The organism is Verrucomicrobiota bacterium, from assembly GCA_038744685.1.
Lineage (GTDB): Bacteria > Verrucomicrobiota > Verrucomicrobiia > Opitutales > Puniceicoccaceae > Puniceicoccus.
This window is the reverse complement of sequence record JBCDMB010000005.1, coordinates 57,672-115,342: the sequence shown is the minus strand read 5'-3', so window position 1 is coordinate 115,342 and position 57,671 is coordinate 57,672. Positions and strand designations below refer to the sequence as shown.

Here is a 57,671-nt window from a genome sequence, read left to right as displayed (position 1 = left end):
CTTTGCCAAGAGGAAGCCCACCCAAACCAACCGAGTAACTTGTTAGAGGAAGTATCAACGTGAAAAACCTCCGGGAATGCAGACTTCTCAGAAGTTGACGCATTCTTAGAGGTAAACGAAACGATCTGTCCATCCAAGACACCACAGAATGCCCGCATAGTCTTGGACATCCCTCCTGAGTTTGGGACCACCTCAGTTCCAACCAATAGAGGATGCCTTTTTTTTTCAGTTCGAAGCATTTATTCCGAGATTAGAACAGGGGGACCAGACTACTTGCTTAACATTGCAAGAACCGAAAACTTCATAACGAGCTCAAAGATTGCGAAGGATTTTTAGGCGATAACGACTCCATAAACGCAGCGAGATAATCGCATAACGAAACTTCCACCCCAATGAAAACCTAGGCTCCCAAACCATGCTCCGTAACCCCCTCCACCAAGCAGGTTGAATGACAAGCCCAAAGAGTTGCTTGGAAACAAAAAGCAACTTCTCGCGCACGCCATATCCTTCGCGGCAATGCTCAGCCTTCCCGAGAGCTACGCGGTCAATCTTTTTTATGACTTCTCGCTGTGTGGACCGAGCTGGATGACCCACGCACATATCACGAGCATAGGCAAATTCTGCACCTGCCGAAACCGCGCGGTTAGAGAAATCAACATCGCTACCGGAGGTCATTTCGCTAAAGCCTCCAACTTCCTCAAACAGAAGACGAGAAACAAACAAGTTCGCCGTCACTCCGACCTTTTGGAGAGCAAGTTGATCTGTTTTCAAAAAACTCTGACAGTCAAACCACTCGAACGCGTTAAATGATCCGTCTCTAGGAAAAAGAGAAACCTTGCCCGCCACAAGCGCCTTAGCGCTCGCTAGCTCGGCTGTCTTTTCGGCAGATAAAACCCATTGAGGATTTGGTATACAGTCAATGTCAGTAAATAGTAAAAACGGGGCCTTGCTTCGTCTTACAGCGGCATTTCTCGCAGCATAGGAACTCTGTTTATCGGTGTACGAGAAAACCTCGAACCTCGGATATTCCAATTGCAGATTGAGGAGGTAATCGTACGACCCGTCGCTAGAACCATTGTCTACCAATATAAGCTCGGTACTGGCTTTTCCCTCAATCTGCTCACGCCAAGCGCGGAAAAACGTCGGGATGAAGCTCATTCCGTCATAGACAGGCACGATTACACTTAAGGATGTCATTACACTACCCGTTATTACTTCAGCTAGAAATCCAAAGAAATCGTCACAAGGTTGAAAAAAACTAAAAAGGAAAACGTTCGCTACTTCTGTGCCATGGCCAAAGAAGGTCCTTTGAGGTCAATCCTAGCGGCCAAATTCCAGGTTTTAAATAGGACCATAGGGAGCGGACTCATGACCTAGAAAAAACGAGTTTTATTGTAAACAACTCTATCTCCTAATTCACGACCGCCGTCTGCTCGTTCGCATTCTCTTTCGGAAATTGACCATACCTTGAATATCCATATCGGACTCCAAGACCATCCAAGGCCTACTATTTACCATCGCATACAGCCATCCTAAAGTAATCCACAACGGAAATGCGTTCTTTAATTCATAGAACAGATTTGAAAGCGAGAGAACCACAGCAATACTGAATACAAGCAAATAAGTAGTGCTTCTAGTTCGTTTATTGATCATCTTCCAAAAGCTGACAAAAACTGGTCCGGTAAACAATGATACGGTTAAAACAAGACCCATTACACCCTGTTCAGCAAGAGCCGTTAGGTAGAGAGAAAACGCGTATGGACCACTCGCATGAGTGACAAATTGGCCAACTCCAACACCAAAGATCTTCTCTATAAATGAAGCATTTCCAAAAATCGATACCGCCTGCATTCTGAGATCAAAATGCCTCCCAAATCTAATCGTTTCGAAGTCAATACTAGCGAGTCTCTCAACCGCCCGTAGGTTAAGCTCATACCGAAAGTACTCACTTATGACTGGATACAATAAAATTGGTAGCGATATCAATATTGAGCCAATAAAGAACTTTATATCTACCTTCACGATCCGTAAAAATATTCCGATAAATAGAGAGAAAAATAAGGAAAATCCTAAGGCAACGATTCCACTTCTTGAAAACGTTAGGAAGCAAATCGAGACCGAAATAACAAATAGGCATAAGGAGAGAAGCCTTCGCTTTCCAAGAAAAGTGTAAAAGCACCAGAGAGCAAGAACCGAAGTAATTACACTTAGGTGAGGAGGTTTAGCCGCAGGGAGCATCATTCTTTTCGCGCCAGCCGATCTCACCTGATCTTCGGACAATATACTTCCAAATGGAATATCTCCCAGAATGTAGTAATAATATCCACTCAATAACGAAAACATCATACAAAGAAACAACCATCCACCAATCACGAACCCCATTCCACGTAACAATGAGGGGTTATTTACCATCAAAGTATATGAAAATATACAAAGCAAAACCCCAAAAGTGTAAATCACCATCTGTTCTCTCGCGAGACCTAGAAAAACCCTATCTCCAAACGTGATAGAAAGAAAGACTGACATTATCAATAGAAGACATATTACAACATTATAATGCACAATGGTATACGTCTTAAATCTGACGATGTAATAAAAATATACCGGTGTAGCCCCAATAAATAGGGCTCTTCCAAGATCCAGTCCGAACCCGAGAATCGGGAAGGAATAGAAATGAAAAATCAGTAGAATAAGATTACAAACGAATACTTTCTCAATCCACCGCAAGGCCACGAAGTCTCGGATACCTAACGAACTTGGCTTAGGTGAATTGGGATTTAAGACGGTGGGTCTGTTAGATTTCATAAAATAACCGATGGTCGGTTAAGGAGGTTTTTAGAATTTTTGAAGAACCGTGGAGAAGATTCTTAGCCTCTAAAACACCTTAGAAGCGCGCTTTTACTAAAATCTGCACCTGTTAAACTTTATTCTGATTATGCTTGCAGCTCTAAATCGAAGAATTCGTTCCGTAGGCGGCTCGCCTCATAAATCCGCGCTGTCTGGGTTTCGGGATCGTCAGTTCGGTGAGACATCATTCTATTTGATGAATCGAAACTATAAGCCAGCTGACGCTGGATCCAAACGGTACACTCAGCTGGAAAGCCCCCTGCTAAAACGGATTTAGCCATTGGGACTTCCCATCCAGGCGGGTTGTATGGAAAACCGCACTCTGACGATTCGATGCCATTTAAGTATTCATTTGTATTAAGGTATTCGATTGCTTTCTCGATTCGGCTGAGGACCTTCGGATTCAACGAAACTCCGCCTAATTTCATGATCGAAAATCCTAAAAGGTTGAACGCGTGATACCCTATTTCTTTAGAAAGGAGTGCTTGGTGATGAGCAGGCTTAATAGCTCGTTTTACCCGTTCACGAAGACGTCTCTGACGAACCCACAACGGGTGGACAATACGACCACTGGCAGCCATATCAAATAAATCTGGAAGGTTATCGGCAAATGCACCTATCCGTTCTTCTGCTTCTGGCGTATCGGTGATTAAAGGCGAAGCACAAGCTGCAAACCAAAGTTGGTGATTGAAAGTCATATCAAAGGATAATCTAGATCCATCAGGTTCGACTCGATCCCAGACCTTTGTTTTCGAATTAAACGGGTGCAAATTGAATAGGTCCCTGGCCAATTCGCGCGCTTCACGGATCTCAAGATACTTCTCCGAAAAGAGCAGTGCCTCTATCACCCAGGCAGGGCCAATCAAGCCATTGCAAAGATCTTTCCCCGGTTTCGAACGGTGTTGGAAATTGTATTTTCCTCGGTATGGGTTGCTCTTGATCAGCCAATCGACGGACCTCTTTGCAGCTTCAAGAAAACTACTGTCATCACTCAACTCCCAGGCACGCAAAAACGCTATGATATAATGCGAAGTGTTTCTTACGGGTGTTTCAGGGTCGTGATAGTGGCCGTTATGACCAGCAGGCATTCTCCCATCAGAAGCCTGACGCGCCACCGCTGCACTACAAATATCCAGATATATGGAGCGGAATGTTCTCATTTCTTATGTTCATCCAAGGCGATCCCATAGATGGAAGCACACAGCAACATTGTCGGCTGACATACTTTCACAACTTTGACCCACACTCGATAATGACTTAACATTTTTGCTTACAATATGAAATTGTTATCACCTAAACGGAGTTTAGCGAGATCCGATGATCAAGAGATCATTTAAGCGTCCGAGAGAAATTCAAGGTTTCAGTGAAAATAGAGAGCACCTCCGCATTTTTCGGAACTGGAACTTACCGTATCGCCGCTCCCTAATCGAAATAAACTACCATCAATGATACGCTAGATAGCGATCCAAATCTGGGTCTTCACCCTGTTCTCGAAGGTGCCGTAGAAGCCCTTGACCCTGAGGTATTGTATGGTACATTTACAGAACATTTCTGAACACCCTGACCCCTCCGACGCGGGATAGGTGGAGGCGAAGGTAGTGGCAGGAAGCGCAAAATGATTGACGATGAATACCAGACTCTTACGCGTTGTGGTATCGACGAAGCAGATGCAGTGGAGTCTCTCTGGACAGTCGCTTGCTTGTAGTGGTCTTCAAGCCGACTCTGGTTGTGGAAACAATATACATCTAACCAAACCAGTTATCTGGTTAACTTTACCCCAAATGATCGAATCCACTTCGCTGTCAACGATCTGAGGGCATGAGACCATGATAGCTTCTGGATTTCTTTATAGAGTCTCCGATCCAGTCCTTTTCGTAACAGGACAGTGCTCGGGTGTTCAAGTGTAGTAAACTGGAACGTCGCCGCATTGAGACTTTCTGGCGAGCCAGTCGTATGCGTCGCATCTTCGCCAAAACCTATGTTTGTCACTGCATTTGCAGACGGGACAATCGAGAGATACTTGTTTTTGAAAAAGCAAAGCTGCACCCTGTAATCCCAGGTATCCACCTGATTGTTTCTAAGGCGCTCAACTACACGATTCCACCGAACTTCAAATGGGTAGTAAAAACGGTGTAGGGAAGTGAAGTCTCTTATACCCTTACCCTCGTCGGCAATCTCAAAATCGAAATCTCTCCAAACTCGCCTCCAAGACGCCCATCCCCAACAAAGAAACGCCGAGGAAAACCAGTAAGATTGATCAACCCTACTTTCCAGATTTGGGGACTGAGCTGAAATCGAACCTATCCTATAGTCATCCTTATACCTGACTAATAGTTCATCAGCAAACGCAAGCCACCGAGGAAGGACAAGAACATCATCTTCGAGCACAATACCCATCTCCTCATTCTCAAAAAACCAAGAAATACCTTCGCTTACAGCTTTACCGCACCCCAGGTTCTTACCGCGAAAAAGCGTCTTAACCTCACAGTTCCAGTCTACTGATAGGGCTATCTCTCGCACTCTACAGCATCTTTCGGCTTCACCGACTCGACCATCGCGGGGACCGTCTGCCGCCACATAGAGTCGCGATGGCTTTGCATTACGGATACTCTGAAAGACTTCGGCCGTTTGCTCGGGACGATTAAAAACCAAGAAGAGCACAGGAGATTTACACTGATAGGATTCACTCACTTGGAGTCACTTTCACAAATAGAACATCTTTGTAATTTCCACCATCTGTAAGAACTTCAAGCTCCCGATAATAGTTACCAACGACATCGAGAATCTTACTCATCTCGCGGACTTCCACGAGGAGATACCTTGGTCCATTTCTCATGAGGTTTAGTCCACTCAATGCCTCCGCTTCATAGCCTTCTAGATCCAAGCTCAAGAAGTCGATCTGCCTAAAACCAGAACTCTCAATCACACTATCCAATGTCATTGCTGGAGCATCGAAATCGTATCCATTATCCAAGCGCTGTAACGCCCTCCCCTCCCGAGTGTGTTTTTCACTAGCAGACCCATCTTTAACTACGGTCATCAAGTCGGCAAATGAGAGGCGAATCGTATCATCCGCATAACCATTACTCACCAAAGCAGCGTGATAGACCTTCGATGACTTTCGCCTCCTTAGACACTGCTTATATAGATCGGGGACGGGTTCCACCAAAATCCCTTTCCAATTTCTGATTGCCTCTAGATAGTAAGTGTTGCTCTGCTTGACTCCATTATTTGCCCCTGCCTCCAGAAAGACACCGTTATCGAAATTCAAATGTCGCTCGAGCTTCTCATCGAGACCGTTGAAACCTCTCCGACAAAAGCGTTTCCACTTGAGAGTCCGGAAAATGGGTTGGAGTTTTTCTCTGAGTAGTTGTTTCCTACTTATCGGTCTCATTGATTTTCAACTTTTGCATTTTAAACAGCAAGCAAGGCGCGAACAAAGAGGTGACCTGCCGACGAAAGATGTTGTCATTATTTCTAAGAAAAGCGGAGCTCAGAAACGCTGAAACCGCATAGGAGACAAGTGTAGCAATTGCCGCACCGAGTCCGCCGTGGACCGGAATCAGCGCATAATTTAATGCAATGTTGATGATCGCTCCAAGAACGGTGCAGCAAAATGAAAACTTAAACAACTTCTCTGCGACGAGATACTCCCCACGAGCGACGCCAAGGAAAACGAACAGGCTACTCCAGGCTTGAACGGCAAGTATGGGTCCCGAATCGCTAAATTCATCCCCAAAAAGAAGATCGACGATCAACGGAGCGGCGAAAGAAAGGGGTACGCAGATCAAGTAAGAGAGGCCAGCGTTAAGGTCAAAGTACTGCTGCAAGCGACCAACGTAGAGCTTCCGGCTTCTCTTACGTGCGTTCATAATCGCCGGGAAGAGCGAGGTAGCCAGAATAGCGGGAATAAAGTACCAAACTGAGCTAATCTTTACTGCAACCGAGTAATAGCCCACCGCTTCCTGTCCAAGCAAAGTTCCCAACATGATTTGGTCGATTTTCATGTAAACCGCAATCGCGAGACCGGAGAGAATCAATGGCCAGCACTGCTTAAGAAAATCTGATGCAATCGTATGCTTGAATCGCCATCGAAGGACCGAACCGAAATGCTTCTTGTAGAAATAGATAAGTAGACAAGAAAAGGAGATAGCTGACACCAACGAGATGTAAGCAAACTCAAGTACACTGGCCCCGAAATAAATGGCACCTAACTTGACTAACGAAAAGACTATCAGGCTGATACCTGTTGCCGTAACAGCGAGATCTGACCTCACCTGCGATTGAAACCAGACCTCAATTAACTTAAAGGGCCCAAAGAGCAGCGAGCTTGCACCTAGTAAAGAGAAGAGGGCAAAGTCCAGATTTGAGGAAGTAACAAAACTCGCGACAGCTAGAAGACAGGCATAAACGAGAAGACCAGCAGAAACGCTTAGCACCAAGCAAGTGCCGAGAATGTCATCGCGACAATCCGGTTCCTCGACAAACTGCCGCTTGGCTAAGGCTTGAAGACCTAGATTTCCGAGAACCGCAAGCAAGGCTACAATCGATAGAACAAAATTAAAGAGTCCGAAGTCCGATGGACCAAGATAACGAGCAACAGCAATCGACACGAATAGCCCGAGAACCAACTGGAGCATCCTACCTCCGAAGAGCCAACCAGTGTTTCCAAGATATCGTCGGAAGCCTTGGTGCTTTTTCGCTTTTGCAATGACTAACCTGAGGCTTTCCATTCTATTGCTTAATGGGCTACCGAAGAGGAACCCGTGCTCCTTCTGAAGAAAAATCAAATAAAGTGAATTGTCCAAGTGCATAAGGAAAAAGACCTATAGCTTCCCAGACGACATATTCTCGAGCACTCAAAGAATGGAGTTTTCAGTCATATTTTGAGAGCATACTGAACAAGTAGGGTCGAACTAAGACTCCTACTTCACAGCTTCCACAAAAAGTGAATCAGCTTTTCGGATCTTTCCGCGAATCACATCCAATTCAAAACGATCAAATTCAGGTATCCGGCTCTCACTAGCTATGCATACCCGAACATCCGAAAAGCCTCCATCCTTTAGAAGTCGCTCGACGGAGTAAGCATCATACATCCATAGATGAAGTTGGCCACCATTGATGAAGAGTCCTTCTCTGAAAGCTGTCACGAAAGACTTACCGCCAAGAAGAGCCAGCAACCAAAACGCTACTTGCTTACGGAGCCCTTCCAGCAAGACCTTAATCTTGCGAAAAACACGCTTACGATAGGGTAGCGAATACCTCATTGTGTGCATATCTTTCGGCATCTCATCCTCGAAAAAATGGGCAAATTGCGCTCCCATCCGATCTCGAATGAAATCTCGAATTGGTAAAGAGCGATCTTTGAGAACTGCACGCATTTGACCGCCACTTACCCGCCTTGCGAATTGGTCATAAAGCTCAATCAACATCCAGTCATACTCACCCGAATCCTCGCCGATCTTTGCTCGCTCAAGATGGTGTAAATATAGTCTTACTTTCTGCTCAAGATCAGGAACAACTAACCGAATAACGCCTTCTTTTCGAAGCACACGAAACTGCTCGTCAATAAACGTACGACCTGCTTCTGGACTCAGGTGCTCTAGTACATGAGAGCTGTAGGTCGCATCCATTGAGTCGGCGGCGTAGGGCAATCCCTTACGCAAATCATATACACGCACCCCCTTCGCATTAGCCACCATATCGATGTTGTGCCACTCCGGATGCGCGTGCGAACCGCAGCCAATATTCAAGTAATCATACATCATAGACCTTCTACTAACTCCGAATAAAGCGATTCATATCCGTTTACCTCACGTTCAATTGTGAACCTTGAACGGACAGTTCTGAGTGCCTGCTCTCCCATTCTAATTCGTAAACCCTCATCCAAAAGAACGCTCGATATCCCTTCCCGAAGCGAGTCCACCGATTCTTCTTCTGCCAACCAGCCATTGTCCATATGTTTGATCTGGTCCAAATAGCCGCCAGTCTTAAAGGCTACAACTGGTGTGCCGCACGACAACGCTTCAAGACAGGTCAGTCCAAAAGCCTCCTTACGAGAAGGTGTAACCATCACATCCGCGGCACTATACAGATGTGACAAAAGTTGTTGGTCCGTAATATACCCAACATGCCTTAAGGCTGCACTCTCTCTAACGTCATTACCGCATGAGGGGCCGAACACAACGGGAACAACATTTCTTCCACCGATTGACTCAGGTATCTTCTTTAGCGCCTCAAGCAGGAGATCGAATCCCTTTCGTTTGTTTTTCAATGTATCCGCTCCGAACAAAATCATATATGAGCCAGCCTCAACATCAAACATTTCTCTACACTTCGAGCGATCTCTTGGCCTAAACAATTCCGTATCGATTGCATAGTGAATTGTCCTAATTCGTTGAGAACGAAAGAGTTCGCTCTGTAGAGCGCACTTTCTCACCCAGTCGCTATTACACACCACCTCAATATTCACTCTTTTATAAGATTTAAGCTTACGTTTCCAAAGCCATCGATTAAGATTGACGCTGTTGCGTTCATAATCAGGCGAACTATAGCCAATTCGAAAGGCCTCCGAATCTCTAAAATAGTGCTCCGCGCCCAAAAGGGGCCAAAGATCATGACATGTCCAAACAAGTGGACAGCCGAATCCCTTCAGAGCCTCCGGTCTCAACATCCCATCTCCAACCCAATGTAGATTCACGATATCTGGCCTTAACCTTCTCACATCTCGCACGACACTTGACGGGAAAAAATTGATCGAGTGCTTGTCATGATGAGGTCTCAAACGAGCCCCAATGAATCGCTCAATACGGGGAACAATCCTTGCTTGAAGAGCACGATCAACTGCAGTTCTCGGACCATGCTCGCGGTCGTCCACTCCAGTCGAATTAGAACTGTAGAAATGGCTATCAACCCCGGCATCCGCGAGCCTTTTATGAAGCCTGAACGCCGCACCAGAAGCACCGCCTTTTCCGGACCTAAAACTAACATGCACTACTCGCATTTCTGATCGAGTTCGGTCAAAAGACGTCAACCGAAAACAAAGCCACACGCTCGCCTGTCGACGACTTCGAAGCTTGTCCTCGGAACAAATTCTCGCAAATCTCTGACAGCCAATAAATTAGTCGACCCTGAAAAACCTCACACAGAGACACTGAGGCACGGTGAGAGAGTTGGATGATGTCCAAGCATCCGTATCAGTAATCGTTTGATCTTTTGCATAAGGCTGTAAATCACGCCAAAAAGAATACACTCTCGTAGGTTCCATGCCGCGGCAGCGAGCATTACATTCTGACTGGCCCCCAAACTACCTTTGAGGAAGCAACGGGTCATTCGATAATCGTTTTTAAGGTGTCCGATCACAGGTTAAATTGCTGATCTTCTGCTCTCTTCGTTTTCGTTCTTTTGTCTTCTCGTAAGCAGTCAGATATTTGGGTAGTGATTTCGGCAGCTCGATCTTCGTATCGACCACCTTAGGCCGTCCTCGGTAGCCTTTGTCGACCAGACGTTTGCGGGGCCAGTTGCCGGTGATCTTTTTCACCTGCCAAAGGGCAGAATCGAGAGTATCACCATCGTAAAGATTCTCATCGTAACTCTGTGCTCCTACGATCACTCCGCTCTTGGCCAACATCACCACAGAGGCTTTGCTGCCAAACTCGTATTTCTTGTGCGCCTCCCCCTTGGCAATGCAAAGAACACCCGGATCGTGAAGGCTGTAGATCTTGCCTTTATAGGTTCGCCCCTGCCGGAGGACCTTCTCACAAAAATCTAGTTCCTCCTCGTAAATTATCGACCATCCCGAAGATGCTTTCCTCCTAAACTCCCGTATCAGACGACCTGCCAGCGTTTTCAGTTTTTTCCTCTGCCTTCCGTCTGGGCTTCACCATGCGGTTAGAGCGGGTTCTCAACGTAGCCAGTAGCTTAGGAACCGTCCGCGCATAGGAACAATTCCGGCCTCTTCCCCCATAGACCACATCTTCTCGATAATCTTCCGGCGCATCTTCGTATTAGTCGGATACGTTATTTTGGCCTCCTGCACCGTTGTATCGGCAACTACTTCGTCTTCTTTCTCTGCCTCTTCCCGGTGCAGTTCTATGCTCATCGCAAGGATCTTCTCAACTACCTTCTCGCCGATCCGCTTGCGGAAGTAGACCAACTCCGTCGGATCGCACGGACAGTCCCAACGGAAGAAATCCTCTCCACAAAAGTACTGCATGTAACAGTCCCTCCGCCAGATCTCACAAACCCGCTCATCGGACAGGTTCTCTAGTTGCTTTAAAAGCAGTAACCCAACCATCAATCGAATCGGTTTCGCAGGTCGACCTTCCTTTGAATACAGCCCTTCGAACTCTTTCTCAAAACTCTCCCATGGGATCACTTCCGAGAGCCTTACAAGATACTAACAGGGATCACACATCAGATCCAGGCGTTGAAGGAATCGATCGTTTGTCGGTTCGTTTTGCTTCTTTGACTTCATTTGAGTTCCGGCCAGTTCTTTGCGCTTTTCAGCGTTATTCTCGTCGGAACTAATCCACAATACCAGATAAAAGTATCAGACATTCAAATACTTACGACAATTTCAGGGGCGTCTTATTAGCATTGTCTTACGGCTTTCAAGTTGTTGTGCGAACAAGAACTTTTCATAAAACGGCACGACTAGATGTCTCTTACGATTAAAGGATTATTTCGTTGGAGGCGCTTCCAAATAATTGCCTCGTAAATGTAATAGATGTTTTTTAAACGGGCCCGCCGCTGATTGTATCTTTGGTTGGCAGCCCGTTGTGCGGCTACCTTTTCTCGAATATCAGACCTAGACCCTATATCACACTGATCCACCTTTGCTTTAACCCATTCGTAGAGCTCCATGTCCAGAGCGTTTTCTTCTTCAATGAGTTTCCTCACTCTCGAATCCAAAGTTCTCTGATTGTAGACGCCTTCGTTCTTACGAGAATAGAAGAGTGGCTTCTCGAATCCAACAACATCGGCAAACGCTACCACGGATTTGTCAAACTCTTCACTGATTCCCGCGAACACAAAATCTCGTTCAATATTTTCCTTCGCTTGAGCGAGACTCGAGTGGTCAGCCTTAGGCTCTCCACTGATCCAACGAACTTGCAGATTTCTGGTTTCATCAGAAAACCGATCCGAAACAAATTTCTCCAATGATACCTCACCACTTTTTAAGGCTCTATGGTGGACGTGATGCGGAGAGTTCTCAAGTATATGAAAATATGTCGAAACTGTTCTGGCTACAGGCTCACGGAGAAACGTCACATAACCAAACTCACCCTCGAAGTCAGTATGCAAGCCATATTGAAGGTGTCCCATTATACACCGATAGCTGTTTCGCTGATCTGGACCAAGACGCTTTAGCCTACGGACCGATTCTTCATGGTGACTACCGTCAATCCATGCAATCTGATTCAATGGATACTGCTTGTAGAGCACTTCCTTGAAGGTAGTGCCAGCCGCTTTCGGAATGTGTAAGAAGAAAAGTCGTTTTCTTATTTTCACACTATTTTATATATTGAGTGGGATTTTTAGCGACCTATGTAAATCGTTTTATCGTAATGTCAGTTCTACTAAGGGTCATTACTTTATTAATCTCTATCTAATCAAAATATGTGGTTGTCCCCTAACCACTCTACAAAAAAGTCCGTGTCTATCTTGAAATTCGAGTCGCGACCTGCAATCGGACATTCCAGTTCGCTGCAATTATACTGAAAAAAATTCTTTGCACGGGAGATGTCTCGAAAAGCTGTATACGAAAAACCTGCTGGAAGAATTTCAACAACTGTAGCGTCTTCTCGAAAGAAGACTCCATTTGCTAAAAAGGAGCCGTGCATCGCTATCACCATAGACGCTTCACGACAAACGGTAACTTGATCTGAAAAAGTGAGCTCTTCTGCCCTGATTACCCGCACTTCCAAATCAAGACTTAGGCAAAGGGTTCGAATAGCGGCTACAAACTCATTGAAGTTCTCAATCCGACGTGTTTCTCCCACTCTTTCTACGATCACACAAATTCTCTTCTCTCTCACCCTCAAATTAAGCCTATTTAATATATGATCATTAAAATGCTCTAAGTAAGGCTGATAGGTCTTCGGATCTTTCGTAAAAACAATTCTTGAGTCATTTAAAACTTTGGCCTTTTGTGGAATTCGGAATCGTCGCACTTTTACTCTCTTAGGATCAATAATGCTTCCATACATCCCAAAGTAGGAAGATCGACGAGAAGTGAATAACGTAAAATTCTTGGGTTCATAGTTACCCCTTGAGATCACTCCCTCATCCACGAAACGGCAAAACAAAGGGAGCAGGTGGTCTCTGAGAAAATGGCAGTACACCTTTGTTCCGTAACGGTGAAGCCGAAAAAAATAGGTTCTTTCGGAACTGTATACAGTTGGATTCATTTAGTCGAATTATTTTATATAATCATTTCTATTTTAGATTAGGCTTTAGATTTCGTATAACACAGATTCGATTCGGGTTGGCTATAGTTCAGAGAATTTTGGTTAAACCTACCGGGTTTTCCGGCGTCTTTACGAAAAGAAAGAAACAATGCAGCTAGATTTGACTCTTTTGATTATTTTTATCTCCTTCCTTCAGCAAGCTGTATGTAGCTGCCTTTTGAGATACGTGAGAGAGTCTTCTTCGTTGGACGTTCTACCCACCAGATTGTTACCAATTTAGCAAAGCAAGACACACTTTCCGGAGATCGAAATCATCCCTTCAAAGATTGCACGAATCCAATTAGAATCGTCCTCAAAGAATGCACGAAGAAAGGCCATGCGAAGCCTATACTGCCAAAACATAACTGAAAATAAACTTTGGCAGAGTACAAATTTTGCGTACTACGTTTGGAAAATACGAAGTCTTTGAAATATTCGAACCCTCGTCCGCATCGAGCACCCTCCTGTGTATCCAAGACAGTTTCTACTGTAACTTCTGGGACGACCAAAAGTTCGTAACCTGCTTTCCTAGCTCGGAAGCTCCATTCTGGATCTGCACGATAGTGCAATCTTTCGTCTGTATATCCAATCTCACGCGCCGCCCGAACAGGGTAAAGAACTCCTCGTCCTTTCAAAACATCAGCATGCAGTCTTGTTTCATTCACCTCATCTAAAGACTTTCCTCGAAGAGGGCTAATATGCTTACCCTGCAGGTAGCTGAGCAAATTGTGCCCATCAAGGATTCGGTCAGTTCCCCTCTCAATCGTAATCGCGCTCACGACAGAACGATTGTTTTCTTTTTGCACAGCGAGTAATCCGGAGAGCAAATCAGTGCCAAAGATGACGTCGTCATTTTGCAACAGGATAAAATCTGTGTCTGGCACTTTAAGCACCTCCAATACGTGCCTCAGCCCTATGTTAATCGCACCACTCCACCAATCATCGATGGAGCCTTCAAGATAAATCATTTCTTTCGTGCGCATTTCAAGTGGTAGTCTTTTCCGGCCATGATCAATCAGAACCAGCCTGTGATTTGAATAACTTTGAGCAGCTAGTTGGCTTAGTAGGCGTTCTACAAATTCAAAGCGGTCGAACAAAGGAACGATGACGTAAATAGTAGGTTTTTTAATCACTGAAGGGTAGGGAGCAGGCGCAGCAATGTTCTTTGGGAGAGGGTTTTCCAGTTCCCTATTAGTTTGCCGCTATTTCCACTTAGAATTTGTTAACTTGACAATTCGTGACTCCTCAACACCGCGATACACCCAGAAAGCACCCATCACGTCTCCAACCCTCAGATGGAACCCAATTATACCTTTGCCATCAGTAAGAACATGGTTCCGTCGAATGAAGGGATCTTTCGCAAGCTTCCCTAAGCCACAAAGAATTCTTGAAAGAGATGCTTTTCAGAAAAAAAGAGTCTACAGCCATTCTCCATGGCGGGCTTCGATGCGATTCTCGAACTTGTTTATAGTCACCCTCTTCCCTGTCTATCCAACGCGCCAAAGAGGATACCACAGCCTAGCCCTCTGGAGATTCATTTCTCAACAGGAGGAGAACTGCATTCAGCTCGCGACCTGCTATTGGTCGAAGTGAATCTTCGTATGATTTTTAGTAAACTCATCAGATCATCATACATTAGCTTACCTGGAGATTAGATGAACCGAAGCCGTGCCAGACCGATAGTGTCCAAATTTCTATGCAAAGGCTATATTGGGAGGGGCATCACTAAGAAGTATAAATACGGAAGAAAGTCGATAGTCGGGCAGTCAAAATCTACTTCAGCGCGCTTTCTCCTTCAACGGCACAAAGGAACAGCCTGCCTTGAAATGTTGGATTAGTAAAAACTCCCAAAGATCTGTTTGTATGGACCACGCATTTGTGCAGCCGGGTGCGACTTACCCCAGTAGGACGACTTACGTTTGTCGGTTGCGCCTTCGAACAATAAAACACATCGCAATAAGCCCCGTTACCAAGGCCAGCTGGCTCGGCTCCGGAATTACAATGTTGTTGTCGAGCCACGTTTCATATTCCGACACTCGGTGCATGTAGAACCGGCTGGGAACGTCAACGAGCGGAAGGTCCGCGGTGAAGGTCCAACCATTGGCATCTGAGCCGAGGTAATAGCCTCCTATGTCAAAAAGAGCGGCTTGGAATCTACCAGTGTCAGTCGGAGAGGTGTTGAAAAACGCGTCGACTGCAAAGTTCACCCCAATCAGAAGCCACTCCCCGTCGACTTCAATGAAGGATCCTCCCCCGGAGTCCCATGTTGCCAGATGCGTTTCGTAGGTAGTGCCCCCGGAAGAGTCGAAGTCTGCAACCAGCAAAGGCCCAACTGAGGCATTAAAGACGGAATCCACCACGTTCGTTCCCCAACGTCTGGTGCCGTCAGTGCCGTAACGCCAGCCCTTGAGATCTCCGGAGAGATTGACTTCCGACCCACGGGCCCGTCCCTGCCCAAACACAGTAAACTCTTCCCCGACCTCAGAGCTTCCCCTATAAAACGATGCCCAGGAAGAAAAGTCTCCGTGAACGGAGGTGTCGAGGGTGACGAGCTTCATATCCCCGGTGGTCACCGATGAAACCTGATCATAGCTGTTGCCGTTAAAAACGAATGAGGTTGCGGAGAAGTGGTTCGCTGTAAGGATCTGATTCGGGGAAACGATCGTGCCATTGCCATTTCCCCAATCGCCTTGCCACTGCCACCCACTATCCGCGTACGCTCCTGTCGGCGAAGAGATGATCACCGGGTCCGAGCTTAGCTGGTTGAAGTGAATCATCCCCTCAGCAGTCTGAAGGACTAAAGAGGCAACAACTAGCACTGTAGTAAGGCTTTTCATCACTTTACCAGGCGCTCTCACATTTTGTTCTCAGGAGTATCATTTAGTTGAAATCGAGAACGGTGAAACGTGATCAGTCAATTACGATTTGGCCACTCATTTTCAATGTTGTAAAGTCTACTGTTACTTTGGAAGTCAACGGTTTTGGTTCGTCAACCGAACTGAGTTTAATTGTCGCCGAAGGAAGGATTGGCCCTTCAATAAAGAGCAGAGTGCTCAGCGTTCGACTCGATTCAGACCAATCCTACCTTCTCCCTAAAAACTGTGAGGCCACCGGGGCCAGCGTCTGGCCTTTCTTCCGCCACGATCTCAGAGTCTTCAAGCGCTTTTCCAAGATCAGCCGGTCCTCTCCCTCAATGGCAGAGAGTGCCTCCTGCAACTCATCCAACCGCTCTCCAGAATCTTTTAAGTGAGGTAGAATGGTCGCCTGCAAAATGCCGTCCAGCAAACGCCGGAGCGAAAGCTCCGGCTCATAGGTGGTGCGGCGACTATCCGGTAGATCGACGTCTCGAATCGCACCTATCTTCCGTAGATAGTTCAGACCCATGGAGGCCGAACCTTTCGAAATCTCTAACTTTTGCACCAGGTCATCTAGCCCTAGCGGATACGGACTTGCAAAAAGAAGGCCGAAAATAGAGCCAACAGACTTCGGCAGCGAGAACGCGTTCGCCCCCGCAACTCCGAGATCAACCATTTTTTTCTCCCATGAGTTCATAGAGTAGAGAAGAGATATTGTGTTAACACAGAGGGCTCCTGATTTCCAAAACAGGTGCTAAAGCGACCTTTCCGCACACGAGAAAACTTTCTGGTACGCTACCGCCCTTGGGCGAGTCCTCGGTTGGGATGCCCAATAACTGTTAGGGTAATTCGTCAGAAGCTGGCGTGGGGGTGATCCCTGCACAGAACCGCCAATTTCAGTCAAAAAAGAAGGTTTGTTCAAGATTTTTTGAACAAAGTCCGATTCACGAAAACTCCACTTCCGATCGGCCACTGAACCACTGCAGGGAAGAGGTGCAGGAGTCCGTTCTTTCGCCTTGGCTAGCCATCATTGATCCTTCAACCTTCGTTGGATGCCAGACGAAAAGCATCCCTCCAATTTTTGGCTCAGCCCGCTTCAACGCAGGTTAGTAACCACCGCTCTGGCCGGACTCTCTGTATTCGTAATCGGGGCTCTTCTTTACGCACTTTTTGATCTCCTCAATCTTTTTGTAAGCAAGTTTTCGGGCGTCATTTGGCCGCTGGCCGTGGCCGGAATTCTCGCAATGCTCCTCCAGCCTGTTGTTGGACTCCTTGAGAACAAGGTGAAAATGAGCCGACTCGGCAGTATCATCGTTCTGTATGCCCTGGTGGTTCTCGCCCTAGTGGCCATTCTCGGATTCGCCGTTCCTCTTCTCGTCGAACAAACCCTGAATTTCGTTCGCGCCCTTCCATCCATTATTGAGCGGCTGCAGACCGCCCTACTCGACCGATTCCCCCAGTTGATGGAGTACCTGAATTCAACCATTGGGAAGGATAAGGTCGCGGATTGGACGGAAAACTTGCAGGCCCAGCTTGGCAATCTCCCTCAGCTCCTCGGACCCGCCTTTTCAAAGGTTGGAGCCTATGCCGGCTCAATCATCGCGATCGGTGCTGGACTGGCAATTATTCCTGTGTACGCCTTTTTCTTTCTCAATGCGCGGGGAGACAAAAAGGAGGGGGTGAAAAAGCAGCTCTCATGGGTGCAGTCCGACATTCGAGAAGACCTCATTTTCCTCGGCACCCATTTTGCCCACAGCATGGAGGCATTTTTCCGCGGGCAGATCCTGATTGGACTTATCATGGGGGTGCTCCTGGGAACTGGTTTCTCCATTGCTGGGATAAACTTCGGATTCCCGCTCGGAATGATGATCGGCCTTCTGAACATCATTCCCTACTTTGGAACGATGATCGGTCTGGCGACCGTGCTTCCGATCGCCTGGTTTCAGCCGGAAGGTGGACCCGTCCTTGCCGGTATTGGGTTGGCGATCTTCGTAGCGGTTCAGATGATCGAAGGCTATTTCCTTACCCCTAGAATTATGGGTGACAAGACGGGCCTCCATCCCCTGACCATTATCATCGCGATCTTTTTCTGGGGAACTGCTCTCGGCGGTATCCTCGGTATGATACTCGCGATACCACTCACCGCATTCTTCGTCGTTGCCTGGCGCCTGCTGCGCGAAAAGTATCTGGATCGCTGGATCAACGCTGAGGAGGTTAAGGAAAGCTCGGATGGAGGGTAGAAAGGGAAACTCGTTCCTTTTACAAAGGTAGGGCGCAGCGTTCCGCAAGCCGACATGTCGAATCTAAATCTGCGTGTTTTTTCCAAACTTCGCGGCTTGTCAAAGACTACGCCCTACCTTTTGTCCCAAAGATCCTTGCTCTCCATCAGGCTGGCTTGATGCATCCCTCTGTTTACTGTTTCCGGGCACCACACCGAGTTTTTGCCCGCACGAAAACGCATGGTTCGCACATTATCGAGGCGTAAACCTACTTCGCTCTTCGAGCTTCCTCATTCGCCAAGGCCTCGGCACAAAGTGCCGAAGGTCAAAAATCTCATCCCACAAAAAAGCCGCTTTCGGGGATTCCGAAAGCGGCTGAAAATGTAGTTTTAAAGACGAGACTTACTTATAATCGGCTTCGACCTCGGCAACTGTCTGCTGGACTCGCCCGACAATCGCATATGGATCGCCCTGGGAATTAGGACGGCGATCTTCCAGGTAGCCCTTGTAGTTGTTTTTCATGAAACTATGAGGGACACGGATTGACGCACCGCGGTCAGCAACACCCCAGCTAAACTTGTCAATCGACTGTGTTTCGTGAAGCCCGGTGAGGCGCATGTGGTTGTCCGGGCCATAGGCAGCGATATGCTCGTCCTTGTACTTCTCGAATGCGTCCATGAGTTTCTCGAAGTACTCCTTACCCCCGGTTTCCCGCATGTAGTCGGTCGAGAAGTTACAGTGCATACCGGAGCCGTTCCAGTCGCCTGTAAACGGTTTACAGTGGTACTCAACGTCTACACCATACTCCTCGCAGAGTCGCTCAAGCAAGTAGCGAGCAACATGCACCTGGTCGCAGGCTTTGTAGGAGCCTTTTCCAAAAATCTGGAATTCCCATTGGCCCTTCGCCACTTCGGCGTTGATTCCCTCATGGTTGACTCCCGCTGCGATACAAAGGTCGAGGTGCTGTTCCACAATTTCCCGGGCGATATCTCCTACGGCACTGTATCCGACTCCGGTGTAGTATTCGCCCTGAGGGTCAGGATATCCATCCTTCGGCCATCCCAGAGGACGTCCGTCTTTGAAGAGGAAATACTCCTGCTCAAGTCCGACCCAGAGGCCTGGCTCATCGGTAATTGTAGCCCGCATGTTTGACGGATGCGGAGAACCGTCAGGCATGAGCACCTCCGACATTACGATAAAGGCGTTTTCGCGTGCTGCATCCGGGTAGATCGCCACTGGCTTCAGCACACAGTCCGAACTACTGCCCTCTGCTTGCTGGGTTGAGCTCCCGTCGAATCCCCACTGCGGGCAATCCTCCAACGAGAAGGAGTCCATTTCCCCATCCTTGATTAGTGTTTTGCCGCGCAGGTTTGCCACAGGCGTGTACCCGTCGAGCCAGATGTATTCCAACTTTATCTTTGCCATATTCTGTCTTTGGTTTTGTGCAGATGCTGAGTGATGTAAACGGCCACCCCAGAGCGGGATAGGCTAGAGGTTGGCCAAAACAGCAGTCTCCATGCCAGAAACTCGAGAAACGGGGTTGTCCAGAGGACTCCTCTCAAACCTTTGGTGGTCAAACGAACTGAAAGGTATGGAAAACCACTAGTAGAATCTAATCTCCCGTAATTGGTTCAGAAAACAAGCCCGCTTCACAGACCCATCTGCCGAGAATACAGAGCCAAGATCGATCGATCGAGCAACAGGCGTTGAAAAGCGTTGACCTCCGTTCCTCTCACTAGCGAAATCACTCTCATGCGCGCGTTTTTTCTACTGATATCCCTCCTGATCCTGGCCCCTCTTTCTCTCGCCCAAAACGCGTCAACTCTGGACCCCATCGAGCGAACGGGAGAAAAGCAGCAGCTGACGATTTCCGTGACCGCCACGGAACCGATGGTCGAAGCTCTTGCCAAGCGGGCATTCCAACTCCACGGCGCGTTTCGAGTCGTTTCCGGGGAGGCAGACGTCGCACTGCAACTGCGCACTTCCGGGTCAGATACGATTCTTTTCAACGCCACAACCGGAAGAACTACTTTCAACGGCACCGTTACCGCCGAAGACAAGTTGGAGGCCACTGCAATGGCATGCGACGATGTTGTGGAGCGACTCCTAGGAATTCCCGGATTTTTCGCGGGAAAACTCGCCTTGGTTGGGGAGCGACAAGGCAAGAAGGAGATTTTTGTCGGAGACATTTTTTTTCAGAAAATGAGGCAGTTTACGCAGGGCGAGGGGGACTCAATTGGACCAAAATTATCGCCAGACGGGACTCGGTTTCTTTACACGACCTACGCGCCGACCGGCTTCCCCGACATTTACGAGATGACTCTATCCTCAAGGAGAGCCAAACCTTTCGCTACTTTCAAGGGGACCAATACGGGAGCGGTCTACAGCCCTGACGGCAGTCGGGTAGCCATGATACTTTCCTCAAGTGGGAACGCGGAACTCTACGTGTCAGGATCCGACGGAAGATACCCCAAAAGACTTACGAACAATCGCAGTCTCGAGGCCTCCCCAACTTGGTCTCCCGACGGCAGCAAAATCGTTTTTACGTCCGACCAATTGGGCAAACCGCAGCTCTTCGGAATCGCAGCGTCCGGCGGAGCCGTTTCCCGCCTGCCTACCAACATCAGCCGCTATTGTTCCGAACCGGTCTGGAATCCACGAAACTCAAGACTGATCGCATTCACAGCCGCCGAAACAGACGGATTCCAAATCTCACTCTACGACACCTCCACCGGAAGAAGCGAATTCGTTACGACCGTGGCGGGAGATGCCATCGAACCCGCTTGGCTCAACGACGGCCGTCATCTCATTTTCACCAATCGGGAACGGGGTCAGACGAGGCTTTTCATTCTCGATACTGAAACAAAGAACATCGAACCCCTCCATTCGCAGAGGTTCGGAAACGCTGCACAGGCAAACTTTGTCATGCCGCGGTAGATTTCACCGCCGATAGTATTCCCGGAAAAGAGAGTCAAAGCCGCTGGACCGTAAAGGGAACCGCGAGGGTTGAGGCTCCCGTTACGAGGGACCACGAGGTTCTCTGGCAGAAAGAACCACGCGGGTGTAATTTTTTATGCGGGGTACTCGGGGGAGGGACGGGCTCTGTCCCGTCCAAATCGTTTCGGCTGGACGACCACTCCGACGCGCTGACCACGCGGAGGTGGTCCCTCCCAAAAAAATAATCAGCTTACCAGTGGATTTAATCCCACCCACCACGCTAAACAGACCCATTTTCCCGTTTGTCATGGGACGAAACGGTGTCATACTGGATCGTTTTACAGAATTTACCAAATGGCCTCCAACCAACCTTTACCCACCGATGACAGCACCAGACTCTCCCGCGAGTTTGATGCTGACTTCGCTCCGGGGGAAGACTACACCCATGAACTTCCCGACACGCAGAACCTCAAGTCAGCGGAGATTCCGGGTACACCTGTAGCCATTCAGGAGGTCGGATCTTCCAATTTCCGCCTCCCCATGCGGTTTCAAAACGCTGACGGAACAGAAATTCAGCTCGAAGTTTCCGTTTTTGGAGGAGTAAGCCTGGATGCCAACAGGAAAGGCATCAACATGTCCAGGATCATACGAATCTTTTATGAGCACCGGAATCAGATCCTGAATTTTGGTCTTATCCGGAAAGTCCTCGAAAACTACCGAGAAAAGCTAGACGCCGAGTCGGCTCGCCTCCAGGTTCGATTTTCGCTTCCGCTTGCCCAAAAGAGTCTTCGAAGTGGCTTGGACGGTTTCCAATACTATGATACCGTCCTGGAGGGTCGAATGTCGTCCGGTGGTGAGTATACCAGGATGATGCAGATCGGCTTCGTGTATTCCTCTGCCTGCCCGTGCTCCTCTGATCTCGCCGATCACGCTGAGGAGACCCGTCAACGTTATGCCATCCCTCATTCGCAGCGCAGCCGGGCGCAAGTGAAGGTAGTTCCGATTTCTGATGAAAGTGTCACCATAGAAGGCCTCGTCGCACTTTGCAGAGACGCGCTTGCCACCGAAACCCAGTCGATGGTGCGAAGGGTCGATGAGCAGGCTTTCGCTGAGCTTAACGGTGCCTACCAGAAATTCGTAGAGGATGCTGTCCGCCTTCTTTACAGCCAGATCGACGCTCATCCGGGAATCGAGAAGTTTGCCGTTTCCTGCTCGCACCTCGAATCTCTCCATTCTCACGATGCTGTAGCCTCGATTGCCAAGGGCCTACCAACCGGACTATCTGGTGCGATCGAAAACTACAATGACCTCATCTGCTGACGCAGAATGGTTCGACGTCGTTGACGAGGAAGACCGGGTCATCGGGCGGGAAACTCGTTCTGAAGTTCATCGCAAGCGACTACTCCATCGTGCCGTCCACCTATTCGTTTTTCGGCCAGACGGTTCCCTTTTTCTCCAAAAACGCTCCGCTTCCAAAGACACTGCCCCCAATCGATGGGTCAGCTCCTGTTCCGGCCATGTCGATTCCGGAGAAGATTATGAGGAAGCAGCCTCACGCGAGATCAGAGAAGAGCTGGGAATTCCCGCCGATACCATTCACCTTGAGGAAAAATGCGCGGTAAAGGCGGTCCCGGAAACCGGAAACGAGTTCGTCCGCTTGTATGCGGTCTTCGATTTCGAAGGAACCATAGAACCTGACCCCGGCGAGATTTCAGACGGCTGTTGGAAAACCCCTGCAGATATTGAGAGATGGCTCACTGACAAGCCGGATGACTTTTCAGACTCCTTTCGGTATTTGTGGAAAATCTGGAAGCAGACCAACCCATCTTGAGTTTGCGGTGCGCGGCCGTCTGAGCTGACCGCATTCCTCAAAGTGTTCGGCCGAAGGGCTTCGCATCCGCTTTTACTTGCCCGGCCTCCCCGAATCTTCACGCTCGACCTATGGATCCTCGCTACGAATTACTGGCCCGCGGTTTAGTCGGGTTTTCCGTTGACCTGAAAAAAGACGAGCACGTTCTCATAGACGCAGGCGGAATCCCCGAGGAAATGGTCATTGCCCTGATTCGAGAAGCGCGGAGGAAAAAGGCCGTTCCTCACGTATCGTGGAGAAACGAAAGAGTGTCCCGTGAGCTGATCAAGGGAGCAACGGAGATGCAATACGCTACAGAAAATTCATGGGAACTTTTCCGCATGAAAAAGATCCACGCCTACATAGCGCTTCGTGGTTCAGACAATATTTTCGAGACGAGCGACATCCCGGCAAAGAAGATCCAGATGTGTTCGAAGAAGATGAAACCCACGCTGGACTACAGAGTCAAAAGAACGAAGTGGTGCATCTTGCGCTGGCCAAATCCTGCAATGGCTCAACAAGCCTCGATGAGCACCGAAGCGTTTGAAGATTTCTACTTCCGCGTTTGCACTCTCAATTACGCAAAAATGAAGCCCGGTATGGCGGCTCTCAAGAAAGCCATGGAAAAGACAGACAAGGTCCACATTAAAGGGCCCGGAACAGACCTCCGTTTTTCCATTAAGGACATGACCGCGATTCCCTGCGGCGGACAGTACAATATCCCGGATGGCGAGGTGTTTACGGCGCCCGTGCTAGACTCTGTCGAAGGAACCATCACCCACAATGCCCCTACCGTCTATCAAGGCGTGTCATTCGACAAAATCCGGCTCACCTTCGAGAAGGGTAAAATCGTTGAAGCTACCTCCAGTGACTCAAAGAGACTCAATCAGATCCTGGATTCTGATCCAGGAGGGCGCTTCATTGGCGAGTTCGCGATTGGTTTTAATCCTCACATCCGGCAGCCGATGGGTGACATTCTTTTTGACGAAAAGATCGACGGCTCTTTCCACTTTACTCCGGGTCAAGCCTACGAGGAGGCCGACAATGGAAATCGTTCTCAAGTTCACTGGGATATGGTTTCCATCCAGAGAAAGGATTTCGGAGGCGGTGAGATCTGGTTTGATGACAAGTTGGTGAGGAAAGACGGCATCTTTTTGCCAAAGTCTTTGCAAAAGCTCAATCGGGAAGCTCTTCTCGCGGACTGAAGGAGACCTCCCCAAGGCCCGTGAAATCCGATTTGCAGGTTGAGTTTTCCTTCTTTCAGCCGATGATCGCTCCCTATGACCCGCACCATTTTCCTCTTCACGCTTCTATCCTTTTTCTCACTGTCTGCCAAATCGCTCGAAGAAGTCATTGAAAAGGCAAGGTCCTACGTCGGTCCGAACGAGACGCTGGAGTCGGTAGATTCACTTCTTTATCAGGGCACTTTGACTCCCGAAGGTGGTTCGACTGAAAGGCAGGTTCGGCTTGTCTTGGAAAAGCCGGCGAGCCAGCTCCTCGAGATCACTCAGGACCAGGGGAGGATTACCATGGTCGTGAATGCCCTAGAGGGTTTTATGGTTCAGGAGGATCTCGGAACAGGGCGCAAAGCGGTTCTTCCGCTCCCTCTCGATCAAGTCAGACGCTTCAAAGCAAATGCTGCCGAGAATCTATACTTTTTTGAGTTTCCAACTTCAGCTCAAGTGCGGGCGAAATACTTGGGCGAAAGCAGCTTTCGCGGGCAAACTGCCGACGAAGTGCGGTATGTTCATCCCGGAGGTATCCAGTTTTTTCGTTACTTTGATCCCGAAACGGGCGAATTGATTGGGACTTTAACCGATAACGGATCTGTGAATACAGAAGAAGGCGAAACCGTGGTGGATGGAATCCGATTTGCTGAGAAAGTCCTTTCCTACGAGGGCGACGATTTGGTTCACACGATTACTTTCTCGGAGATTGAAGTGAATCCGGATCTACCCGAAGACACTTTTGCATCACCTGAGTGATTGGGCGTTCCTACCAATGACAAACCCGGTTTGACACAAACCCGGGCAGACGCTTCTCCCAACTAGAATGAAGGTTCTCTCCATAACCGAAGCGAACGTCGTCTCAACGGTCCAAAGGTTTCAGAAATCGGTCTCGTTTTCCACGGAGACAAGCAATGCTGTGCGTCCAATTCTCGAAGCCGTGCGCAACAATGGAGACCGCGCACTCAGGGAACTGACTCAGAAGTTTGATGGCATCGACCTACCGCGGCGTCGATTGCGAATCACCGCTTCTGAGATGGAGCTGGGTTGGAGCAGAGTCTCTCCCAAAGATCGGAGAGCAATAAAGAGCTCGATCCGATCGATTCGTCATTACCACAAGAAATGCCTGCCCGTGGGATGGACGGGAAAGAACGAAATGGGAATGACTGTAGGAGAGCGTTTTTATCCGCTTGGACGCGTAGGTCTTTACGTGCCGGGAGGCCAAGTGCCTCTTGTCTCCACCGTTCTCATGACAGTCGTTCCGGCACAGGTAGCTGGAGTCGCAGAGATTGCTCTTTGTACCCCTCCCGACGGAGAAGGCACCGTTTCCGACGGACTTCTAGCCGCCTTTCACGCTCTGGGCCTCAAAGAGGTCTACCGCATAGGTGGAGCCCAGGCCATTGGTGCTATGGCTTACGGCACTCAAACCGTTCCGGCAGTCGACTTGATCGCCGGACCCGGGAACGCATTTGTCATGGAAGCGAAACGACAGGTTTTCGGATCGGTCGGGGTAGACTTACTTCCAGGGCCCAGCGAGGTCATGGTGGTTGCTGACGAGGGTGCTACCACCGACTGGGTCGCGAGCGACCTCCTATCGCAGGCAGAACACGGCACAGGCAAAGAGAAACTCTATCTGGCAGTCCCCAGCCAAAAGGTATGGAAACGGATTGAAGTCGCACTGAAAAAACAGGTCAGCCGCCTTTCCGCCGACTCCGAAATTCCATCCATTTTGAAAAACCGGTTTTTGATCGGCATCTGCCCCACCGTCGAAGCCACCGTAGCATTCGCAAATGCGATCGCGCCCGAGCACCTTGAGCTACAAGTCGCCCCGAACCGGATCGCAGAATTGACACGGAGAATCACTACTGCCGGTGCGATCCTTCAGGGATATGAGACTCCAACAGTACTCGGGGATTTCGTCGCGGGTCCGAGCCATACCCTTCCTACCGACGGAACGGGACGGTTTTCAGGAGGCTTACAGGCGATCGATTTCATGAGACGGTCCAGTCTGGTGAGGTCGAATCAGCAGGCGAACCGCATCGCCATCGAAACCGTCGAGGCATTTGCGGAAATGGAGTCCTTGCCCATTCACGGAGATTCGCTGAAAAAGCGGCTCGAAAAGTGAAATTCATGATTTCCACCGGATCGATCGTAAGAGAGGGTTTCGAATCTCCCCGCTAACATGGAAATTCGCACCAATGTTTCATCCTACGTCACACCAAAGGTGTTGGCTGTGGACCCCTATGTTCCGGGAGCGCAAATCAACGAAGACGGGTGGATCAAGCTCAATACCAACGAAAGCCCCTTCCCTCCAAGTCCGCTTGTTCTGGAAGCCGCACGAGCTGAAATGGAGAAGGTGACCCTCTACCCAAATCCTACCTCTCAGCCGCTGAGAGATGCCGTTGCGTCTTTTTGGAAAATTGAACCCGCTCAAGTGATCTGTGGAAACGGATCCGACGACATTCTTAATCTCTTGATTCGTGTTTTCAGCGACGATTCCAAATCCGCGGGCGCGATGGAGCCGAGTTATTCCCTTTATCCGATTCTTGCAGCAATCAATGGATCGAGGTGGATCTCGGTTCCGTTCACTGATCCTTTTAGGCTCCCCGTAAAAGAGATCGTTGCCGCAAATCCCAATCTGTTCTTTCTGACCTGTCCACACGCACCGTCAGGAGTCGCTTTTCCCCTCTCAGTAATCGAGCAGCTGGCTGAAACTATAGATGGGATTCTCGTAGTTGACGAGGCATACGGAGATTTCGCGAGCGACACGACCGTTGAAATCCTCGATCGCCACCCGAACCTGGTCATCACCCGATCTTTCTCCAAATCGTTCGGTCTTGCTGGGCTGCGGGTCGGTTATGCCGTCGCCTCTTCCGAGATCGTCAGCCTTCTCGACCGCGTTCGGGATTCCTACAATTTGGACCGCGTGGCTCAAGCCGCCGGCTGCGCAGCCTTGAAAGACTGGGGTTATTTTGATGCCACTATCGGCAAGATCACCTACATTCGCGACTTCTACCGGAATGAGATGGAAGGCATTGGCTGGGAGGTCTATCCGTCCCAAGCCAACTTTCTCTTCGCGAGGCCACAAACCGCTCATGGTGACTACGGACCGGAGGTGGCCGTCTCACTTTTTGAGTTTCTTAAATCGAGGAAGATCCTTGTCCGCTACTTTGATAGCCACGCCTTGACTCGTGATTTTCTCCGAATCAGTATCGGCGACGAGGATCAGATGCTGACCCTTTGGGAGACGATATCGGAATGGCTGAAAAAAGAATAGGCGCGAAGACACGCGAGACCGCGGAAACCCGGATTTCCGTAGAGTGGAATCTGGACGGAACCGCCCAGTCAAAGATTGAGACAGGAGTGCCCTTTTTCGACCACATGCTCACATTGTTTGCCGTGCATGGCCTGTTTGATCTGGAGGTAAAAGCGGACGGAGACGTCGAAGTCGACTACCACCACCTGGTCGAAGACCTCGGTATCGTAATGGGGGATTGCTTCAGAGAAGCCGTAGGCGACAAGGCAGGGATTAAGCGCTACGGATCCTTCTTTCTTCCGATGGACGAAACGCTCGTCCGCGTGGCGGTAGACGTGAGTAATCGTCCTTGGTTGGAATACGATTTGCCAGCCTCTCCGGGATTTGTGAAAGACTTTAACGTAGGTCTGTTTCGTGAGTTTTTTCAGGGGTTTGTAAATCAAGCTCGAATCAACCTTCACATTCGTCGCGAATGTGGCGTCGAGCCGCACCACCTTGCCGAGGCTGCCTTCAAAGGGACCGCCCGCTCGCTAGATGAGGCAACACAGATCGATCCTCGAAGAGGTGGAGCCATCCCCTCCAGCAAAGAAACGCTCAACGACTAAGAGCCTCGGCCTCATCGCCTGCGCAAAAATCCATTCCCATGCCAGCATTTGGAGTCAGCAAATCCATCGAGATAGCTGCATCAAAAGAGACTATCTTTGAGCTAGTCCGGGACTTCCGCCGGTGGCCCGAATGGTCTCCTTGGCTCCGAGCCGAGGCAGACTGTCCATTGGTCTTCGCTCCTGATGGTGAGAGCTACGAATGGAACGGTAAGATCATTGGAGCCGGTAAAGCAATCCGTGTCGCTTCGATAGATGGCCAGCAAATCGATCTACGCCTTGAATTTATTCGCCCTTTTAAATCTACCGCCGAGGTGACCTTTTCCTTCGAGGAGACTTCGGAGGGAACCCGGGTGACGTGGGAGATGGCAGGCAGCCTGCCCTTTTTCCTCTTCTGGATGAAGCCAATGATGGTTGGTTTTATCGGAATGGATTACGACAATGGGTTGCAGTTGTTGAAAGACCTCGCAGAAGCCGGTTCCGTTCCTTTGAAGTTGGAGTTTGTCGGCGTCGAGAACTACCCAGCGGCCCCTTTTCTCGGTCGATCCGGAGAAGCTTCCCTTACAGCGGTAGGGCCGGTTCTCCAGCGGGAAATGGAGCTGTTGGGTCTCAGCTGTGATGAAGCGGGAATCTCTCCCGAAGGACCCCCCTTTAGCATCTATCACGAATTCAACCCAGGGAAAGACATCTGCACCTTCACCGTGGGGGTGCCCTTCAGCGGATCTCTTCCAAGCACGCTGGATCCCGGAATCCGCAAAGGCCAGATCCAGGAAGGGAATGTCTACAAAACGATTGTCACCGGACCTTACCGTCACCTGGGGACAGCCTGGTCAGCAGCGATGACCCACGCCCGATCCAAAGTATTCCCATGGGATAAAAAGTCGCCTCCTTTCGAAATCTACGAAAGCGACCCAAGCAAAACGGAGGAGGAGGATATTCGAACAGTTATCCTGATTCCTGCGAAGTAAGCTGCAAAAAAACGGATACTTGATGAAGAGTCTCTGGCTGGTCTTACTTTTTGCCCTTTTTGTAACTGGATGCTCGTCCGATCCAGAAAACGCCTCGGTTAAGCAAGCGTTCGAAGATTATAAATCCGCGATCCTGAATGACGATGCCGAAACTGCATATGGCCTCGTTAACGAGAACACGAAAGCATGGTACGGCGAAACGCTTGATCGGGTGCTTACCTCGAATCGGGATCAGATCATGGAGCTCGGTGTCTTGGATAAAATACAAGTGATCCTCATTCGCCACAGAGTCCCGCGGGAAGAGATCCTTCAGATGACTCCTGAATCCCTATTCAAATATGCTGCTAGCCGTGGCTGGGTCGGAAAGAATTCGGTGTCCGGACTCGGGATTGGAAAAATCGATGTTCAGAGAGATTTCGCAACGGGTGTCGTGAGAACAAATGGGGAGGATTCTCCAATACGATTTCATTTCTACAAGGAAGATGGCGTTTGGCGTATTGATTTGACGGAACTGAACAAGTGGGGAGAAGCGGCGCTGATTACGCAGATTAAACAGAGTCGACAGGATGAGTTGGACTACATTTTTACACTTGTGCAGTTTGCCTCAGGAAAACCGGTTCAAGAGAGCATTTGGAAGCCTTTGATCGAATAGTCCGAGACGCCACAGACGATTTCTAGTGAAATCCGCCTAAGTGTTTTCAAAAATTGATCGCTCTGGGAACCCACATACGGGTTGCCTGTTCTCAAACTTGGAATGAACATGAGACTCTCTTTACTACTCGTTGGTCTTTTTCCAGTAATTGCATACCCAAACATTGTGATTCCGTCACATGAAGCCTTCATTGTTGGGGAGGAGGTCCACCTTGTTGTATCCCATGAATATACTCAAGTATCTGGAAAGTACTGGTTGAGATCGGCCGCGAAGCACAAGAATCCTGAATTAGTAAAAGAAGGATCTGGAAAGAAATCCGTTCAGAGACCGCCAATCAGGGTGAGTTTCCCTTATTATCTCCCTAGGATCGGTCATGGCTCAAATAAAGTTAAGGATTTTTGGATGAAAATTTCCAGATTTCCAGCTTACCTCGAGCAAGAAGACGTCGCCGATTTTGAAGAACTCAGCGAGTTTTCGGTATATCTCTACGATGGGAGAAAAACACCTCTTGAAATTGATTCAGTTTGGATCACCGATCCGATCAGTGAGGGAGCAATCGATGAAATCATTCGAAAATGTGTCACTGTTTATTTCGAATTCGATATTCCTGAAGAAGCCGCGAAAGCTGAAACCCCAGTAGTTGTAAATTTTAGGCAGTTTAACGTTTTCGACGGAGTTATGGCTTCCGTAGCAGCCTATACTCCAGAGCTGATCAATTTCGAATCAAGTAATGATCACGCTCACAGGCACCCAGAGGATTTCAAAGTCATTTTCTCTTTAGGCCAGGAATCATCCGGCTTCGAACTCATCTCAGAAAGCACTCTAATTTCCAGAGACGAATCGGTCATCAGTTTCTTTCCTGAGGACAAAGAAACGATTCTCGTACGTTTCGTTCTATTCGACCCGTTCACGCCGGATCGGCTTATCCAACCAGACTAAGCAGACAATCCAGTAAAAGCAGCCGAACATAATATAAATGAATAACGCTAGGAAGCCCACCTACAGGTTGCGCTGGATCCCCTTTTGATCACGAGAAAATTTGACCACCTTCCTCAATATGGACATCCCGCTTTCCATGTGAAAACGGTCACCTACACAGTCAGAAACAGAGAACCTTAGTTCCTCGATGGATCAAGTTTGCTTGGATCATGACCCTGTGTCGTGATTACGCGAAAAAAAGAACAAGCGGTCGTCGTGATCTCGCTTAAGGATCACGGAGCCCTTCAGGAAACGGCCTATTTTCTTCGAACCCCAGCCAATGCAAACCGTTTGATCGCATCTATTGAGGCCGCCGAAAAAGGAGATCGGATCGGATCACTTGGCGCTGGCAACCCTGTGAATCCGCCCATCAAATAGAAGGCCCATATATCTGAATCCCTTAGGATCACTTCAACGTAAATCTGGGAGTCCAACTCCCAAATCTAAAGAATGTTCTCAAGAGTAGGTTCTCCGATCTCCGTTCCGGCGAAGAAACCCGATCATTCCGACAGCAAATGCACTGATCCAGAAAGCCGCTCCGCTTGGCTCAGGCACTGCGTTAACCTGGATGTTGTCCACATCGAGGTATCCATAGATGCTAAGCCAGTTAACCGTGCGGATACGGATATCCACATCCTCCTGGCCAGAGACCGCGGAGCCAAGATCTATACTCGCAAGGCCGTAGCCCGATTGCCATGTTTCCAGCTCGGCCACATCGACCCATGAGCTATTACCGATCCGGTAATCGACTTCCAGGTTACTATCCCAAGTAAAAGCACCCAAGCTTCGGTAGGCAAAAGACACCGACACGTCGGTCAGCTCCGAAAAATTGAACCCCTCCATTAAAAAACGACCGTCATTGAAAATCGTTGTCGTTCGATAAAACCCGAGTGCGTAATTGGGCGAGCCAACCGGCCCCTCCACATTGATAGAAGTTCCTGCAATCAACGGATCAACGGTTCCGTTAATGTCCAAAATCCCCGCAGTGATACTACCTGCTTGCGATCCACTGGTCACAGATAGTTTGGAAGGCACGGTCGAACCATCCATATTCCAATAGGCTACCAGAGTCGCCGAAACTTGGGTGCAGCAAGCTGAAAGGCAAAGGGCAAAAAACGGGATCGCTCGTTTCATCACAGCTCCAGAATACTGCCATCAATCCAGACACAGTCAACCAATGCGTGATTCACTGATCCCACGGCCTACCCCACAACTCCAGGTCCTCCGACTTTACAGGTTCTTCTCCGATCCACGTCTCATAGAAAATGCGGAAGGGCACCGAGCACTGAACCCTCCGCTGATCCTTATTGATTTTCGGATTCACGCTGAACACAACTGATTGTTCCCTCAACTCGCTCGCCCGCACCCGAGCATATTCCTGGGCTTGCTCAATCGACCCGCCCTTAATCCGACTGGAGAGCTCCTCTAACTCTTCCAAAGAAATATCTCCCCAGTATCGATCCCACTCCTCCGGCGAAAACTCTAATTGATGAAGCGCGACCAGTTTCCGTTCCTCGCCGTCCTTTTCGTAGAACCCAACCACCAACTCAAAGGGTTCACGAATGGATCGCTGACGCACCGCATCTCCTAGATAAACACTGGACCCCCACTGGATCAATTTGACCGAAATCGGAACACCGGGATTCCGCAAATTTGCACCTCCCGGAATGTCCCACTCATCCGTGTAACCTCGGTCGAAAAGATGGTTCCAAACCTCCTGCTCGAAGTCGAGCCCATGACCCTGCCGCTCCTTCCCCCAAAGGACGGCTACAGCACCCAAAAAGAGGACTGTTGAAAAGTAAGGTATCGTCATCCGAGGAAATAGGTCAGCCGAATCCTACAGCGATCCCCATCCACGAAAGGCTCCACCTTGTCCGCTCTCACGTCGGAAAGCCAGCCGGACAACCCGCTGATAAATGCTTGCTCCTCGATCGGATCAAGAGCACTCCGAGGAGTACGGGTCCGAATCAATTCTCCCTTGTAAGAAACCTTAATTTTTAGGTCAAAGTCGTCATACTCAAAAGCCAGCCGAACAGGAGACTCGTTTGCATTCGCGGATACGATCTGGTCGACCAGATCAATCACTGAATCCCGTATCTGCTCGAATTCGACCTTAGGTATTTTCCACTCCTCTGCCTCCTTCTCAAAAAACTCCCTAAAATGGATCTTGGTTTCTGAGGGCTCTTTGTCCGTGAGCTCGATCACACCCTTTCTTCTCCGAGCAATTAGGAAAAACAAATTGAGGAAAACCGCCGAAAGCGTTCCCACGGCAATCGGCGAGCTTGCAATGGGCTTCACCCATTCCGGAAAACCGCTGAAGAAGTCTCCATAGAGGGTTACCCCAATCACCAACAAGGTGGAGAATCCAATCGTAAAGGTCTCACGGATAGTGACCGGCCTCCGAAAGGCCACTTGCATTCCTCCAACAAACATAAACGAGCCGTTAAAAAATAGAACGGCGCCCATGACCGGCTGAGGCATGTGAACGATTAAAGCGGCTAACTTGGGCAGGCAGGCGAGGACGAGAAGCCAGAAAGTAATGCCAAAAATCACGCTGCGGCTAGTCACGCCAGACGCCTTCTCTACACCGATCAAACTGGGGCTCACACTCAGACCGGGTGAGGCAAAGACCCCTCCAATAGCGCATCCGATACCGTCGGCTAGAACCCCTCCCTCGAGACGTTTGGTATCCAACTTCGACCCCGAAGCATCATTGATCTGCTGGCAGGTCGCCAGCACTCCGGTCGTCCGCAACCCCGACGCGACACCAGCAAGTGCGAAAGGGAAAAGGTACGTCCAGTCGAAGTGGATCTCCTTGGGAACAACGAAGGGAATCTGGAATATCGGCGAGTCCGAGAAAGTCGTTGTGAGCGAGGCGGGGATTAGACCCAACACCCCTGCGAGACAATAACCGGCAAAAATCCCAATCAACGCGCAAAACAAGCGAAAATAACCCTTCCCCCAAACGCTTAGGGCGACCATCAACGTGACCGTTCCAAAAAATACGATCTCGATCTGTCCAAAGTTTGGCTTCTGGAACAACCGTTCATCGAAGGCAATCCCCAATGAGATTTTTCCCAGTTCGATGCCGACCGACATGAGAATAATCCCCGATACAACCGCTGGGAAAACTTTTCTCAACCGCGCCACAATCCGGGAAAACGACACTTCACAAATACCCGCGAAAATGATCATCCCGATCACCAGTGGAATCCCACCTTTCGCAGCTGCTCCCAGCGCTGCAGGTAGATAGATAGCGGAGACAACGGGAGGTGCCAGAAAGCCGGATCCGATAGGTCCGAACCTGAAGGTTTGAATGAACGAATGGAGGACGATAGCCACCATGCTCATTCCGACTAACTGAACCGAATGGCTGGAATCGAGACCCGCTGCGTTTGCTACAATCGCAACCAGCACGAGATAGGGGCAGATAACGACCACATACTGGAGACCGAGAAAAATCAGCTTCCCAAAAGACGGCCTTTCATCGAGCCAAAACAGGAGCTCTGGCGGCCGCTTCAATTCAGATCCCACACCCAACAGTCTGGGGATAAACACCTTCCGAGAAAAGGCCAAAGAACCCGCCTCTATTCGGCGGGATATTCGGAGAGGAGAAGTCGGTCTGTAAATTGAAGTTTCCGAGCCAATTCCCGGGCTAGATTGAGCACAAGGTGCAAAAAGACATCCGGTTCATCCCTGTGGAGAGTGAGGAGCCATGTTCGGGGTAGGCCCAAAATCTCGCAGGGTTCACTGGCTACAAAAGAAGCCTCTTGATTGGTCAACGAGAGAAGTGCTGCTTCGCCGAAACAATCACCCGGACCGAACTCACGCTTTTTCATCGAGGCCTTTTCGTTGGAGAGCATCAGATCCACTCTTCCGGATAGAATCACAAAGACATGGCTGGATTGCTTACCCTGATCAATAATGACCTCCCCTGTTGAGAAATCTGCGACCTGGAACTTATGGAGAAACCGTTCTCGTTGCTCCTCTGTCATTCCGCCGAAAAGTGAAATCCGCGGAAGCAGCGCATTCACCGTTCTATGATCTTCGAAAGGCCGGAAAGTTGCCATCTCTACAGATCGAACACCGAAACCGAATCGCAGGTCAAGTGAAGGCGTGACTACGACAGTTTTAACCCCTAAATACCTTTCATGATCATACCCAGGGAAAACCGCCTCACCCCGGAACAAATTGAAGAGGTTACCGCTATCGTAAGCGACTTCGGCTGTCACATTCAGGAAATTGTCGGAGCGCACCGCAACATTTACGCGATCCTTGGCGATGAAAGCCACGAGCTGATGTTCAATCGCCTCATTGGCTTGGATTATGTCGACCGGGTCGATCATATCGAGTCCGCCTACCGTCTTCTCGATCGCGACTCCGAACTGGCGCGCCAAGATCTTAGCTTGGCAGGAATCTCCCTCGGGGAGGAGCCTCTTCTTATTGCAGGACCCTGCACCGTGGACCCGAAAGAACCATCCTTCACTCTCGAAACGGCCAATATGGTCAAAGAGGCTGGAGCACATCTTCTCCGCGGCGGTGTCTGGAAACCGAGAACCATGCCTTACGCCTACCAAGGAGATGACAAAGCCCTGTCGGTTCTCATCGAGGCAAGAGCCCAGACCGGATTGCCCCTGGTGGTTGAGGTTATGGACGAAAAACAACTCCAACTAGCCCTTGAAGCAAAAGTAGAGGTTCTTCAAATTGGGACCCGCAACGCACTGAACTACTCCCTCTTGAAAGCAATTGGACATTTCTCGGCAAACACCGATTCCTGGATACTTCTCAAAAGGGGTCGCCACATGAGTGGACCCGATGAATTTCTTGCCGCAGCGGAATACCTCGCTGCCGAGGGCAACCCCCGCATACTCCTCTGTCCGAGGGGCACCACGCCAGAGCTTACGGGCTACCGAAATCACCCGGATGAATCCATCACTCCCCTTTTAAAGGAAAAGACGTGGGCACCAGTCGTCTGCGATCCCTCCCACTCCACAGGTCGCGCGTCCTATGTTCCCTCTGCCGCCCTCGCCGCAATTGCCTATGGTGCCGACGGTCTGGCCCTCGAGGCCCACATCAATCCGAAAAAAGGTATCGGTGACGATCCGAAGCAGGCCCTCGATCAACGAGAGCTCGAGAGCATTCTTCGACTAGTGAGAGATTTTTGGGCCCTTCGACACGAAAAGAAGTAGAGTCGCGCCCAAAAAGGGTATTATCGATCTCAACGGCCATGCGGAGATAGCCACTCCGGTTGTTCCACAGCCGAAACCGGGGAGTGACGGGCTCTGTCCAGTCAGCGGCTTTCGGCACACGTCCACCCCTTGTAGATCAAAACGGCGGCATGAGCACAACTCCTATCGGTCCGGTTCGCTTGTCCACTGTAGCCTTGGCGTAGGTCGGGAGCCGGACCCTCTAAAAGGCTCCAACCGTGGTAGTTTTATCTTGATTTCAAGATAAATAAGGGCAACGTCTCATGCATGGCTAAAATTTATCGCAACTCTGGCCCTCACTTGTTTCTGCTCTTTTGGAAGGCATCTCACTCAATCCTGGAATTTGATCGCAGAAGTATCCAGCGCGCGGGATGTGACTCGCTTACAGACTTTGCGGTGCTTGAGGTCCTCCTTCACAAGGGCTCCCTGCCGGTCAATGAAATCGGGGAGAAAGTCCTCCTCACCAGTGGATCGATCACCACTGCAGTGCAAAGGCTTGAAAAAAAGGGGCTTGTCACACGAATCCGGGCAGATTTCGACAAACGAGTCGTTAAAGTCGATTTGACTGCGAACGGGCGGGAGCTCATCGAAGAGAGCTTCGAAAAGCATTCCTCCCACCTGGACGAGCTATTTTCCGTGCTTACTGGAGAAGAAAAGGAAGTTTTCGCCTCCTTAGTGCGGAAAGTAGGCATTGAAGCTGAAAAACGACGATAGGATACCCTTTTTGATTTTTATCTTGACATCAAGATAAAATTGGTTTTGGTCCTTTCTATGATCACGAAAAACACCCTTGTTACCCGTAGCGAAGAGCGCGGGAAGACCCAAATCGACTGGCTGGACAGCAAACATAGCTTCTCCTTTGGCGGCTTCTATGATCCTCAGAGAAGTAGTTTCGGTCCTCTCCGGGTTCTCAACGAAGATAGGGTAGCCCCCGGGGGTGGATTCTCTCCACATCCACACCGGGATATGGAAATCGTCAGCATTGTGCTCGACGGTCAACTCGAGCACAAGGACAGCCTTGGAAACGGACGGGTCATTGAGACGGGCGACATCCAGTATATGTCGGCTGGAAGTGGTTTGGTCCACGGCGAGTTCAATCCTTCTCAGACGAAGCCGGTCCACTTCCTCCAGATCTGGATCGAACCAGAGGAGAAGGGACTGCCGCCTCACTATGAAGACCGCAAACTCCTCCCATCGGCGCCAAACCAATGGAGTCTCGTCCTCTCCAAAGATGGCAGGGCAGATTCGATCGCAATCCGCAACGATATCGAGCTCCGCTCCGCTGTCCTCGAAGACGCTGCCACCCTTACGCACGAGGGATCGCAATCCTATCAAAAACAGTGGCTATTTGTCATTCGTGGAAGCGTCTCCGTCAGCTCTACCAACTTGGATAGCGGCGACAGTCTCGCAATCAGCGGGGAATCATCCGTCGAAGTAACCCACAGAGGCTCCGAGAAGGCTGAAATTCTCCTGTTCAGTCTCCCGATGGAGAAGGCCTGATCTTAATAACGTAGAACAGGAAAAAATCTCCTGGAGGGACAGCGGCCTCGGTGTCCGGGAATGACATCATGATAAGCGACTTGTAAGACAATCACGTAGCATCCGCCGCCATGGAGGATGGTTTGCTGCGATGAATGACCTGCAGCCATCACGGGTCGTCGGTCTCCGCGACCGACGCTACATGATTTTGCCAAGAAAGAATCTAGGACTAGTGACATCCTAGCGGTCTGCGAACGTGTAGACCAGACAACCAGCCATCCAGTTGATGTTTAGGATTTTCGGGCGCGTTGACCGGATTGTTTGCGTCGTTTGGTTCAGGTATCGTTGATTTCTGTTTTAGTCCCGGACTTATGAGGTTTTGAAGGTAGGGTCCTCCCACTGCGAATAATCCGCAACGGCTGAAACCAGAGGAATCGCTCTAAGATGTGTTCGTTGTCTTCGTCAGTTATTTTCGGCTGGAAGGCAAATCTAAGTCTCCCTACGAGGTGAACCCCTCCAAGCGGGATATCTACGGAAGAATCCAAGAGCGGCAAAAACGAATTTCTACCGAAAAGAGCTTTTCGCCCGTTTCCCAAAACCTCAACGAAACCGTAGACCTGTATAAGATTGTTTTCCAAGATAATCGAATTCTTCCCCACAACGCCATCAACATCCCACAAAGGTAATAGAAGCTGATTCGCGACTGCGGTAATGTCCAAAAACGAATCCGTCAGGGTCTTTCGAAAAACTACAAAGTTCTCGAAATCTCGATTCTTTTTGGTTGCACCCGCTTTCGAGAAAAGAACTAGCCCAGTGGAGGATATTATGTAGGCCCTCGCAATCGGTTTCATTTCATCATTTAGAAACTCTAGGGGAAACCTCTGATTCCCTAGTGGCAAGAGATCAAGAATGAATGTATCGTAATAGCCGAGCTCCGAAGATGTAAGTGAGTCAAGCATCATCTGGTATGCGCGCACTACGCGTTCTTCTTGATATTCAAGTTGGGAAATCGAACGAAAATCTGCAGAGAAAGGGTCGCCAATGGATGCTTTGGTCTCGGTGTTACTCTGTCGGCGGGTTTTCTCGTGAAATGATTCAATGATCTTTTCTCTTTTCTCTTGAGAATCTGGAATTTCAAAAATCCGGAGTTCGATTTCCTGCGGCGAAGGGCCGTAATTCCACGCTTCATCCGAAGGGAAAAGGTCGAACACTCGAATGTAGCTGCAGTTCTCGGATATGAATTCAATCAAGGCTCTCTGTTTCGCTTCATCGGAGAATAGTGCTCCTCTCGAGAGCAGAAACACTAGAAGGAAAAAAGTAAGGCTTTTCGCGAAAATTCCTTGCTTCATAATCCTCGAGTATTCGGCCTTTCGTATTTTAATTCTCTGAACTGGCTAGATTGAACGCGGACACCGATACGGTGTCCATCCGGCTAGCATCAATTCAATCTTTGGGTTTCAGTTTCTCCCACTCTTCGGCGCCCTTTTTGATGAAATTCTCTTTGTCCGCTTCCCATCTTTCCTGGATCTCCTTGTTGTAGTTCAAGTAAAGCTTCCCATCCACAATGGTCCATGCCTCCGGATCAATATCAGCCGTATACCCCTGCGAAACCGCCCAGGCACAATAGCCACCGAACTGAGGCGCGTACTTCTCAGGATCTTCTTCAAAAGCCTTCAAATTCTCCTCATTCGCAAACCGCCACTTCGCACCGTTCCACTCGGTTTGAAACTCTTTGCTACCCTTGAGTGGTTTGTCGTCCACGAAGTAAGCGACCGGATCGTATCCTTTGATCGCTACTCCGCCGAAAAAAGTCTCATTGATCGGTTCGATGGCTGAGGCTGCTTGGGCGAGAATCAAGAAGAGAGGAAAAAGGAGTTTTTTCATTCCCAGAAACGTATCGAGGAATCATCTGGTTGAAAAGCCCTCAGTCAGAGGTCCTATACCGATAGCCTCTTCCATGAACCGTGATCAGAAACACCGGTTTTCCGGGGGTCGGCTCGATTTTCTTCCTCAGCTGCGACACGTGCTGGTCGAGGGTGCGGGTAGTCCCCAAATAATCGATTCCCCAGGCCTCATTGAGCAACTGGTCACGAGTAAGAGCCCGATTCGGACACCGGTGAAAAACCAGTAGTAGACGATACTCCATCTCCGTTAGTGGGATGGTCTTATTCCCATTCCTTATCTCTCGGAGCGAAGGCTCCACCTCAACCCCTCCAAAGCGGAAAGCCTCTTCAGGTGCACTTGATTCCATACTCGCACTATTGATCCGAACACGTCTAAGGGCCGCTGCGACTCGCGCGAGAAGCTCCCGAACCCCAAATGGTTTCGTAATGTAATCATCGGCACCCAATTCCAAACCGAGCACCTTATCGATTTCTTCCCCTTTCGCGGTCAGCATCAGAATGGGAACCGCTTCGTTGGAGGAACGCACTTCGCGACATACATCGTAACCACTCTTCCGAGGCATCATGACATCCAAAAGGAGGAGATCCGGTTCTTCCTGACGAAATTGGCGAAGTGCATCGTCTCCATTAGACACTGCAACCACACCGTAGCCCTCTGCCTCAAGCGCGTCGATCAAACCCATTCGGATACTCTGATCATCTTCCGCGACTAGGATGCGGTATCTTTCGCTACTCATCGTTTCTCCTCTGCCATTGTTGGGAAGCTTAAGCGAAAGCGACAGCCGCTCGGCTGATTCTCCATAAGCTCAAGTTGAGCGCTCATCCCCCTTGCGAGCCTCGCTGCGATGCTTAACCCCAGACCACACCCCGACTGCTCCGCCGTCAAACGGTCATCCACTCGGTGAAAGGCATTGAATACCCTCGCCTTTTCCTTGGACGGAATTCCCGGTCCAAAATCAACTACCTCGAGCTGAACCCGATCCCGAACCTGCCGAACCTCAATTCGCACCTTTTCCCCGGAAGCCGCGTACTTTGCCGCGTTATCCAAGAGGTTGACAAGAACCTGTTCGAGCGCATCTCCATCCGCATTCACCTTCGGAATTCGATCTTCGAAAGAGAGCTCTACCTTTAATCCTTCTTGCAGCAACCTCGAGCGATGCGACTCTACGATTTCAGTAATCGCTGTTTCTAGATTCGTTGGCTCAACACGAAACTTGCGGTCGTTTCGATCCAATCGGCTAAAATCGAGCACGTTGTTCACCAGTCGGCTCAATCGCTGAGTTTCCGAAGATATTCTTTCGAGGTAGCGAGCCTTTTTTGCCGGATCCTCAACCTTCTCTTCGGAAAGCATTTCGGCAAACATCCGGATTCCCGTAAGCGGTGTTTTGAGCTCATGAGAAACATTCGCCACAAAGGTCGTCTTCCGCTGTGCCTCCAAAGCATCTATTCTCGATTGCCGAAGAAGAAGACTTCCGGAGAGCAAAATCGCGAGCCCCAAGCCGACAACGATGACCGCACCCAGCACCCTAAACCCCGAACCGAAAGGATTCGTCCCCACTTGGAGTGCTTCCAAAGACCAGCCTGCAAGAGAACTCCCAACACTAAGAGTGACCTCCTCGTAATTACGCTCGCCCAGAGACGAGACGGTTTTCTCGACCGAACCCACAATCTCGCCGCCGGACGGGCTTTGTAAACGAAGTCGCAATCCGTCCGTCTCATTAAGAAAAAGAGTCTTCTTTAGCTCAGACTCCAACGCCACGGGATCCAACCAGACCCCTAACAAGAAATCATTGGTAGCAAAACGAACCCACCCTAATTGTTCGAGCGGATTGTTCTCTGGAATCACGATCCAGCCAGCCAACGGTGGCTCCGGAACGGAGTAGTCTCCGTAGGTAAAAGAATCAATTTGCAAGGATAGTTCCACCTCGTTGAGAGCGGCCTCATCACTCGAGAGTTTCGACTCTTCGAGTTGGCTTTGTGACGCTAAGGATACCGACGGTTCCTCCTCAATCGGAATCAGGGCGTCTGCTTCAGGCTCCAGAATCTGCTTGCGGTTGGCCATATTGAGTCCACGGACGACAGCCAACTGCTCCTGAAGGGCTATACGATTAGTCTCGGATGTTCCGTCCCCGGAAAAGCCTTCATCTTCGGTCTCAACCTCTTCGGCAACACTCGAGCCGACCTTTACCCTGCTCTTCAACTGTGGGGAAAAGGACGAAACGAAACCGTCGGTCGGAGCCAACTCCTCCCTCGCCGCCCCCGATCTCTCAAGGTCGGACGATGGAGAATCCCGGTTTCGCGGAGAAATCGCCGCAAGAACCTGCTTCTCTTCCTCAGACAACAATGCCAAATCCAGCACCTGCGACGGATCCGGTAAATCCCCCCGATCCCCATACCAGAACGTAACCCCATCGCTTTCCCGTTGGGCAAAACCAGCCACCGCAAATGGATTGGAGGCAACTAGTCTGGCCAAAGCAGCTTGCTGATCCCCTGCATTCTCAAGAGCAATCAATGATTCTGTAACCCCGTTTTGAATCTCACTGACCAGCACCGCGAGGTTATCCGAGGCCGCCGCAGCACGGCTCACCAGGGTATCCCGAGCCAGATCCTCGATTCGTTCGGCCTCGCGGTTCAACAACCAAAAAGCCACTACGCCAATTGCTATCGTTGAACAGAACAATAGGAGCCAAGCGAGATGGATGGGCCGAATCTTCATTCGATTAAAGGCCGAGTATTACCGATCAAGCCTACGCAGACGAGCCGTTATCCATCGCTTAACTCCGATCAGATCTTTCGTCGTCAAAGACAGATCCGGACGGGTCGGAGCCCGTCCCTCCCTAAGACTGTTTCCGATCTTCAATATTCACAGAAGGCGAGGGCAGAGCGCAGGTTCACCAAGTGAACCCACGCCCTGCCAAATGACCAATCCGATTACTTTTCCGCCTGTTGAACCGACTGCTGATTCACCTTCTGGAAACTCTCGGATCGATACTGCTTCCGCATTTTATTGGAGAATCCGTCCTCCTCGATCCTGTCCGCTTCCAAAGCGACGCTCTCCCCTACTTCAAAAACGGGGTCCTCGGCAGCATACGGTTCGTACTCAATGGTGAGTTCATCCACCGCAACCCGGAGAGAAGATGCGGCCAATCCAAGCTCTCCTTTATCCGCCAATTTAATAGCCTCCATCTTGGATTCGGCCAATCGGTTTTCGACGACATTTGTCACTACCTGAGTTTGGACTGCACTCGTGACTCTTTCCTCTTCGGCTGAGAAAGATACCGGAACAACGACCTCCTGCCGAATCACATTTTCATTCCCGGCCAGCCGGTAAGCGACCTCTACATCGACCAGCTCGAGGCGTTTTCCTTCCTCCCCTGCCGGAACTTCAACTTCGATCAATGCCAGCTTGTTCAGTCCCCCGTAGACCTGCGGCATTTTCACCGTGGCTACACGACTGTCCTCAATCGAAGCCTCACGCCCGATTCCCCTCAAAACGCGAACTCCGTCCCTTGATCGAATCGTAATTTCAACATCTGTCGCCGCGACGCTGAGAACATCTCCCAACTCCTGCTCAAAAATGCGTGGAAGATCCCTCGCTGATTCAACGAAATAGGTGTTCCCCTGACCAGCTGCTGCAAGAGTCGTCATCACGTCCTCGTTGAAATTCTTACCGAGCCCAACCGTGCTCACGATCAAATCCTCGGCAGCGAGCGAAGTTGCCAGCCTTTGGAAATCCGAAGGCGCGCTCGGTCCTACGTTGGCCAACCCGTCTGAGAGAAGAACCAGTCGATTGACGTATCCGTCTTTGGAGAACTTTCTCAACTCACCGGCAGCCTGGGTGAGACCATAATACAAAGCCGTGCTTCCCTTCGCGCGAATCCTCTCAAGCATTCGTTGTATGGAAAGACGCTGTTCGCGGGTGGCCTTCGTGGCCGGCGCTATCGTGTCGACCGTATCATCGTAAACAATGACAGACACAATGTCATTGGGACCGAGTTGTCCGACAGCCAAACTGGCCGCTTCTATCGCCTGCACAATCTTCTCCCCGCTCATTGAACTCGAGCGATCCAGAACAAGACCCAGGTTTACCGGCGTCCTCTGACCTTCTGAGTCAATCTCATCAGGCTTGACCTCGATTTGAACAACGACTCTTCCGGCTTGATTCGCGTGAAGAACAGGCCGGTCCAACCTTACATCAATCCGAACCGGATCCTTGGCGACATTTCCGGATGCTGAACCGAGAACGGTCCCACCGATCAGTAGACCCGCTAACACACTTTTAAACAGAGTTCCTCTAGTTACACTTTTCATTGAATTCCTTGGTTTATGGTTTCGCGATCATTCGCGTCACCATCTTGCCACCGTGGGCTTTGCAAGTCGTCAGGGAGAGGTCAGACTTTTGTCAGGAAATTGTCAGAAGCCTTCCATATTCATAGTCGTGGAGCGGCTGCTTTAGCTGCCGACGAATGCCACGAAAAAGGTGGTCCATTGCGGACATTGTCTTTTGAGCGACACACCCATGGGAAAGAGGAAATGAGGTCTCATTCCGTCTCGAAAGAGAAGAACTTCAACTTGATCAACCGCGCACCCCGCAACACGCACAGTTTGGCGCGTAGCCGTATTGTCTTGTCACAAAGCCAGTCAGGAAATGGACTGCTATCATGCCCGCGTATTTCAAAATTCGCACTCTCGCACTGTCTTTGGCTACCGTCGTTCTGTCGCTAGTGGTTGGGTGCCAGAGTGCTTCCAATGCAGGCAAATCCGAATCCATTCCCAAAGACGAGAACACCCTCCGCATCGGCATTACCGCCAACATGCCGCCCTTCGTCTTCGAGCAAAACGGAGAGCTCCTAGGGATGGAGATCGACTTTGCCAGGGCTCTTGGTCAGGAGCTTGCGCTCGAGCCTCGTTTCGTACGCATGAATTGGGAAAGATTGATTCCCGCCCTCCAACGTGGAGAGATCGACATCATTATGGCGGGGATGAATTACACCCCAGAACGAGCTGCCGTCATATTTCTTTCCAATCCTTATGTGCGAAGTGGCCAAAGGGCGATGGTCCTTCGAAAAAACGCGTCGAAGTATACCTTTCCGGGGCAGATCGCCAATGCTAACGTCCGCATGGGTGCCGAACGTGGGACCACTGGTGAATTTCTCGTCGAGTCTCGCTTCCCTAACGCAACTCTGCGCACCTATTCGTCCGCTGAGGAGGGTGCAAAGGCCGTAATCAACGAGCGGATTGAGCTATTCATCCACGACGCTCCAACCGTTCTCTGGATGGCCGGCACCTACCAGAATGAGGGTCTGACCGTTGCTCTTCCGGTCCTGACCGAAGACCTCATGGTCTGGGGAGTCTCCCGCCAATCGCCCGCTCTCCTCAGCGCAGTGAACACCGCCCTCCGAAAATGGGCACAGGATGGCACTACCAATGCGATCCTGAATCGCTGGGTCAATTGACATCAAGCTTCGAGTCGTGAACGGGTGCAGTTTTGAACGCGGGGTTGAAAAACCTTTGTGGCGGGAGGGACGGGCTCTGTCCCGTCCGATTGTTTTGGCCGCACGACCACTCTCATGCACGGACCACACGGAGGTGGTCCCTCCCGGAGAGTCGATGAACTTACCCCGTGGATTCAATTACACCCTCATGAACGCCTTTGACACCAGAATTTCGACTCCCGGAAAAAGATCGTTCAGGAAACTCACGGTAGGGCGCAGGCTCCGCCAAGCCGGGCTGGTTAAAAATAGAACCCCGTCTTACTCAACGAGGACGTGGCTTGCCGGAGCCTGCGCCCTACCAAACGATCAGGATCGGTTACCGAATTCAATGGATGAGTTCGGTCCAACAACAGCTTGATCCATGGAAGAGGCCAAAAATACCCAGCGCTCCATTGTCCACCTCGCCTACGACGGCAAGGTGTATAAGACCTTTCTTGGAGACGACAAAGAAGAGCGGTTTCAAAACGAGACCCGCGTTTTGCAATTTCTCGAAGAGCAAGGGTGTGACTTCGTGCCTCGCGTTCTCGAGGCCGACGAAACAAAACTCCTTCTCGTAACCACCAACTGCGGAACTATTGTAGACCGTATCAGCCCTGAGAAGAAGAAACAGACTTTTGCCGAGCTGGAAAGTTATGGAGTTCGTCATGATGACGTCGCTGCCCGCAATCTCACCTACCGGCGGACCGACGGCCGCTTTTGCGTAATCGACTTCGAGTTTGCCACTATTTTGGATCCGGATGGCAATCATCCCCCTCCGGTTGACCTCAACGCCCTCCGAGGCGCTGCAAAAACCGAGCGAAGAATCCATTTGGAACACGAAGACTCAATCCCACCGGGACAAAATCCATGAGTCACCATGGTCCTGCCACTCGGATTCGCTGGGGTGGCTGTACCGATATCGGACGTTCTCGGAAAAACAATGAAGACACATTCCTCGCGCTCAGAGTCTCGGCGCAGGAAGTCCGCTACCTTGGGAAAACCGGCTCCGCATCGCTGGACAAGAACGATTTTATCTTCGCAGTAAGCGACGGCATGGGTGGTGCAAAGGCTGGTGAGTTTGCCAGCCGAATCGCGGTTGATCGGATCACCAAACTCCTTCCCCGCTCGTTCCTCGGTTCTGCGCAAGGATTCAAACGGAACTACGAAGACATTCTTCCGGAACTGTTGATCCAGATCCACGAAGAAATCACCTGGCTCGGTGTCCTTTACGAAGACTGCCGTGGTATGGGAGCCACTCTAAGCCTATGCTGGGTGACTCCTGAATGGGTCTACTTTGGCCACGTTGGTGATTCCCGAATCTATTATCTTCCTCAGTCGGGGTCCTTTCAGCAGATCACGCACGACCACACCCACGCCGGATGGCTACGGCGGAAGGGGAAGATCAATGAGCGGGAGGAGCGCAGCCATCCCAACGGACACCAATTGCATCAGGTATTGGGAGGTGGACTCCAAACCATCGAACCTCAGATCGGAGCCATCAATTACGAACCCGGCGACCGTTTCCTCCTCTGCACAGACGGACTCACCGCCGGCCACTGGGACAGCGCTTTGGCCAACTACTTGCGAAACACTGACTTCGGCAATACGAGGGTTGCAGAGGACCTAGTGAAACAAGCGGTAAGAATCAGCGGGCGAGACAATACGACTGCGGTTCTCTTCGAGCCTGGAGCTTAACCCGATAACCACTTGGATATCGTTGACCGACGGAGAGACGAGTAAGTAATCGATGCCCTCGAAGAGGATGTCTAACTACTTGGTGGACGTAACCGTTCTCGTCTCAAACCCCATCCTTGAGCACGTTCATCACCAGCCAGTCTCTCAATGAGTGAAGAGAGCATCTGCCGCAGGAGTTACTCTTTTTGTCAACCCTATCGTTGAACTTGGTCTCATTCGAAACGCTATGCGCATCGGGTCTCTTTCGATCAAGGAAGCACAACAACTTCTCGAGAAGATTCGGCTTTATTTCAGGGAACCGTGACCTCTGCTGGAGCAGGCCGTACAATCCAACCAAGTAATGCGAGAGTTTGGACCCGAGCAACGGCCATTTCTGTCAATGAGACCTCCGATGATCTATATCAGCGATCTTGATAGGTCTTCCAGACTCGGAAACATTTCTAAAACACATTCAAGAGTGAACAATACGTAAAACCCGTCTCAAAGATCTAAGTACGCTTTCCCAGTTCTCCAAAAAGAGTTTTTCTCAGGGTAATGTCTGTTACGCCCACTATGCCTCAACTTTCGATCACCTAGTACATTACCTTGAAAGAGATTGAAAATAAAACAGTTATCCGATCGCCGTGGCCAGATGAGGTGCCACGCTTTCAACGCTTTTTGGGTTCACCCATTCCACAGCACTTGGAATCATACCCGATCCTTCAACTCACCAATGACGAGAAGAGAATTCTGGGCGCTGCAATCATCTCCGGAACCAGAATATCTCAGAAGAAAACGGCCGAAGTGACCATAAAGATGAGTCCGCGGATTTTAAAATTTCCGGAAAAGAACAATCTCATCGACGCGGTCCTCGCCAAGGCGCGTTCTATCGGATGCAAGTCTGTTTCCTCATCACCACTTGAAAGAGATTCTAACCTTTCCGTTTTCCAGCGAGCGGGCTTTCAGCATGTGAAGACCGAGGAGCTGTGGGTCCTGACACTCGAAAACGTCAAATCCCGATTGGATCGTCTTGCACCGAGAATCAAACTGCAGGAACGGTGGTCGGTAAGAGCTCCCACAGAAGCTGAACTACCTCAGCTGAGCCAGCTCTGCGGCGCGTATGAATTCCTCACGGAGGATGGTGTCAGGTTCGACAAAGCCACTGACAAACCGGGCACCTACTTTAACTCTCAGCTATCCTCGGTGGTCGTTGAAAACGAAAGAATTCTCAGTGCGCTTCTCGTTCAGGCGAGCACAGGCACCAATTGCCACGTAAAGATCCGCGCGACCGATCCTGCAGAAAAGCGATTCTCCGGTGTCTTCAACTTCGCAACGCTCTATGACTCCATGTCGCGAACTCTTGCGGAAGGCTATCAAACCACAACTTTAACAGTTAATCGTGCTAGGGATACTGAAACCAGGAATCTTGCGATTCGCTGCAAAGGGCGTTGTCTTTCGGCAAGAAACCTGTTTCATGCGACACTTTAGATCTAGAAACCAAAAAGCAATGGCCAGATCATCAAAACCAAAACAAATCGTATCCACCGTCGGTGCGACCATGCTTGGAGCCGCTAGCTCCCAAGCGGTCGTAAGTATGGGTGATATCAATGTAGTTCTGGATACGACGGATGATGGCGTCTGGCTCGACGTTCTCACTGGAGCCTTTTTCACGTCAGATCCAAACGATAACACCCAGTTTGATTTAGATATCCTTTTCAGGGATGGAAATGCTGTTATTTCCGACTTCCATGCAAAAGCTGACCTCGGAGTCGCAACTAACGATACCCAAATCATTGTAGGACCCGATGCAGCGGGAACCTCGGTCAAACGGTTCGGACACGGAGAAGTGATCTCTGGAGAGGAATCGGCAGGCAGTGAAACCGAAAATCCATCAGGTGTTGGGAACTGGGGTGGTTTTACGGGAATCGCTTACGTTGGGTTCACACACAGATCTCCTACAACCTCTCAACAAGAATTCGGTTGGCTTGAGCTGGATTATCAAGCAGGCAACCCAGGAGGCAGCATCACGGTGCGATCTTTTGCTTACGGAGATGAGGGAGAAACCGCTCGAGCTGGGCTGATTCCCGAGCCGGCACGCGCTGGGTCAGTAGCCGCACTTCTCGCGGGAGGGGCCGCTTTCTTCAGCCGACGCCGAAGGAACTGAATGAGGCGTTCAGTAAAAAGCTTTTATCAAACGAAAAGACCGCTCTAAATCGAGCGGTCTTTTCGTATAGACTAGTTTCCGTAAGCCTATGCCAAACCCCAAGCTTCTCATGGTCGGATGGGATGCTGCTGACTGGTCAATAGCAGATCCACTGATTGATGAGGGAAAGCTTCCTCAGCTTGCTCAGATCGTAAAAAACGGAACGAGCGGCGCCATTCGAAGCATTCCTCCTTTCATTTCTCCCGTGCTCTGGACATCTATCGCCACTGGGAAAAGTCCAGCAGAACACGGAATCGCAGGCTTTACCGAATACAACCCGAAAACCCGCAAGGTTCAGGCAACCGGAAGCCACAGTCGCAAAGTCAAAGCACTGTGGAACATCCTGTCCCAAAGCGGATTCAAAACCAGCATTCTTGGGTGGTTTGCGAGTCACCCGGCAGAAGCGATCAGCGGAACCTGCGTTGCAGAAACTTTCGCAAAACTCAGGGTAGGCGATGATCCGCAGCAGGTGCCTACGGGAAGCGTTGCTCCGGCCGACGCAATCCCTCGCCTTGCCAAACTTAGGGTGACTCCTGAAAAGGTCGATCTTCAGCTTCTGGGATTTTTCATCCCTCGGATCAAAGAGATCGACCTTAGAAGAGATAAACGCCCCGACAAACTACTCGAGCTTCTCAGCGAATTATACTCCATCCACAACGCGGCGGTTGCGACTCTACAGGATGATCCCGATACGGACTTTCTTGCCGTATATTACCATTTCCTCGATCTAGTCTCTCACGAGTTCATGATTTATGGAGGACCGCGACGTCCAGATGTTTCAGCTCGTGACTTCAACCTATATTCCAAAGTCGTCGAACAGGCTTACCGTTTGCAGGATCTCCTCCTAGCGGATTTGATAAGTTATGCCACGCCAGACGTGAACTGTTTGGTGCTGAGCGACCATGGTTTCCTCTCTGGTTCAGAGCGGCCGACACACACGCCAAAGATCACCGCGGGATTAGCCGCATGGCACCGCCCGGAAGGCCTGGTTGCCATGGCAGGTCCGGGCTTTCGAGCTGGGGCAAGAGTGCACGGTGCTCGGCTGTATGATATAACCCCTACGATTCTCCACTTGTTTGACCTACCCGTAGGCAGCGACATGGAGGGTCGAGTTTTACTGGACGCCTTCCAAGTAACATCAATCGAACCTACCACTGTCGAAAGCTGGGAAAACCGTGGTCCAACCCTCGAGTCATTCCAAACGCACCATCCCCAAGCTGAGGATTCTTCAGCACTTCTGGATCAATTTGCGGCTCTCGGTTACCTTGAGCTTCGCGACAATCCATTTGCTTCGCCTACGGAACTTACTCGCCGCGAGAACGCGTGGAGTCTCGGGTTAGCCCTCCTTGACGATCATCGATACGAAGAAGCACTCCCTACTCTTGAAGAAGCGTTTTTTCTCAGTCCAGAGGAGATTCACATCGCGTCGCCCTTAGCCCAGTGCCAAATCGCCCTCGGATTAAAAGAGGAAGCTCGGCAATCCATTGAGTGCATCGAGGACTCTGATTGCGACGACCCCGGCATAAGCCTACTCCTCGGCGAAATTTACGGTAATCTCGGCGACTACAGGAGCGCTTTTTCACACCTTCGAAATGCAGAAAGACTTGGAGGAGACCCAAAGAGGGTCCGAGCTCTTGAGGGGCTGACTTTACTGAAAGCGAAACGGTTCGAAGAGGCAGAGAAACTCTTTCGCCAACTCGTTGAAGGGAATGTTGACGCAAGTTTCAGGCTCGGCCTCTGCCGGAGTCTTCTGCGCCAAGGGAAGTTCGAGGAAGCCACACCCCTAATTCGTGACTTCGTAGAACAGCATCCAGGAGATGCGAATGGATGGTTTACTTTCGGACAAGTATTGAACGAGACCGAGAATTCCGAGGAAGCCAGCAAAGCATTCAAGACGGCCCTCGAGATTAATCCTCATTTCCTCAACGCCAAGATCAACTGGAGTAGTGTAGAACGAGAGCGACTCGCCTCGGAGGGCCATTTTATTCCCTTCACCGAACCCAACCTCGATTTTTCCAATCCCGAATCCCCCCAGGATCGCCTTCGCAAAGATCGGTCGGAAAAAATCAACCGTATACGCGAGGAATCGAAAATGCGCCGTCAAAAATGGATTACAGATCGAGACGAGAGTCGCGCATCCTCCAAAATGATCGAGAAGTTTGATAAGGATTTTCGCCTGAGCGGGGCCGATCCCATTATCATTGTCTCCGGCCTCCCCAGGTCTGGAACCTCCATGCTCATGCAAATTTTGGGAGCCGGAGGCATACCTTTAAAGACCGACCCCCTTCGACCGGCAGACGAACACAATCCTAAGGGCTACTATGAATGGTCGGAAGTGAGAAGACTCCATCAAGAACCTGACGTTATTCGAGGAGCAGCTGGAGCGGCGGTGAAAGTAGTGTCTACAGAGATCACTCATCTTCCACTTAACCTGAACTACAGAATCATTTGGATGGATCGGCCGCTCAATGAGGTGCTGGTCTCTCAAAACAAGATGTTGGCGTCCCAGAGCCCGGATCCTGATACCCCAACAAAGGAGATCAGTGCTTCGGAACTGGGAGAGCATAGAGACCGATGTCTTGAAACGATCCGCAAACTCACTCTCCAAAAAGACACTCGCACGGAGTTATTGGAAATCAACTATCACTCCTTCATCGAGAATCCGATGGAAGCCTGTACTCGGGTGCAAACATTCCTCGGAAGCAAAATCATCGACGCTGCCTCGATGCAAAAGGCAATCGACCCTGCCCTCTGGAGAAATAGAGAGTAGCTAAAGTCTTTTGACATCATGGCCCAGAAAAGTTGGTGTCATCCCCGGGCGGCCGAAGTTCCCTTCGAATAGCGCCAAAGTTCGATCCACGCTCACCACCCTGGAACTGAGCTCCTGGGCTTCCAAAGTTCATGGCCTCGGTTCCACGAACCGGGGAAAGTTCCTTAGAAAACCCTTTTCATCCACCGCTTCCCCGTCCACCCATTGGCGGCCGGGGATCGATGGGTGCGGCTACTCAAGCTTTCGAAAGGACAGGCTCCCCGAGTAGGTCCTGGTAATCGGTCACCGAGCCACCTTCGCGACAGCACTCGATGATCTTCTTCCCTAATGGGTGGAGATCTGGGGAGTCGAAGTTCTTCAACTCGCTCAGGAAGAAGTCGCGCAGGATACCCGCGCCCACGTCGTAGGCTTCTTCCCCGACTTCAGGCTGCTTATCGACATTGAAGAACCAGGAGCCAATCGTCCGTCCTTCGACGAGGATCGATCCGGGATTCCACCCGAGAAGGGGGCAACGCGACGGTTTCACCTGTTCATCGTTGAAGGCTGCCCCACCCCGGCGAGCCAGATACTCTCGGGTAATCCACTGCGGCATAAAGCTGACTTTCCAGCAGCCGACGTGTTGATTGGGAATTAGCACATAACGCACCAAGGGAGTATCGACGATTTGCTCAAGCAATAGGTTGGCCTGATCCACCCGACGCCCCGTGGCAAAGGGCCAATAGGAACCCACTCCCTCGGAGGACATACCCTCCGTATCGACAATGCTCGGGTTGGCATGCCCTCGAGGTGCGACCAGCCGCCAGAGCCATGCAAGAGCCGGAGGCAGGACGTGGAACATACCGATAATACCATAGGTGGGTTTCTTCTTCGTGCAGGGTGGGCAGCGCACCCCGAAGCTCCTCACGTCAACATCGACCGCACCATCAACCACTCCGGGAATGACCCGGCGAGGCACGACGACTCGCGGATTCGGACAAGGAGAACCGGGCTCGTCCTCAATATGCTCCCAGATGAGCGCGGTGCTATCCGGTTTCGCATCAATGTTGAGAAAGAGAAGTCCTTCCGACGGGTTGATCGTCATCCGCTCAAGGTGGGGATCGACACCATATTTCTCGATGTGATTCACCCGCAGAAACCACGCGTCTTCGGCGTCCATCAGGGTCAGTTTGCCTTTGCCCTTCGACAGCGATGGATGGCAAAGAGCCATGTCATCCGTAACCGCGCCCAGTTCGCAGTTTTGCGGTAGGCTGAGAAAACGGGATTCGCCGGTCTCGGTATTCTTTCCCATGAGGAGAGATCCATCCGCTTCGCGATGCGCTTGCTCCAGCAACTCACTTTTTCCGCCACCACTGGCGCCCTCATGGGAAATCACAATGCTCGTTTCGTAGGGAGTTACCACCTTTACCGTTGAGCAATGCATGGTCAGCCAATGCTCAGATTCACCAAGATTGAGGAGCACGCCGTAGATTCCCTTCTTGGCACTGGGTCCGGGATAGAGGTTGTAGCTGTAAAGCTCATGCATGCCGTTGAGCCGATTGTGGACGACCACCTGCCTGCCATCGAAGTGAGTGTGCCGGAATGGAGGAGCTACATAAATGACCGCTTTGGGCGAAAATCCTTCGGGGATCTCGTCTGGCGTCAGCATTCCCTGAAGCAGTGCTAGCCCCATTGCAAAGAACCCTGCGTTATCCGGAGCGATCACGATCGCATCCGTTCCTTTTCCCTCGATCCCGGCCGAAAACGGGAAAACCGCCAATGGCTGACCAGCCAGCCAATCGAAGGTGTCTTCCCGCAGCTCGTTGAAGTCTGAACCGAAACGCTCCCGGAACGTCGGCTTGTCGGTCGCGCGGTCGTCACCGATGACCATACAATCCGGATCCCGCCTCCGCATGTAGGGCTCAAGGTAATTCGCCGCGATGCCATTCTTCACCCGGCACACTTCCGCCTCGACAACTTCGCCCCTCCCTTCCACTTCGTAAGATACCTTGTGATACCCCCGCTCATCGCGATCCCGAATCGCCAGGGCGTGGAGATCTGCAACGCTTTTCGGAACCGATACCTGCGGTGCTCTAGCCAGCAAAGCAGCGACGGATTCCGGCAATTCGAACGGAAGGAGAGGATGTTTGTATTCAGTGGCTGTGGTCATGGTGAACGAGCGACCCTAGAGAGATTTTTGATTTTCCGCTCGGCATCTGGTGCCAAACTGTGCATTAGTTGACCTCAATGCGTGCATTTTTCAGATAAAAATGACTAATATTGCAAAGGAGGTCCTTTTTGCTCGTCTGATGAGATCCGGGTTGGCCGAACAAACCGTAAACGACTTCTTTCAGCTCACGGGAATTGAAATCGAAATCGCTACTTCCAAAGAATTGCCCAAGAAGAACCGTAGTCGTTTCTCAGTTCCCTTTTTTGTCGGAAAGGTTCAGGTGGCTGCTTTTCTTTGTCCGGCTGACCTCCCTGCCGACCAAAGAAATTCTCTCAAGAGGCTGCTTGCAATGGTCGCGGAAGCACTCGGCAACCGGATCCTCTACCAAAGCGAGGGTGTTCTCGGAGGCGCTCTTCCCGGACAAGTGATGCTCGCAGCGCGCTTGCTCCGCGAGAAGGGCACTCAAGGACACATCACCTTGGGCATGATTGCAGATCAGGTCGGCCTAGGACGCGAAAGGCTGTCCCGCCTCTTTCATGCGAGTCTGGGTATCACCTTCTCGGAATACTTGAACCAAGTGCGTCTCGACCATTGCCGAGAGCTACTCCGCAATTCCCGCAAACCTATTACGGACTGCGCTTTTGAAAGCGGCTTCCAATCTCTCTCCCAATTCAATCGTCGCTTTAAAGCTGCAGAAGGGATTACTCCCGGCGAATACCGAAGACGCAGTTTCGAAAAGGCGCATTTTGATTAGACCGAGAAGAGCAGAACCCCTAAAGACCTTAGGCATTTGTCGCTGAAATTTGGTAACTTTCCGTCAGTATCCTAGGGAGTAGTGGCTCAAACCGTGACTAAATCCCAGTCTTTCGGACCTATCAATTCCACCGAGCGGATTGCCTTCATGGACAGTCTTCGGGGCTTCGCTGTCTTCGGCATTTTTCTCGTCAACATGAGCATGATGGCTGCACCGAGTATGGCCTACGGATCGTTCGCAGTTTTCACCGATCCGGTTTCTTTTGCCGTATCGCTGGCCCGGCACCTTCTCGCTGACGGTGCCTTTATCTTTCTCTTTTCACTCCTTTTTGGCGCCAGTTTTGGCCTCATGATGGACCCGTTCGGGAGCCGCCAAAGTGGAATCGGGCTTCCCGCCTACTACCGTCGTTTGTTTCTGATCGGAGTTCTGGGTTTTTTCCACGTTACCGTTCTTTGGTTTGGGGATATTCTGATGATCTACGCGATGTCCGGCCTTTTTCTGCCCTTTTTTCGAAGAAGGAAAAGTCGCACTCTGCTCATTTGGGCGGTTCTCCTTTTCATTTTACCCACCCTCTTCTTCGCAGGATTACTTCTCATCCCCCTGGCTGACTCCGCTTTATACGAGCAGTTGGACCTCGACTATGAAACTGCCATTCGGTCTTGGATAGCGTATCTAAATGACGGATACCTGCTCGAAGACTTCGGGCAGGTCGCAAGAACCCGCTGGACCGAGTACTTTTACGAGCCGGTAGTGATCTTCTTCACTTTCTTCCAATGCCTCGGGATGATGCTCTTGGGACTGTGGATGATCCGTGTCGGCGGATTCCGGCAAAAGCCGGGCGAGCGCTCAATATTTCGCAAAGCACTTCTCTGGATCATACCCACCGCAATCATCGGGAAACTCGCCTACGTCTATTTGATCTACGATGAATCATCCTACGGCCTTTCCATTATCTGCTTCGTGCTATCGACTTTCGGAGGGCCAGCTCTCGGAATTCTCCACTTTCTCGGCCTTCGAAGGCTGCTTCGTAAGGAGAGATTTAGATGGTTGCAAAAGTCTCTCGCAGCCGTTGGCCGAATGGCCCTCACCCAGTATCTTCTTCAATCCACTTTTATCAGTCTCCTTTTCTACGGATACGGGCTCGGCCTTTACGGGAAAGTCCCACCTCTTTCGCAAATCCTAATCGTATGTGGGTTCTTTTCCCTTCAGTGTCTCATCAGTCTTGTCTGGCTCCGCCACTTTCCCATGGGACCCCTGGAATGGGTGCTGCGGAAATTCACTTACTTGCGATAAGAATCAATCTCGGCGGTCATGGCTCTCGTGACGATTCAGGTTCAAGTGCCACCAACGATTTTCATGAGTCTTCAAACGATCTTTCTTAATCCTTCTAAAAACGTCATGGCTTCGATCGATGAAACCAGGTCCATGGTTCACCTTCACAAATCCAAATCGCTTAGGGAGTCTTTCATAAAGAGAACGGGGAGGACCGCTTTGTCGCGTGAGACGTTTACACCACAGACCAGTCTCCCAAGTATGGTAGTAAATCTGGTTCACGCCTAGCTCTTCCTTTAGAAACCAGAGCGTGGTTTCGAGGGTTACTTCATCCCAGAACTTCACCAGTGGTTCAATGTATGCATCCAGATATCGGAGAATCCTGTGAATCTTGATCCCTCGCCATTCGTCATACCGGGAGATCTCTCCAGCCAGTAACTTTGATCGCAATCGCTGCCCTTTCTCCCGGGCATCTCGAAGCCAATCCGTCTGGATTTCTTCGATCAGCGCAGTGCCCTCGCCGAGATCGATATCGATCCGCGCCCATGACATAGTCGTCACTTGGCCAAAACGCACCGGATGTCCGGAATAACCCAGCCTCAAGGGATTCTCTTTTTCCTGATTTAAGTCATGGTAGGCTCGACCATGTTCGACAGGGTAATTGATCTGAAGAACAAGGTTAAACCCACGACGAGTCGTTTGGTTCCAATGATCATTGATCGGATCAAAATCTCCCCATTTCGCGAGGGTCAATCGAAACGCTTGGATATCCCGGTGTCTTGGCCAGTAAGCATTCAGATTGCTCGCATCAATCCTCTCTTGACGAATCTTGCGAAGAAAGAGAACGAAGGACGGCCGTTCGACAAAACGGGAGAGCAAGGGATGGGCCTTCAGTTCTCTGACGTGCATACTTTCGGATCCCAAAATCCACGAAAGGATCTGGAACACATACTTGTCCCGAAATGTGTAGTATTTTGTGCGACCCCTCGGAAGGCAGCCGCGAATGAAATCAATTTCTTGTTGGTTCATAGTGGATGCCCGGAAGGGCGTTTATTGGGTTGTGAATAGAAACGAAAAAGCCCCGGAGCTTCTTTGCTCCGGGGCTGGTCTAGATGAGTTTGACGATCCGCTTACTGAGCTCCTGCCCATCTCCTACGAAGATTTGCAGGTTGGCTTTCTCGGTAATCTTCTCGACAGACTCGAGTTCACGCAGACGCATCAGGGTCGGGTTCTGCTCAATCAGCTTTGCTGAGTTGAGCTGGCTACGCATGGCAGCGGTTTCTTCCCGGCGCTTGATGTTGTTTGCCTGTGCGGCTTTCTCGGCCTCGATCACCTGGTTGAGCAGTTCCTTCATGTCACCCGGCAGAATGACATCGCGGATACCCAGTCCTTGGACCGCTACGCCATACTCCGACGCTTTCGCGCGAATGGCACTCAGGGCCTCATTGGCAACGGCCGACTTATCGGCCAGCAGCTGGTCCAGAGTCCGCCCACCGACTTCTGCACGGATGATGAGCTGAATCTCACGGTAGAGCGCTTGCTCCACGTTTTCTGCGGATTCAGCCACTTTCTGCACGTCCTCCAGACGGTAGCTGAGAACAGCGTTGAGCCGGAGAGTTACCTTGTCGGCAGTCATGATTTCCTGACCGGTTACGTCGAGAACTTTCTCGCGCAGACTGTAAGAATAAATCCGAATCTTGCGGACGTTCTTCCAGAATGCGTAACGTCCCGGTTTGAGGATTTCCGAGAACTCGCCATCGACGTAGAGCACGCCCACTCCACCGTCTTCGATCTCGTGGATGTTGAGGTGAACGGCGGCGTCCTTGTCCTTGGTGATAATGTCGAACTGCGGGTGTTGAAAACGAATGTCTTCAACGTCCACGATCTCGACCTTGGTCTTTACCGGAGAGTTCCAGTAGCCGTAGAGACCCGGCTTGAGAATCCCGTA

Annotated in this window: 52 protein-coding genes and 1 pseudogene (2 of these 53 cut by a window edge); 25 read left to right on the top strand and 28 right to left on the bottom strand. The window is 50.4% G+C overall.

The window, feature by feature from the left end:
• From AAGJ81_05100 to AAGJ81_05090, 3 genes are all read right to left on the bottom strand, one after another.
• A protein-coding gene (locus AAGJ81_05100; protein MEM0965507.1) for a glycosyltransferase crosses the window boundary here: on the bottom strand, positions 1-170 show its 5' portion. The gene continues 922 nt to the left of window position 1, outside the view; only the first 170 of its 1,092 coding nucleotides appear in the window; it begins with the start codon at positions 168-170; the stop codon falls past the left edge of the window.
• A 142-nt stretch (positions 171-312) separates the two neighbouring features.
• Positions 313-1,197: a glycosyltransferase gene (locus AAGJ81_05095; protein MEM0965506.1), complete on the bottom strand. Its 885-nt coding sequence runs from the start codon at positions 1,195-1,197 to the stop codon at positions 313-315.
• Between the two features lie 219 nt (positions 1,198-1,416).
• The gene (locus tag AAGJ81_05090) at positions 1,417-1,851 is read right to left on the bottom strand and encodes a hypothetical protein (GenBank protein MEM0965505.1); all 435 of its coding nucleotides are present in this window, start codon (positions 1,849-1,851) and stop codon (positions 1,417-1,419) included.
• Positions 1,852-1,951: 100 nt separating this feature from the next.
• Between AAGJ81_05090 and AAGJ81_05085 the strand changes: the two genes are divergently transcribed.
• Positions 1,952-2,173, top strand: coding sequence for a hypothetical protein (locus AAGJ81_05085; GenBank protein MEM0965504.1), 222 nt, complete (start codon positions 1,952-1,954; stop codon positions 2,171-2,173).
• A 760-nt stretch (positions 2,174-2,933) separates the two neighbouring features.
• Here the strand turns inward: AAGJ81_05085 and AAGJ81_05080 are convergent.
• The 12 genes and pseudogenes from AAGJ81_05080 to AAGJ81_05025 all read right to left on the bottom strand — a co-directional run bounded on the left by AAGJ81_05080 (position 2,934) and on the right by AAGJ81_05025 (position 16,829).
• A complete protein-coding gene (locus tag AAGJ81_05080; protein MEM0965503.1) occupies positions 2,934-4,007 on the bottom strand; it encodes a hypothetical protein in 1,074 nt (357 codons plus the stop codon).
• 598 nt (positions 4,008-4,605) lie between these two features.
• Entirely contained in the window at positions 4,606-5,538 is a 933-nt protein-coding gene (locus AAGJ81_05075; protein MEM0965502.1) for a nucleotide-diphospho-sugar transferase, read from the bottom strand.
• A complete protein-coding gene (locus AAGJ81_05070; protein MEM0965501.1) occupies positions 5,531-6,241 on the bottom strand; it encodes an FkbM family methyltransferase in 711 nt (236 codons plus the stop codon). Before AAGJ81_05070 ends, AAGJ81_05075 begins: the two co-directional genes overlap by 8 nt.
• A complete protein-coding gene (locus AAGJ81_05065; protein MEM0965500.1) occupies positions 6,225-7,580 on the bottom strand; it encodes a flippase in 1,356 nt (451 codons plus the stop codon). The genes AAGJ81_05070 and AAGJ81_05065 overlap by 17 nt, the downstream gene beginning before the upstream one ends.
• A gap of 192 nt (positions 7,581-7,772) precedes the next feature.
• Positions 7,773-8,615 carry a methyltransferase domain-containing protein gene (locus AAGJ81_05060; GenBank protein MEM0965499.1) on the bottom strand — a complete coding sequence of 281 codons (843 nt, stop codon included), beginning with the start codon at positions 8,613-8,615 and terminating at the stop codon, positions 7,773-7,775.
• Positions 8,612-9,172 carry a glycosyltransferase gene (locus AAGJ81_05055; protein ID MEM0965498.1) on the bottom strand — a complete coding sequence of 187 codons (561 nt, stop codon included), beginning with the start codon at positions 9,170-9,172 and terminating at the stop codon, positions 8,612-8,614. Before AAGJ81_05055 ends, AAGJ81_05060 begins: the two co-directional genes overlap by 4 nt.
• An 815-nt stretch (positions 9,173-9,987) precedes the next feature.
• Positions 9,988-11,323, bottom strand: a pseudogene (locus tag AAGJ81_05050) (IS5 family transposase).
• A gap of 179 nt (positions 11,324-11,502) precedes the next feature.
• Positions 11,503-12,360 (bottom strand): sulfotransferase family 2 domain-containing protein, encoded by an 858-nt coding sequence (locus AAGJ81_05045; protein ID MEM0965497.1) that lies wholly within the window; start codon positions 12,358-12,360, stop codon positions 11,503-11,505.
• Between the two features lie 101 nt (positions 12,361-12,461).
• Positions 12,462-13,259 carry a glycosyltransferase family 61 protein gene (locus AAGJ81_05040; GenBank protein ID MEM0965496.1) on the bottom strand — a complete coding sequence of 266 codons (798 nt, stop codon included), beginning with the start codon at positions 13,257-13,259 and terminating at the stop codon, positions 12,462-12,464.
• 311 nt (positions 13,260-13,570) lie between these two features.
• The gene (locus AAGJ81_05035; protein ID MEM0965495.1) at positions 13,571-14,431 is read right to left on the bottom strand and encodes a glycosyltransferase; all 861 of its coding nucleotides are present in this window, start codon (positions 14,429-14,431) and stop codon (positions 13,571-13,573) included.
• Between the two features lie 780 nt (positions 14,432-15,211).
• Positions 15,212-16,135 (bottom strand): PEP-CTERM sorting domain-containing protein, encoded by a 924-nt coding sequence (locus AAGJ81_05030; protein ID MEM0965494.1) that lies wholly within the window; start codon positions 16,133-16,135, stop codon positions 15,212-15,214.
• Between the two features lie 244 nt (positions 16,136-16,379).
• Positions 16,380-16,829: a hypothetical protein gene (locus tag AAGJ81_05025; GenBank protein MEM0965493.1), complete on the bottom strand. Its 450-nt coding sequence runs from the start codon at positions 16,827-16,829 to the stop codon at positions 16,380-16,382.
• A 376-nt stretch (positions 16,830-17,205) separates the two neighbouring features.
• On the opposite strand from AAGJ81_05025, the gene AAGJ81_05020 reads away from it, so the two are divergent.
• The gene (locus tag AAGJ81_05020; GenBank protein MEM0965492.1) at positions 17,206-18,393 is read left to right on the top strand and encodes an AI-2E family transporter; all 1,188 of its coding nucleotides are present in this window, start codon (positions 17,206-17,208) and stop codon (positions 18,391-18,393) included.
• Positions 18,394-18,774: 381 nt separating this feature from the next.
• Here the strand turns inward: AAGJ81_05020 and AAGJ81_05015 are convergent, their stop codons facing one another.
• Positions 18,775-19,797 carry a glutamine synthetase gene (locus AAGJ81_05015; protein ID MEM0965491.1) on the bottom strand — a complete coding sequence of 341 codons (1,023 nt, stop codon included), beginning with the start codon at positions 19,795-19,797 and terminating at the stop codon, positions 18,775-18,777.
• Between the two features lie 327 nt (positions 19,798-20,124).
• On the opposite strand from AAGJ81_05015, the gene AAGJ81_05010 reads away from it, so the two are divergent.
• The 12 genes from AAGJ81_05010 to AAGJ81_04955 all read left to right on the top strand — a co-directional run bounded on the left by AAGJ81_05010 (position 20,125) and on the right by AAGJ81_04955 (position 31,218).
• Positions 20,125-21,309, top strand: coding sequence for a biopolymer transporter Tol (locus tag AAGJ81_05010; protein ID MEM0965490.1), 1,185 nt, complete (start codon positions 20,125-20,127; stop codon positions 21,307-21,309).
• Positions 21,310-21,663: 354 nt separating this feature from the next.
• Positions 21,664-22,629, top strand: coding sequence for a GTP cyclohydrolase FolE2 (folE2, locus tag AAGJ81_05005; protein ID MEM0965489.1), 966 nt, complete (start codon positions 21,664-21,666; stop codon positions 22,627-22,629).
• Positions 22,613-23,140, top strand: coding sequence for an NUDIX domain-containing protein (locus AAGJ81_05000; protein MEM0965488.1), 528 nt, complete (start codon positions 22,613-22,615; stop codon positions 23,138-23,140). The genes folE2 and AAGJ81_05000 overlap by 17 nt, the downstream gene beginning before the upstream one ends.
• 110 nt (positions 23,141-23,250) lie before the next feature.
• Positions 23,251-24,363, top strand: coding sequence for an aminopeptidase (locus tag AAGJ81_04995; protein ID MEM0965487.1), 1,113 nt, complete (start codon positions 23,251-23,253; stop codon positions 24,361-24,363).
• A 75-nt stretch (positions 24,364-24,438) separates the two neighbouring features.
• Complete coding sequence (locus tag AAGJ81_04990; GenBank protein MEM0965486.1) at positions 24,439-25,143, top strand: hypothetical protein; 705 nt, start codon at positions 24,439-24,441, stop codon at positions 25,141-25,143.
• A gap of 67 nt (positions 25,144-25,210) precedes the next feature.
• Positions 25,211-26,509 (top strand): histidinol dehydrogenase, encoded by a 1,299-nt coding sequence (gene hisD, locus AAGJ81_04985; GenBank protein ID MEM0965485.1) that lies wholly within the window; start codon positions 25,211-25,213, stop codon positions 26,507-26,509.
• Between the two features lie 57 nt (positions 26,510-26,566).
• On the top strand, positions 26,567-27,661 hold the full coding sequence (gene hisC, locus AAGJ81_04980) for a histidinol-phosphate transaminase (protein MEM0965484.1): 1,095 nt from the start codon (positions 26,567-26,569) through the stop codon (positions 27,659-27,661).
• Positions 27,643-28,245, top strand: a complete 603-nt coding sequence (gene hisB, locus AAGJ81_04975; protein MEM0965483.1) for an imidazoleglycerol-phosphate dehydratase HisB — start codon at positions 27,643-27,645, stop codon at positions 28,243-28,245. Before hisC ends, hisB begins: the two co-directional genes overlap by 19 nt.
• 38 nt (positions 28,246-28,283) lie before the next feature.
• Positions 28,284-29,210, top strand: a complete 927-nt coding sequence (locus AAGJ81_04970) for an SRPBCC family protein (protein MEM0965482.1) — start codon at positions 28,284-28,286, stop codon at positions 29,208-29,210.
• Positions 29,211-29,232: 22 nt separating this feature from the next.
• On the top strand, positions 29,233-29,862 hold the full coding sequence (locus AAGJ81_04965) for a hypothetical protein (GenBank protein ID MEM0965481.1): 630 nt from the start codon (positions 29,233-29,235) through the stop codon (positions 29,860-29,862).
• A gap of 402 nt (positions 29,863-30,264) precedes the next feature.
• Positions 30,265-30,801 (top strand): hypothetical protein, encoded by a 537-nt coding sequence (locus AAGJ81_04960; protein MEM0965480.1) that lies wholly within the window; start codon positions 30,265-30,267, stop codon positions 30,799-30,801.
• 222 nt (positions 30,802-31,023) lie between these two features.
• Positions 31,024-31,218 carry a type II toxin-antitoxin system Phd/YefM family antitoxin gene (locus tag AAGJ81_04955; GenBank protein ID MEM0965479.1) on the top strand — a complete coding sequence of 65 codons (195 nt, stop codon included), beginning with the start codon at positions 31,024-31,026 and terminating at the stop codon, positions 31,216-31,218.
• A 78-nt stretch (positions 31,219-31,296) separates the two neighbouring features.
• Here AAGJ81_04955 and AAGJ81_04950 read toward each other — a convergent pair whose 3' ends face one another.
• From AAGJ81_04950 to AAGJ81_04935, 4 genes are read right to left on the bottom strand one after another with little or no spacing between them, the layout of a single operon-like run.
• On the bottom strand, positions 31,297-31,974 hold the full coding sequence (locus tag AAGJ81_04950; protein ID MEM0965478.1) for a hypothetical protein: 678 nt from the start codon (positions 31,972-31,974) through the stop codon (positions 31,297-31,299).
• 52 nt (positions 31,975-32,026) lie between these two features.
• The gene (locus AAGJ81_04945) at positions 32,027-32,653 is read right to left on the bottom strand and encodes a hypothetical protein (protein MEM0965477.1); all 627 of its coding nucleotides are present in this window, start codon (positions 32,651-32,653) and stop codon (positions 32,027-32,029) included.
• Positions 32,650-34,398, bottom strand: a complete 1,749-nt coding sequence (locus AAGJ81_04940; GenBank protein ID MEM0965476.1) for a solute carrier family 23 protein — start codon at positions 34,396-34,398, stop codon at positions 32,650-32,652. Before AAGJ81_04940 ends, AAGJ81_04945 begins: the two co-directional genes overlap by 4 nt.
• A 29-nt stretch (positions 34,399-34,427) precedes the next feature.
• Entirely contained in the window at positions 34,428-34,910 is a 483-nt protein-coding gene (locus tag AAGJ81_04935) for a cyclic nucleotide-binding domain-containing protein (GenBank protein ID MEM0965475.1), read from the bottom strand.
• A gap of 81 nt (positions 34,911-34,991) precedes the next feature.
• Here AAGJ81_04935 and AAGJ81_04930 point away from each other — a divergent pair, with 81 nt between their 5' ends.
• From AAGJ81_04930 to AAGJ81_04920, 3 genes are all read left to right on the top strand, one after another.
• Positions 34,992-36,029: a 3-deoxy-D-arabino-heptulosonate 7-phosphate synthase gene (locus AAGJ81_04930; protein ID MEM0965474.1), complete on the top strand. Its 1,038-nt coding sequence runs from the start codon at positions 34,992-34,994 to the stop codon at positions 36,027-36,029.
• A 285-nt stretch (positions 36,030-36,314) separates the two neighbouring features.
• The gene (locus AAGJ81_04925) at positions 36,315-36,761 is read left to right on the top strand and encodes a MarR family transcriptional regulator (protein ID MEM0965473.1); all 447 of its coding nucleotides are present in this window, start codon (positions 36,315-36,317) and stop codon (positions 36,759-36,761) included.
• A gap of 57 nt (positions 36,762-36,818) precedes the next feature.
• On the top strand, positions 36,819-37,547 hold the full coding sequence (locus AAGJ81_04920) for a pirin family protein (protein ID MEM0965472.1): 729 nt from the start codon (positions 36,819-36,821) through the stop codon (positions 37,545-37,547).
• A 314-nt stretch (positions 37,548-37,861) separates the two neighbouring features.
• Here AAGJ81_04920 and AAGJ81_04915 read toward each other — a convergent pair whose 3' ends face one another.
• From AAGJ81_04915 to AAGJ81_04895, 5 genes are all read right to left on the bottom strand, one after another.
• Complete coding sequence (locus AAGJ81_04915; protein MEM0965471.1) at positions 37,862-38,875, bottom strand: hypothetical protein; 1,014 nt, start codon at positions 38,873-38,875, stop codon at positions 37,862-37,864.
• Between the two features lie 94 nt (positions 38,876-38,969).
• Positions 38,970-39,410 (bottom strand): YHS domain-containing (seleno)protein, encoded by a 441-nt coding sequence (locus AAGJ81_04910; GenBank protein MEM0965470.1) that lies wholly within the window; start codon positions 39,408-39,410, stop codon positions 38,970-38,972.
• Between the two features lie 40 nt (positions 39,411-39,450).
• Positions 39,451-40,167 carry a response regulator transcription factor gene (locus tag AAGJ81_04905; protein MEM0965469.1) on the bottom strand — a complete coding sequence of 239 codons (717 nt, stop codon included), beginning with the start codon at positions 40,165-40,167 and terminating at the stop codon, positions 39,451-39,453.
• Positions 40,164-42,146: a HAMP domain-containing sensor histidine kinase gene (locus tag AAGJ81_04900; GenBank protein ID MEM0965468.1), complete on the bottom strand. Its 1,983-nt coding sequence runs from the start codon at positions 42,144-42,146 to the stop codon at positions 40,164-40,166. The genes AAGJ81_04905 and AAGJ81_04900 overlap by 4 nt, the downstream gene beginning before the upstream one ends.
• Positions 42,147-42,361: 215 nt before the next feature.
• A complete protein-coding gene (locus tag AAGJ81_04895; GenBank protein ID MEM0965467.1) occupies positions 42,362-43,741 on the bottom strand; it encodes a VWA domain-containing protein in 1,380 nt (459 codons plus the stop codon).
• Between the two features lie 350 nt (positions 43,742-44,091).
• On the opposite strand from AAGJ81_04895, the gene AAGJ81_04890 reads away from it, so the two are divergent.
• The 6 genes from AAGJ81_04890 to AAGJ81_04865 all read left to right on the top strand — a co-directional run bounded on the left by AAGJ81_04890 (position 44,092) and on the right by AAGJ81_04865 (position 51,551).
• Positions 44,092-44,886 carry a transporter substrate-binding domain-containing protein gene (locus AAGJ81_04890; protein ID MEM0965466.1) on the top strand — a complete coding sequence of 265 codons (795 nt, stop codon included), beginning with the start codon at positions 44,092-44,094 and terminating at the stop codon, positions 44,884-44,886.
• A gap of 400 nt (positions 44,887-45,286) precedes the next feature.
• Positions 45,287-45,775 carry a serine/threonine protein phosphatase gene (locus tag AAGJ81_04885; GenBank protein ID MEM0965465.1) on the top strand — a complete coding sequence of 163 codons (489 nt, stop codon included), beginning with the start codon at positions 45,287-45,289 and terminating at the stop codon, positions 45,773-45,775.
• The gene (locus AAGJ81_04880) at positions 45,772-46,599 is read left to right on the top strand and encodes a protein phosphatase 2C domain-containing protein (GenBank protein MEM0965464.1); all 828 of its coding nucleotides are present in this window, start codon (positions 45,772-45,774) and stop codon (positions 46,597-46,599) included. The genes AAGJ81_04885 and AAGJ81_04880 overlap by 4 nt, the downstream gene beginning before the upstream one ends.
• Before the next feature lie 636 nt (positions 46,600-47,235).
• Positions 47,236-48,066 carry a hypothetical protein gene (locus tag AAGJ81_04875; protein ID MEM0965463.1) on the top strand — a complete coding sequence of 277 codons (831 nt, stop codon included), beginning with the start codon at positions 47,236-47,238 and terminating at the stop codon, positions 48,064-48,066.
• Positions 48,067-48,085: 19 nt separating this feature from the next.
• Positions 48,086-48,742, top strand: a complete 657-nt coding sequence (locus AAGJ81_04870) for a hypothetical protein (GenBank protein MEM0965462.1) — start codon at positions 48,086-48,088, stop codon at positions 48,740-48,742.
• A gap of 88 nt (positions 48,743-48,830) precedes the next feature.
• Positions 48,831-51,551 carry an alkaline phosphatase family protein gene (locus tag AAGJ81_04865; GenBank protein ID MEM0965461.1) on the top strand — a complete coding sequence of 907 codons (2,721 nt, stop codon included), beginning with the start codon at positions 48,831-48,833 and terminating at the stop codon, positions 51,549-51,551.
• 235 nt (positions 51,552-51,786) lie between these two features.
• On the opposite strand, the gene AAGJ81_04860 is transcribed toward AAGJ81_04865, so the two are convergent.
• Positions 51,787-53,697, bottom strand: a complete 1,911-nt coding sequence (locus AAGJ81_04860) for a DUF4914 family protein (protein MEM0965460.1) — start codon at positions 53,695-53,697, stop codon at positions 51,787-51,789.
• A gap of 100 nt (positions 53,698-53,797) precedes the next feature.
• On the opposite strand from AAGJ81_04860, the gene AAGJ81_04855 reads away from it, so the two are divergent.
• Together AAGJ81_04855 and AAGJ81_04850 are read left to right on the top strand one after the other, a co-directional pair.
• Positions 53,798-54,451, top strand: a complete 654-nt coding sequence (locus AAGJ81_04855; protein MEM0965459.1) for a helix-turn-helix transcriptional regulator — start codon at positions 53,798-53,800, stop codon at positions 54,449-54,451.
• 93 nt (positions 54,452-54,544) lie between these two features.
• A complete protein-coding gene (locus tag AAGJ81_04850; protein MEM0965458.1) occupies positions 54,545-55,744 on the top strand; it encodes a DUF418 domain-containing protein in 1,200 nt (399 codons plus the stop codon).
• Between the two features lie 3 nt (positions 55,745-55,747).
• Here AAGJ81_04850 and AAGJ81_04845 read toward each other — a convergent pair whose 3' ends face one another.
• Both AAGJ81_04845 and AAGJ81_04840 read right to left on the bottom strand, forming a co-directional pair.
• Positions 55,748-56,752: a hypothetical protein gene (locus AAGJ81_04845; protein ID MEM0965457.1), complete on the bottom strand. Its 1,005-nt coding sequence runs from the start codon at positions 56,750-56,752 to the stop codon at positions 55,748-55,750.
• Between the two features lie 79 nt (positions 56,753-56,831).
• A protein-coding gene (locus AAGJ81_04840; protein MEM0965456.1) for a slipin family protein crosses the window boundary here: on the bottom strand, positions 56,832-57,671 show its 3' portion. The gene runs 276 nt beyond the window's last position; 840 of the gene's 1,116 nt are visible here — the last part of the coding sequence; its start codon lies off the right edge, out of view; its stop codon occupies positions 56,832-56,834.

Coding starts and splice junctions, on each gene's coding strand:
- AAGJ81_04885 (MEM0965465.1), top strand. CDS start 45,287: ATGGAAGAGGCCAAAAATACCCAGCGCTCCATTGTCCACCTCGCCTAC.
- AAGJ81_05000 (MEM0965488.1), top strand. CDS start 22,613: ATGACCTCATCTGCTGACGCAGAATGGTTCGACGTCGTTGACGAGGAA.
- AAGJ81_04905 (MEM0965469.1), bottom strand. CDS start 40,167: ATGAGTAGCGAAAGATACCGCATCCTAGTCGCGGAAGATGATCAGAGT.
- AAGJ81_04935 (MEM0965475.1), bottom strand. CDS start 34,910: ATGGCAACTTTCCGGCCTTTCGAAGATCATAGAACGGTGAATGCGCTG.
- AAGJ81_04860 (MEM0965460.1), bottom strand. CDS start 53,697: ATGACCACAGCCACTGAATACAAACATCCTCTCCTTCCGTTCGAATTG.
- AAGJ81_05085 (MEM0965504.1), top strand. CDS start 1,952: ATGACTGGATACAATAAAATTGGTAGCGATATCAATATTGAGCCAATA.
- AAGJ81_05060 (MEM0965499.1), bottom strand. CDS start 8,615: ATGATGTATGATTACTTGAATATTGGCTGCGGTTCGCACGCGCATCCG.
- AAGJ81_04965 (MEM0965481.1), top strand. CDS start 29,233: ATGAAGAGTCTCTGGCTGGTCTTACTTTTTGCCCTTTTTGTAACTGGA.
- hisB (MEM0965483.1), top strand. CDS start 27,643: ATGGCTGAAAAAAGAATAGGCGCGAAGACACGCGAGACCGCGGAAACC.
- AAGJ81_04960 (MEM0965480.1), top strand. CDS start 30,265: ATGAAAATTTCCAGATTTCCAGCTTACCTCGAGCAAGAAGACGTCGCC.
- AAGJ81_04900 (MEM0965468.1), bottom strand. CDS start 42,146: ATGAAGATTCGGCCCATCCATCTCGCTTGGCTCCTATTGTTCTGTTCA.
- folE2 (MEM0965489.1), top strand. CDS start 21,664: ATGGCCTCCAACCAACCTTTACCCACCGATGACAGCACCAGACTCTCC.
- AAGJ81_04925 (MEM0965473.1), top strand. CDS start 36,315: ATGGCTAAAATTTATCGCAACTCTGGCCCTCACTTGTTTCTGCTCTTT.
- AAGJ81_04915 (MEM0965471.1), bottom strand. CDS start 38,875: ATGAAGCAAGGAATTTTCGCGAAAAGCCTTACTTTTTTCCTTCTAGTG.
- AAGJ81_05010 (MEM0965490.1), top strand. CDS start 20,125: ATGCGCGCGTTTTTTCTACTGATATCCCTCCTGATCCTGGCCCCTCTT.
- AAGJ81_04970 (MEM0965482.1), top strand. CDS start 28,284: ATGCCAGCATTTGGAGTCAGCAAATCCATCGAGATAGCTGCATCAAAA.
- AAGJ81_04895 (MEM0965467.1), bottom strand. CDS start 43,741: ATGAAAAGTGTAACTAGAGGAACTCTGTTTAAAAGTGTGTTAGCGGGT.
- AAGJ81_05070 (MEM0965501.1), bottom strand. CDS start 6,241: ATGAGACCGATAAGTAGGAAACAACTACTCAGAGAAAAACTCCAACCC.
- AAGJ81_04845 (MEM0965457.1), bottom strand. CDS start 56,752: ATGAACCAACAAGAAATTGATTTCATTCGCGGCTGCCTTCCGAGGGGT.
- AAGJ81_04870 (MEM0965462.1), top strand. CDS start 48,086: ATGGCCAGATCATCAAAACCAAAACAAATCGTATCCACCGTCGGTGCG.
- AAGJ81_04865 (MEM0965461.1), top strand. CDS start 48,831: ATGCCAAACCCCAAGCTTCTCATGGTCGGATGGGATGCTGCTGACTGG.
- AAGJ81_04880 (MEM0965464.1), top strand. CDS start 45,772: ATGAGTCACCATGGTCCTGCCACTCGGATTCGCTGGGGTGGCTGTACC.
- AAGJ81_04855 (MEM0965459.1), top strand. CDS start 53,798: ATGACTAATATTGCAAAGGAGGTCCTTTTTGCTCGTCTGATGAGATCC.
- AAGJ81_04890 (MEM0965466.1), top strand. CDS start 44,092: ATGCCCGCGTATTTCAAAATTCGCACTCTCGCACTGTCTTTGGCTACC.
- AAGJ81_05055 (MEM0965498.1), bottom strand. CDS start 9,172: ATGTTTGATGTTGAGGCTGGCTCATATATGATTTTGTTCGGAGCGGAT.
- AAGJ81_04910 (MEM0965470.1), bottom strand. CDS start 39,410: ATGAAAAAACTCCTTTTTCCTCTCTTCTTGATTCTCGCCCAAGCAGCC.
- AAGJ81_04930 (MEM0965474.1), top strand. CDS start 34,992: ATGATCATACCCAGGGAAAACCGCCTCACCCCGGAACAAATTGAAGAG.
- hisD (MEM0965485.1), top strand. CDS start 25,211: ATGAAGGTTCTCTCCATAACCGAAGCGAACGTCGTCTCAACGGTCCAA.
- AAGJ81_05040 (MEM0965496.1), bottom strand. CDS start 13,259: ATGAATCCAACTGTATACAGTTCCGAAAGAACCTATTTTTTTCGGCTT.
- AAGJ81_05065 (MEM0965500.1), bottom strand. CDS start 7,580: ATGGAAAGCCTCAGGTTAGTCATTGCAAAAGCGAAAAAGCACCAAGGC.
- AAGJ81_04990 (MEM0965486.1), top strand. CDS start 24,439: ATGACCCGCACCATTTTCCTCTTCACGCTTCTATCCTTTTTCTCACTG.
- AAGJ81_05025 (MEM0965493.1), bottom strand. CDS start 16,829: ATGGTTGATCTCGGAGTTGCGGGGGCGAACGCGTTCTCGCTGCCGAAG.
- AAGJ81_05080 (MEM0965503.1), bottom strand. CDS start 4,007: ATGAGAACATTCCGCTCCATATATCTGGATATTTGTAGTGCAGCGGTG.
- AAGJ81_05090 (MEM0965505.1), bottom strand. CDS start 1,851: ATGCAGGCGGTATCGATTTTTGGAAATGCTTCATTTATAGAGAAGATC.
- AAGJ81_04950 (MEM0965478.1), bottom strand. CDS start 31,974: ATGAAACGAGCGATCCCGTTTTTTGCCCTTTGCCTTTCAGCTTGCTGC.
- hisC (MEM0965484.1), top strand. CDS start 26,567: ATGGAAATTCGCACCAATGTTTCATCCTACGTCACACCAAAGGTGTTG.
- AAGJ81_04995 (MEM0965487.1), top strand. CDS start 23,251: ATGGATCCTCGCTACGAATTACTGGCCCGCGGTTTAGTCGGGTTTTCC.
- AAGJ81_04945 (MEM0965477.1), bottom strand. CDS start 32,653: ATGACGATACCTTACTTTTCAACAGTCCTCTTTTTGGGTGCTGTAGCC.
- AAGJ81_05095 (MEM0965506.1), bottom strand. CDS start 1,197: ATGACATCCTTAAGTGTAATCGTGCCTGTCTATGACGGAATGAGCTTC.
- AAGJ81_05020 (MEM0965492.1), top strand. CDS start 17,206: ATGCCAGACGAAAAGCATCCCTCCAATTTTTGGCTCAGCCCGCTTCAA.
- AAGJ81_05030 (MEM0965494.1), bottom strand. CDS start 16,135: ATGAAAAGCCTTACTACAGTGCTAGTTGTTGCCTCTTTAGTCCTTCAG.
- AAGJ81_05015 (MEM0965491.1), bottom strand. CDS start 19,797: ATGGCAAAGATAAAGTTGGAATACATCTGGCTCGACGGGTACACGCCT.
- AAGJ81_04920 (MEM0965472.1), top strand. CDS start 36,819: ATGATCACGAAAAACACCCTTGTTACCCGTAGCGAAGAGCGCGGGAAG.